The 54,222-nt window shown below is 73.7% G+C and carries 56 protein-coding genes and 2 pseudogenes (1 of these 58 only partly in view); 29 read left to right on the forward strand and 29 right to left on the reverse strand.

The annotated features are described in order from the left end of the window. Window positions 1-150: 150 nt before the first annotated feature. Both pgm and ACWDBB_RS17630 read right to left on the reverse strand, forming a co-directional pair. Entirely contained in the window at window positions 151-1,791 is a 1,641-nt protein-coding gene (gene pgm / locus ACWDBB_RS17625; protein WP_449790443.1) for a phosphoglucomutase (alpha-D-glucose-1,6-bisphosphate-dependent), read from the reverse strand. Window positions 1,792-2,028: 237 nt separating this feature from the next. Then, the gene (locus tag ACWDBB_RS17630) at window positions 2,029-2,328 is read right to left on the reverse strand and encodes a YciI family protein (protein ID WP_449790444.1); all 300 of its coding nucleotides are present in this window, start codon (window positions 2,326-2,328) and stop codon (window positions 2,029-2,031) included. A 266-nt stretch (window positions 2,329-2,594) separates the two neighbouring features. On the opposite strand from ACWDBB_RS17630, the gene ACWDBB_RS17635 reads away from it, so the two are divergent. After that, a complete protein-coding gene (locus tag ACWDBB_RS17635) occupies window positions 2,595-4,517 on the forward strand; it encodes an FAD-binding protein (protein WP_449790445.1) in 1,923 nt (640 codons plus the stop codon). Between the two features lie 193 nt (window positions 4,518-4,710). Beyond that, the gene (locus tag ACWDBB_RS17640) at window positions 4,711-5,439 is read left to right on the forward strand and encodes an SDR family oxidoreductase (protein WP_449790446.1); all 729 of its coding nucleotides are present in this window, start codon (window positions 4,711-4,713) and stop codon (window positions 5,437-5,439) included. Between the two features lie 436 nt (window positions 5,440-5,875). Here the strand turns inward: ACWDBB_RS17640 and ACWDBB_RS17645 are convergent, their stop codons facing one another. From ACWDBB_RS17645 to ACWDBB_RS17675, 7 genes are all read right to left on the reverse strand, one after another. Beyond that, the gene (locus tag ACWDBB_RS17645; protein ID WP_449790447.1) at window positions 5,876-6,262 is read right to left on the reverse strand and encodes an AMP-binding protein; all 387 of its coding nucleotides are present in this window, start codon (window positions 6,260-6,262) and stop codon (window positions 5,876-5,878) included. A 415-nt stretch (window positions 6,263-6,677) separates the two neighbouring features. Beyond that, window positions 6,678-7,571: an ABC transporter permease gene (locus ACWDBB_RS17650; RefSeq protein ID WP_449790448.1), complete on the reverse strand. Its 894-nt coding sequence runs from the start codon at window positions 7,569-7,571 to the stop codon at window positions 6,678-6,680. Beyond that, window positions 7,531-8,379 (reverse strand): ATP-binding cassette domain-containing protein, encoded by an 849-nt coding sequence (locus ACWDBB_RS17655; protein ID WP_449790449.1) that lies wholly within the window; start codon window positions 8,377-8,379, stop codon window positions 7,531-7,533. Before ACWDBB_RS17655 ends, ACWDBB_RS17650 begins: the two co-directional genes overlap by 41 nt. Further along, window positions 8,376-8,987 carry a MarR family transcriptional regulator gene (locus ACWDBB_RS17660; RefSeq protein WP_449790450.1) on the reverse strand — a complete coding sequence of 204 codons (612 nt, stop codon included), beginning with the start codon at window positions 8,985-8,987 and terminating at the stop codon, window positions 8,376-8,378. The genes ACWDBB_RS17655 and ACWDBB_RS17660 overlap by 4 nt, the downstream gene beginning before the upstream one ends. 5 nt (window positions 8,988-8,992) lie before the next feature. Next, window positions 8,993-9,931 (reverse strand): NUDIX domain-containing protein, encoded by a 939-nt coding sequence (locus ACWDBB_RS17665; RefSeq protein WP_449790451.1) that lies wholly within the window; start codon window positions 9,929-9,931, stop codon window positions 8,993-8,995. After that, on the reverse strand, window positions 9,825-10,436 hold the full coding sequence (locus ACWDBB_RS17670; protein ID WP_449790452.1) for an AraC family transcriptional regulator: 612 nt from the start codon (window positions 10,434-10,436) through the stop codon (window positions 9,825-9,827). Before ACWDBB_RS17670 ends, ACWDBB_RS17665 begins: the two co-directional genes overlap by 107 nt. Before the next feature lie 197 nt (window positions 10,437-10,633). Then, the gene (locus ACWDBB_RS17675) at window positions 10,634-11,428 is read right to left on the reverse strand and encodes an MBL fold metallo-hydrolase (protein WP_449790453.1); all 795 of its coding nucleotides are present in this window, start codon (window positions 11,426-11,428) and stop codon (window positions 10,634-10,636) included. A 356-nt stretch (window positions 11,429-11,784) separates the two neighbouring features. On the opposite strand from ACWDBB_RS17675, the gene ACWDBB_RS17680 reads away from it, so the two are divergent. Both ACWDBB_RS17680 and ACWDBB_RS17685 read left to right on the forward strand, forming a co-directional pair. Further along, window positions 11,785-12,138, forward strand: coding sequence for an ArsR/SmtB family transcription factor (locus tag ACWDBB_RS17680; RefSeq protein ID WP_449790454.1), 354 nt, complete (start codon window positions 11,785-11,787; stop codon window positions 12,136-12,138). Window positions 12,139-13,348: 1,210 nt separating this feature from the next. Then, window positions 13,349-14,305 carry a ferritin family protein gene (locus tag ACWDBB_RS17685; RefSeq protein ID WP_449790455.1) on the forward strand — a complete coding sequence of 319 codons (957 nt, stop codon included), beginning with the start codon at window positions 13,349-13,351 and terminating at the stop codon, window positions 14,303-14,305. 109 nt (window positions 14,306-14,414) lie between these two features. On the opposite strand, the pseudogene ACWDBB_RS17690 reads toward ACWDBB_RS17685, so the two are convergent. Beyond that, window positions 14,415-14,736: pseudogene (locus ACWDBB_RS17690) on the reverse strand (hemerythrin domain-containing protein); the annotation flags it as partial. Window positions 14,737-14,972: 236 nt separating this feature from the next. Next, complete coding sequence (locus ACWDBB_RS17695) at window positions 14,973-15,458, reverse strand: hydrogenase maturation protease (protein WP_449790456.1); 486 nt, start codon at window positions 15,456-15,458, stop codon at window positions 14,973-14,975. 213 nt (window positions 15,459-15,671) lie between these two features. Between ACWDBB_RS17695 and ACWDBB_RS17700 the strand changes: the two genes are divergently transcribed. Beyond that, complete coding sequence (locus tag ACWDBB_RS17700) at window positions 15,672-17,177, forward strand: hypothetical protein (RefSeq protein WP_449790457.1); 1,506 nt, start codon at window positions 15,672-15,674, stop codon at window positions 17,175-17,177. Between the two features lie 366 nt (window positions 17,178-17,543). Here ACWDBB_RS17700 and ACWDBB_RS17705 read toward each other — a convergent pair whose 3' ends face one another. Next, entirely contained in the window at window positions 17,544-18,395 is an 852-nt protein-coding gene (locus ACWDBB_RS17705; protein WP_449790458.1) for a LysR family transcriptional regulator, read from the reverse strand. 95 nt (window positions 18,396-18,490) lie between these two features. On the opposite strand from ACWDBB_RS17705, the gene ACWDBB_RS17710 reads away from it, so the two are divergent. After that, window positions 18,491-19,222, forward strand: coding sequence for an SDR family oxidoreductase (locus tag ACWDBB_RS17710; protein WP_449790459.1), 732 nt, complete (start codon window positions 18,491-18,493; stop codon window positions 19,220-19,222). A 372-nt stretch (window positions 19,223-19,594) separates the two neighbouring features. Here the strand turns inward: ACWDBB_RS17710 and ACWDBB_RS17715 are convergent, their stop codons facing one another. Beyond that, the gene (locus ACWDBB_RS17715; RefSeq protein WP_449790460.1) at window positions 19,595-20,515 is read right to left on the reverse strand and encodes a tyrosinase family protein; all 921 of its coding nucleotides are present in this window, start codon (window positions 20,513-20,515) and stop codon (window positions 19,595-19,597) included. A 243-nt stretch (window positions 20,516-20,758) separates the two neighbouring features. On the opposite strand from ACWDBB_RS17715, the pseudogene ACWDBB_RS17720 reads away from it, so the two are divergent. Beyond that, a pseudogene (locus ACWDBB_RS17720) lies at window positions 20,759-21,016 on the forward strand (transposase); the annotation flags it as partial. Window positions 21,017-21,149: 133 nt separating this feature from the next. Here the strand turns inward: ACWDBB_RS17720 and ACWDBB_RS17725 are convergent. Both ACWDBB_RS17725 and ACWDBB_RS17730 read right to left on the reverse strand, forming a co-directional pair. Then, the gene (locus ACWDBB_RS17725; RefSeq protein WP_449790461.1) at window positions 21,150-21,515 is read right to left on the reverse strand and encodes a DUF488 domain-containing protein; all 366 of its coding nucleotides are present in this window, start codon (window positions 21,513-21,515) and stop codon (window positions 21,150-21,152) included. A gap of 243 nt (window positions 21,516-21,758) precedes the next feature. Beyond that, a complete protein-coding gene (locus tag ACWDBB_RS17730) occupies window positions 21,759-22,100 on the reverse strand; it encodes a hypothetical protein (RefSeq protein WP_449790462.1) in 342 nt (113 codons plus the stop codon). A 64-nt stretch (window positions 22,101-22,164) separates the two neighbouring features. On the opposite strand from ACWDBB_RS17730, the gene ACWDBB_RS17735 reads away from it, so the two are divergent. The 11 genes from ACWDBB_RS17735 (at window position 22,165) to ACWDBB_RS17785 (ending at window position 28,325) form a co-directional block, all read left to right on the forward strand. After that, window positions 22,165-22,614, forward strand: a complete 450-nt coding sequence (locus ACWDBB_RS17735) for a nuclear transport factor 2 family protein (RefSeq protein ID WP_449790463.1) — start codon at window positions 22,165-22,167, stop codon at window positions 22,612-22,614. Between the two features lie 445 nt (window positions 22,615-23,059). Then, window positions 23,060-23,329, forward strand: coding sequence for a hypothetical protein (locus tag ACWDBB_RS17740; protein WP_449790464.1), 270 nt, complete (start codon window positions 23,060-23,062; stop codon window positions 23,327-23,329). Between the two features lie 242 nt (window positions 23,330-23,571). Further along, on the forward strand, window positions 23,572-23,745 hold the full coding sequence (locus ACWDBB_RS17745; protein ID WP_449790465.1) for a CsbD family protein: 174 nt from the start codon (window positions 23,572-23,574) through the stop codon (window positions 23,743-23,745). Between the two features lie 18 nt (window positions 23,746-23,763). Beyond that, a complete protein-coding gene (locus tag ACWDBB_RS17750; protein WP_449790466.1) occupies window positions 23,764-23,940 on the forward strand; it encodes a hypothetical protein in 177 nt (58 codons plus the stop codon). 181 nt (window positions 23,941-24,121) lie between these two features. After that, on the forward strand, window positions 24,122-24,568 hold the full coding sequence (locus ACWDBB_RS17755) for a hypothetical protein (RefSeq protein WP_449790467.1): 447 nt from the start codon (window positions 24,122-24,124) through the stop codon (window positions 24,566-24,568). Then, entirely contained in the window at window positions 24,565-24,822 is a 258-nt protein-coding gene (locus tag ACWDBB_RS17760; RefSeq protein WP_449790468.1) for a monovalent cation/H+ antiporter complex subunit F, read from the forward strand. The genes ACWDBB_RS17755 and ACWDBB_RS17760 overlap by 4 nt, the downstream gene beginning before the upstream one ends. After that, window positions 24,822-25,109, forward strand: a complete 288-nt coding sequence (locus ACWDBB_RS17765; protein ID WP_449790469.1) for a monovalent cation/H(+) antiporter subunit G — start codon at window positions 24,822-24,824, stop codon at window positions 25,107-25,109. The genes ACWDBB_RS17760 and ACWDBB_RS17765 overlap by 1 nt, the downstream gene beginning before the upstream one ends. Further along, window positions 25,106-25,375 (forward strand): Na(+)/H(+) antiporter subunit B, encoded by a 270-nt coding sequence (locus ACWDBB_RS17770; RefSeq protein WP_449790470.1) that lies wholly within the window; start codon window positions 25,106-25,108, stop codon window positions 25,373-25,375. The genes ACWDBB_RS17765 and ACWDBB_RS17770 overlap by 4 nt, the downstream gene beginning before the upstream one ends. Continuing rightward, window positions 25,372-26,112, forward strand: a complete 741-nt coding sequence (locus ACWDBB_RS17775) for an MnhB domain-containing protein (protein WP_449790471.1) — start codon at window positions 25,372-25,374, stop codon at window positions 26,110-26,112. The genes ACWDBB_RS17770 and ACWDBB_RS17775 overlap by 4 nt, the downstream gene beginning before the upstream one ends. Next, on the forward strand, window positions 26,109-26,453 hold the full coding sequence (locus ACWDBB_RS17780; protein ID WP_449790472.1) for a sodium:proton antiporter: 345 nt from the start codon (window positions 26,109-26,111) through the stop codon (window positions 26,451-26,453). The genes ACWDBB_RS17775 and ACWDBB_RS17780 overlap by 4 nt, the downstream gene beginning before the upstream one ends. 6 nt (window positions 26,454-26,459) lie before the next feature. Continuing rightward, window positions 26,460-28,325: a complex I subunit 5 family protein gene (locus tag ACWDBB_RS17785; RefSeq protein ID WP_449790473.1), complete on the forward strand. Its 1,866-nt coding sequence runs from the start codon at window positions 26,460-26,462 to the stop codon at window positions 28,323-28,325. A gap of 44 nt (window positions 28,326-28,369) precedes the next feature. On the opposite strand, the gene ACWDBB_RS17790 is transcribed toward ACWDBB_RS17785, so the two are convergent. Next, entirely contained in the window at window positions 28,370-29,044 is a 675-nt protein-coding gene (locus tag ACWDBB_RS17790) for a pyridoxamine 5'-phosphate oxidase family protein (RefSeq protein ID WP_449790474.1), read from the reverse strand. A 5-nt stretch (window positions 29,045-29,049) separates the two neighbouring features. Next, entirely contained in the window at window positions 29,050-30,093 is a 1,044-nt protein-coding gene (locus ACWDBB_RS17795) for a zinc-dependent alcohol dehydrogenase family protein (protein ID WP_449790475.1), read from the reverse strand. A 228-nt stretch (window positions 30,094-30,321) separates the two neighbouring features. Between ACWDBB_RS17795 and ACWDBB_RS17800 the strand changes: the two genes are divergently transcribed. Further along, complete coding sequence (locus ACWDBB_RS17800; RefSeq protein ID WP_449790476.1) at window positions 30,322-32,031, forward strand: GAF domain-containing sensor histidine kinase; 1,710 nt, start codon at window positions 30,322-30,324, stop codon at window positions 32,029-32,031. Between the two features lie 3 nt (window positions 32,032-32,034). Here the strand turns inward: ACWDBB_RS17800 and ACWDBB_RS17805 are convergent, their stop codons facing one another. From ACWDBB_RS17805 to ACWDBB_RS17830, 6 genes are all read right to left on the reverse strand, one after another. Further along, entirely contained in the window at window positions 32,035-33,009 is a 975-nt protein-coding gene (locus tag ACWDBB_RS17805) for an Acg family FMN-binding oxidoreductase (protein ID WP_449790477.1), read from the reverse strand. 22 nt (window positions 33,010-33,031) lie between these two features. Then, a complete protein-coding gene (locus tag ACWDBB_RS17810; protein ID WP_449790478.1) occupies window positions 33,032-33,331 on the reverse strand; it encodes an SHOCT domain-containing protein in 300 nt (99 codons plus the stop codon). A gap of 121 nt (window positions 33,332-33,452) precedes the next feature. Next, window positions 33,453-34,127, reverse strand: a complete 675-nt coding sequence (locus ACWDBB_RS17815) for a response regulator (RefSeq protein ID WP_449790479.1) — start codon at window positions 34,125-34,127, stop codon at window positions 33,453-33,455. Between the two features lie 72 nt (window positions 34,128-34,199). After that, entirely contained in the window at window positions 34,200-35,006 is an 807-nt protein-coding gene (locus ACWDBB_RS17820) for a universal stress protein (RefSeq protein WP_449790480.1), read from the reverse strand. A gap of 14 nt (window positions 35,007-35,020) precedes the next feature. Next, the gene (locus tag ACWDBB_RS17825) at window positions 35,021-35,623 is read right to left on the reverse strand and encodes a CBS domain-containing protein (protein ID WP_449790481.1); all 603 of its coding nucleotides are present in this window, start codon (window positions 35,621-35,623) and stop codon (window positions 35,021-35,023) included. A 9-nt stretch (window positions 35,624-35,632) separates the two neighbouring features. Beyond that, window positions 35,633-36,328: a CBS domain-containing protein gene (locus ACWDBB_RS17830; protein ID WP_449790482.1), complete on the reverse strand. Its 696-nt coding sequence runs from the start codon at window positions 36,326-36,328 to the stop codon at window positions 35,633-35,635. Window positions 36,329-37,044: 716 nt separating this feature from the next. On the opposite strand from ACWDBB_RS17830, the gene ACWDBB_RS17835 reads away from it, so the two are divergent. After that, the gene (locus ACWDBB_RS17835) at window positions 37,045-37,263 is read left to right on the forward strand and encodes a hypothetical protein (protein ID WP_449790483.1); all 219 of its coding nucleotides are present in this window, start codon (window positions 37,045-37,047) and stop codon (window positions 37,261-37,263) included. Beyond that, complete coding sequence (gene tgmC, locus ACWDBB_RS17840; protein WP_449790484.1) at window positions 37,260-38,402, forward strand: ATP-grasp peptide maturase system methyltransferase; 1,143 nt, start codon at window positions 37,260-37,262, stop codon at window positions 38,400-38,402. Before ACWDBB_RS17835 ends, tgmC begins: the two co-directional genes overlap by 4 nt. 608 nt (window positions 38,403-39,010) lie before the next feature. Here tgmC and ACWDBB_RS17845 read toward each other — a convergent pair. Then, a complete protein-coding gene (locus ACWDBB_RS17845; protein WP_449790485.1) occupies window positions 39,011-39,463 on the reverse strand; it encodes a nuclear transport factor 2 family protein in 453 nt (150 codons plus the stop codon). Window positions 39,464-39,643: 180 nt separating this feature from the next. On the opposite strand from ACWDBB_RS17845, the gene ACWDBB_RS17850 reads away from it, so the two are divergent. From ACWDBB_RS17850 to ACWDBB_RS17860, 3 genes are all read left to right on the forward strand, one after another. Continuing rightward, on the forward strand, window positions 39,644-40,486 hold the full coding sequence (locus ACWDBB_RS17850; RefSeq protein ID WP_449790486.1) for an MBL fold metallo-hydrolase: 843 nt from the start codon (window positions 39,644-39,646) through the stop codon (window positions 40,484-40,486). A 25-nt stretch (window positions 40,487-40,511) separates the two neighbouring features. Further along, complete coding sequence (locus ACWDBB_RS17855) at window positions 40,512-41,222, forward strand: flavin reductase family protein (RefSeq protein WP_449790487.1); 711 nt, start codon at window positions 40,512-40,514, stop codon at window positions 41,220-41,222. A gap of 144 nt (window positions 41,223-41,366) precedes the next feature. After that, a complete protein-coding gene (locus tag ACWDBB_RS17860; protein WP_449790488.1) occupies window positions 41,367-41,996 on the forward strand; it encodes a CGNR zinc finger domain-containing protein in 630 nt (209 codons plus the stop codon). A gap of 45 nt (window positions 41,997-42,041) precedes the next feature. Here ACWDBB_RS17860 and ACWDBB_RS17865 read toward each other — a convergent pair whose 3' ends face one another. Together ACWDBB_RS17865 and ACWDBB_RS17870 are read right to left on the reverse strand one after the other, a co-directional pair. Beyond that, window positions 42,042-42,935, reverse strand: a complete 894-nt coding sequence (locus ACWDBB_RS17865) for an alpha/beta hydrolase (protein ID WP_449790489.1) — start codon at window positions 42,933-42,935, stop codon at window positions 42,042-42,044. 73 nt (window positions 42,936-43,008) lie between these two features. Beyond that, window positions 43,009-43,728: a hypothetical protein gene (locus ACWDBB_RS17870; RefSeq protein ID WP_449790490.1), complete on the reverse strand. Its 720-nt coding sequence runs from the start codon at window positions 43,726-43,728 to the stop codon at window positions 43,009-43,011. A gap of 155 nt (window positions 43,729-43,883) precedes the next feature. Here ACWDBB_RS17870 and ACWDBB_RS17875 point away from each other — a divergent pair, with 155 nt between their 5' ends. Then, on the forward strand, window positions 43,884-44,744 hold the full coding sequence (locus tag ACWDBB_RS17875; protein ID WP_449790491.1) for an enoyl-CoA hydratase/isomerase family protein: 861 nt from the start codon (window positions 43,884-43,886) through the stop codon (window positions 44,742-44,744). Between the two features lie 51 nt (window positions 44,745-44,795). Beyond that, a complete protein-coding gene (locus ACWDBB_RS17880; RefSeq protein WP_449790492.1) occupies window positions 44,796-45,365 on the forward strand; it encodes a TetR family transcriptional regulator C-terminal domain-containing protein in 570 nt (189 codons plus the stop codon). A gap of 309 nt (window positions 45,366-45,674) precedes the next feature. Here the strand turns inward: ACWDBB_RS17880 and ACWDBB_RS17885 are convergent, their stop codons facing one another. Together ACWDBB_RS17885 and ACWDBB_RS17890 are read right to left on the reverse strand one after the other, a co-directional pair. After that, entirely contained in the window at window positions 45,675-46,775 is a 1,101-nt protein-coding gene (locus ACWDBB_RS17885) for a D-TA family PLP-dependent enzyme (RefSeq protein ID WP_449790493.1), read from the reverse strand. 198 nt (window positions 46,776-46,973) lie between these two features. Next, entirely contained in the window at window positions 46,974-49,694 is a 2,721-nt protein-coding gene (locus ACWDBB_RS17890) for a bifunctional acetate--CoA ligase family protein/GNAT family N-acetyltransferase (RefSeq protein WP_449790494.1), read from the reverse strand. 175 nt (window positions 49,695-49,869) lie between these two features. Here ACWDBB_RS17890 and ACWDBB_RS17895 point away from each other — a divergent pair, with 175 nt between their 5' ends. Beyond that, entirely contained in the window at window positions 49,870-52,236 is a 2,367-nt protein-coding gene (locus tag ACWDBB_RS17895) for a glycoside hydrolase family 65 protein (RefSeq protein ID WP_449790495.1), read from the forward strand. Window positions 52,237-52,293: 57 nt separating this feature from the next. Here ACWDBB_RS17895 and ACWDBB_RS17900 read toward each other — a convergent pair whose 3' ends face one another. Then, complete coding sequence (locus ACWDBB_RS17900; RefSeq protein ID WP_449790496.1) at window positions 52,294-52,911, reverse strand: Rv1733c family protein; 618 nt, start codon at window positions 52,909-52,911, stop codon at window positions 52,294-52,296. 261 nt (window positions 52,912-53,172) lie between these two features. On the opposite strand from ACWDBB_RS17900, the gene ACWDBB_RS17905 reads away from it, so the two are divergent. Together ACWDBB_RS17905 and ACWDBB_RS17910 are read left to right on the forward strand one after the other, a co-directional pair. Next, complete coding sequence (locus tag ACWDBB_RS17905) at window positions 53,173-53,415, forward strand: DUF1918 domain-containing protein (protein WP_449790497.1); 243 nt, start codon at window positions 53,173-53,175, stop codon at window positions 53,413-53,415. A 12-nt stretch (window positions 53,416-53,427) separates the two neighbouring features. After that, on the forward strand, window positions 53,428-54,222 hold the 5' end (the start) of the coding sequence (locus ACWDBB_RS17910) for a cation-translocating P-type ATPase (RefSeq protein ID WP_449790498.1). 1,737 nt of this gene lie beyond the right edge of the window; only the first 795 of its 2,532 coding nucleotides appear in the window; it begins with the start codon at window positions 53,428-53,430; the stop codon falls past the right edge of the window.

Consider the following 54,222-nt stretch of genomic DNA (forward strand, 5'->3'; position numbering starts at 1 on the left):
CCTCTGCCCCCCCCCCCCGCTCTTCCGATCGGGTGGGCGCCCGGGCGGGGCCCGGAAGGGGCGGGGGCCCCGGTCCGTCGGGCGGACCGGGGCACCCGGCGCGGTGGCACCCCCGTGGCGGTGGCGCCCCGTGGCGGTGCCGGTGGGGTCTCAGCCCCGCAGGACCTCGCCGACCAGGGCGCGGGCCTCGTCCTGGACCCGGGCGAGGTGTTCGTCGCCGCGGAAGGACTCGGCGTAGATCTTGTACACGTCCTCGGTGCCGGAGGGCCGGGCGGCGAACCAGGCGTTCTCGGTGCAGACCTTGATGCCGCCGATGAGGGCGCCGTTGCCGGGGGCCTTGGCGAGGACGGCGGTGATCTTCTCCCCGGCGATCTCGCCGGCGCCGACCCGTTCGGGGGACAGTCGGGCCAGGCGGGCCTTCTGCTCGCGGTCGGCGGGGGCGTCGACGCGGGCGTAGGAGGGGGCGCCGTGGCGCTCGGTCAGCTCGCGGTAGTGGGCGCTGGGGGTGGCACCGGTGACGGCGGTGATCTCGGAGGCGAGCAGGGCGAGCAGGATGCCGTCCTTGTCGGTGGTCCACACCCCGCCGTCGCGGCGCAGGAAGGAGGCGCCGGCGCTCTCCTCGCCGCCGAAGCCGATCGAGCCCTCCAGGAGGCCGTCGACGAACCACTTGAAGCCGACCGGGACCTCGACCAGGGGGCGGCCGAGGTCGGCGGCGACGCGGTCGAGCATCGAGGAGGAGACGAGGGTCTTGCCGACGCCCGCGTCGCCGGGCCAGTCGGTGCGGTGGCGGTAGAGGTAGTCGACGGCGACGGCCAGGTAGTGGTTGGGGTTCATCAGGCCGCCATCGGGGGTGACGATGCCGTGCCGGTCGGCGTCGGCGTCGTTGCCGGTGGCGATGGCGTACTCGTCCCTGCGGCCGATGAGGGAGGCCATCGCGGCCGGGGAGGAGCAGTCCATGCGGATCTTCCCGTCCCGGTCCAGCGTCATGAACCGCCAGGTCGGGTCGGTCACCGGGTTGACGACGGTCAGGTCCAGGCGGTGGGTGTCGGCGATGCGCGCCCAGTAGGCCACCGAGGCGCCGCCCAGCGGGTCGGCGCCGATGCGCAGTCCCGCGTCCCGCACCGCGTCCAGGTCCAGGACGGAGGGCAGGTCCTCGACGTAGGCGGTGAGGTAGTCGTGGCGCCCGGTGGTGGCGGCGGCCAGCGCCCGCGCGTAGGGGACCCTCTTGACGCCGCGCATGCCCTCGCGGATCAGTTCGTTGGCGCGGTCCTGGATCCAGCCGGTGGCCCGGGAGCCGGCCGGGCCGCCGCTGGGCGGGTTGTACTTGAAGCCGCCGTCGCGCGGCGGGTTGTGCGAGGGGGTGACCACGATGCCGTCGGCCAGCGCCCGGGGGCTGCGCCGGTTGTGGGCGAGGATGGCGTGCGAGACCGCCGGGGTGGGGGTGTAGCCGTCGGCGGCGTCGATCAGCACCTGCACGCCGTTGGCGGCCAGCACCTCCAGGGCGGTGACCTTGGCGGGCTCGGACAGGGCGTGGGTGTCGGCGCCGAGGAACAGCGGGCCCGCGACGCCCTGTTCGGCCCGGTACTCGCAGATCGCCTGCGTGGTCGCGGCGATGTGGTCCTGGTTGAAGGCCGCGTCCAGCGACGAGCCGCGGTGCCCCGAGGTCCCGAACGACACCCGCTGCCCGGGCTCCTGCGGGTCCGGGTTCAGCGCGTAGTACGCCGTCACCAGCCTTGCCACGTCCACCAGGTCGCCTGGCTGCGCCGGCTGCCCGGCCCGTGCGTGTGCCATCCGTCTTCTCCCGCCGAAAGTCGGTACTCGCGATACGTCGTCGCTGCGCGTTCACCGATCGTAGCCAGAACGCGACCGTGCCCCGAACCGCGCGAGCGGTCCGGGACACCGCTCACGGGCGGGGACGGACGGGGACGGGCAGCCTTGAGACGGCCTTCAGGCGGGCTTGAGGCAAGCGGCCGCAACGGGCTCGAGACAGGCGCCGGGCCGGGCTCGAGACAGGCGCCGCAACGGGCGTCAGGCGGGCAGTTGCTGGCGGTGGGCCGCCAACTCCTCGGCGGTGGTGGTGGCGAGGAACTCCGTCACCCGGTACTCGGTCAACCCGGCCCGCACGAACGGGTCGGTGGCCACCAGCGCCTCGACGCACGCCCGGTCCTCGCCCACCGCGATGATCACCCCGCCGTCGCGCGGCACCTTGCGTCCCGAGGCGAGGAAGGTGCCCGCCGCGTAGTGCTCCCGCAGCCACTGCACGTGCTGCGGCAGCACGGCGTCGATCGACTCCAGGTCGGCGGTGTACGTCAGCTCCAGTACGAACATGGGTCCCAGGCTAGGGCCTGCCCGCGCGGCGCCCGCCGGGAGGGGGGCGACCCCCGTCCCGCCGCCGCGCGCAAGGCCCGCGGCAGGACCCGGCACGCCCCGTTCTCGCCTTGCCGCGCGGGGGCGCGCGCCCCCCAGACTCGTGCGCATCCCCCTTCGCGCCCACCGCGCCGCCGCCCCCTTCGCGGGCGCCCGGCGCGCACGGCGTGCTGCCCGCGCACGGGCACAGGGGGCCACAGGAACGACGAAACGAGGGGGACGGGCGGATGCGCGTGCACGAGGACCTGGTGCCGAGGGCGCGGGTGCGGCTGCTGCTGAGCCACGAGTGGATCCTGACCGGCGAGGACGCGCTGTGGGTGTACCGGACGCTGTTCGCGGCCAGCCCGCACGTGTACGCCCACAAGCTCGTCCACACGCTGCTGGACGCCGGCCGCTCACCGCTGGTCGCCGACCTGCCCCGGGCCCGGCCGGCCCTGCCGGAGGAGGCCGCGACCGCGACCGCGTGGGTGGACCAGGACCTGACCGGCGTACCGGCCGATCGTCGTGGACGCCGTGTTCCACGGCCTCGCCGCACCGAGGGAGCAGCAGAACGACCGTGCAGGACAGTAGGTGATCACCCGGAAGGTGCGATACAAACGACAATCCTTTATTTGACGACTGATCGGAGAAGACCTGATATGAGCAGCTCAGGGCTGTCGCGCCGCGCCCTCCTCGCCTCCGCCGGCGCCGGGGCCGTCACCGCCGTCATCGGCTGGAACACCGCCACCGCCGCGTGGGCCACCGAAGCCGACGACGCAGCCGTACCCGACATCGCCCGACTGCCCGCCCTGGACGGCACGGTGACCCTGCAGGGCCAGGGCCTGGACCGCTTCTGCGGCGACTTCGGGCACCTGGTCACCGCCGCGCCCCGGGCGGTGCTGCGCCCCGGTTCGGTGCGCGACGTGCAGCAGCTGGTCGCCTTCGCCCGCCGCCACCGCATCCCGGTGGCCGTCAACGGGCAGAGCGGGGACCTCGCGCAGCTCGGCGAGGAGGGGCTGGAGTCGCACTCCAGCTACGGCCAGGCCAACCCGCGCGGCGGCGTGGCCATCGACGCCCGCGGCCTGTCCGGGATCGTGTCGGTGAGCGCGGGACGTGCCGTGGTGGAGGCCGGGGCGACGTGGGCGCAGGTGACCGAGGCGGGCCTGGCGGCGGGCTGGGTGCCGCCGGTGCTCACCGACTACCTGCACCTGTCGGTGGGCGGCACGCTGAGCGTGGGCGGCATCGGCGGCGGTGTGCAGCGCTACGGCATGCAGGTCGACAACGTGCTGGAGCTGGACGTGGTGACCGGCACCGGCGAGCTGGTGACGGCCTCCCCCACCCGCAACCGGGAGCTGTTCGAGGCGGTGCTGGCCGGCGGCGGCCAGGTCGGCGTGATCGTGCGCGTCACCCTCGCCCTGGTGAAGGTGCGCGAACGCGCCCACGTGTTCTCGCTGTACTACGACGACCTGGACGCCTACCTCGCGGACCAGGAGAAGGTGCTGGCCGGGCGGCGCTTCGACTTCCAGGTCGGTGACGTGGTGCGCAGCGCGGACGGTTCGCGCTGGCGTTACAAGGCGGAGCTGGTGGCGTTCGCGGACGCCGGGCAGCAGGTGGACCGGGCGGCGCTGCTGGCGGGGCTCGTCCCGGTGGAGACGGAGGTGGTGGAGCAGAGCTGGCGGGAGTACGCGTACCGGGTGGACGGCTTCTCCGGGTACCTGCGGGCGGCGGGGTTCTGGGCGCTGCCCAAGCCGTGGCTGAGCGTGTTCCTGCCGGCGGCGTCGGCGCGGGCGTTCATGGCGCGGGCCGCGCAGGTGCTGACGGCGGCGGACCTGGGGGCGGGGCTGCTGCTGTTCTACCCGTACCTGCGCTCGAAGGTGCGGGCGCCGCTGGCGGTGCTGCCGGGGCAGGAGGAGGTGGGCTGGCACTTCGACCTGCTGGCGTTCCCGGGGCCGGGGGCGGACACGGCGGCGATGCTGGAGCGCAACCGGCTGCTGTACGACCTGGCGGTGGAGCTGGGCGGCAAGCGGTACCTGATCGGGGCGGTGCCGGGGATGACGCGGGCGGACTGGCAGCGTCACTACGGGGGGCTGTGGGAGCGGGTGGTGGCGGCCAAGCGGCGCTGGGACCCGGCGGGGATCCTGACGCCCGGGCAGGGCATCCACGCGTCCTGACGCGCCGGTGCGGGGCCGCCCGCGCCGGTGCGGGCGGCCCGGCGGCCTGTCCGCCTTCCTTCCCCGGCGCGGGGGCCGGCGGGCGGGGGGCCGGCGGCGCGGTCGGGGCCGTGGCGGCGTCCGGCGGCGATGCGGCGCCCGCCCGGTGCCGCTGTGCGATATTGCGGACATGGTCACGACGAGAGGGCAGGTCATGAAGTTCGCAGTCATCGGCGGCACCGGGCTGATCGGGTCGCAGGTCGTCAGGAACCTGAACGCCGCGGGTCACGAGGCGGTGGCGCACTCGAAGTCCACGGGGGTCGACGTCATCAGCGGCCGGGGGCTGGACGAGGCGGTGGCGGGGGCCGACGTCGTCGTCGACCTGACGAACTCCCCGACCTTCGACGAGGCCTCCCCCGCCTTCTTCCGGACCTCGATGGACAACCTGCTGGCCGCCGCCGAGCGCGCCGGCGTCGGCCACGTCGTGATCCTGTCGATCGTCGGCACCGACCGGGTGCCGGAACTGGCCTACTACCGCGCCAAGGCGCTCCAGGAGGAGATCCTCGCGGCCGGGCCGCTGCCCTACTCGATCGTCCGGGCGACGCAGTTCATGGACTTCGTCGACGCCGTCCTGTCCTGGACCGCGGACGGCGACACCGTCCGGCTGCCCGCCACGCCGATCCAGCCGATCGCCTCCAAGGACGTCGCCGAAGCGGTGGCGCTGGTCGCGGCGGGCACCCCGCTGAACGGCATCCGCAACATCGCCGGCCCGGAGGTCTTCCCCCTGGACGAGCTGGGCCGGATCACCCTGGCCGCCAAGGGCGACCACCGCACCGTCGTCACCGACCCCACCGCCGGCATGTTCGCCGCCGTCCAGGGCGACGTCCTCACCGACGGGAACGCCCGGCTCGCCCCCACCCGCTACGCGGACTGGCTCTCCTGACCCGCCCTCACCGGCCCACGGGAACCCGGCGAGCCCGGGAGCCCGAGGGGCCGGGCGCCTGGGATCCCGGGGAGGGGCCGGGCGCCCGGGGGCCGGGGAGGGGCCGGGCGCCCGGGGGGGTCAGAGCGCGGACAGGAGCAGGAGCCTGAACGGCGGCCGGCCGTGCGCGGTGTCCAGCCGTTCGCCCGCGCGCGGCGGATGCCGGCGGCGACCTCCCGCGGCATGACCACCTGCGGCGGTACCGCGGCCGGGGTGCGGGCGGTGGGCCGGGCGCGGAAGCCACCGGTCCGGGCGCCGTCGCGGGCCCTGTGGTGTGTCCGGCATCCGTGGGGGTGCCGCACCGCGGACACGGCGGGGGCAGCGGGGGCGGCGGCGGGTGTGGGCTGGGACATGACGTCGAGCGGCCGGAAGGCGACCGGCGACCCGGAGTGCCGGTTCAACCTCTCCGGCACGGGCCCCGGCGAAGCGGGCCATGGACCGTTCTCCAACTCATGGGCCGGTAGGCCTGGTTGACCGTCACCAGGATCACGCCGAGCTTGGCGGTGGCGCACTGGGTGAGCGTCCGCTCGGCGCAGTCGGGGGCCCGGATGCCGACCCGGTTCCCTTGGGCGATCGCGAGCTCCAGCAGGCCGGGCGCCCGGGCGTCGACGTCGGTGGCGGGTTCGGTGTACGTCCAGCGGCGGGCGGCGGCCCGGTCGACCAGGGCGTCGCGCTCGGGGAAGGTGCGCAGCGCGCGGGCGGGGTTCTCCCCGATGATGTCACCGAGCAGCGGGAGGTCCGCGGTGCCGGAGGCGTGGCTGCGTGGGGTCGGCGTGGTCGGCACGGGCCGGCTCCCGGGGGCGGCGGGGGGCCGGGATGCTGTCGCACGGCCATGAGCCGTTGCCGTGGCCGAGGATCGAGGACTTCGGCCTGACGGCCGCCGACTTCGCTGCCGAGCGCGGCCGGCGAGGTGTCGCCGGCCGTGCTCGCCTTCCGGGCCGCCTGGCGGGCGGTGAGCGGCCGGCAGGCCGAGCGGCCCACCGGCATCCGGGACTACGAGGTCGGCGGCACCGACGACGGCCGGCTGGTGACGCCGGCCGGGATCCGCGCCGCCCTGGCCGCCCTCGCGGCGCGGCCCGCCTCGGCCCGGGCCGGGACGTTCGCCCGAACGCCGCGCCGGGAGGAGTGGGTCGGCCACCTCACCCGCGCGGCGGCCCACGGTGGGTTCCGGGCCGCGTGGGCGGCCGCGGGACAGGTCCTCAGCGGGCGAGGCGGCCGAGCAGGGCGGAGGCGGCGCCGATGCCCAGGAGGGTGGCGAGGGTGAGGACGGCGAAGTCCAGGGGCAGGTGGCTGGGGGTGCCGATGAGCAGGCCGCGCAGGGCGTCGACCTGGTAGCTGAGCGGGTTGGCCTTGCTGACGGCCTGCAGCCAGCCGGGCATCAGGGCGAGGGGGTAGAGGGCGTTGGAGGCGAAGAACAGCGGCATGGTGATGGCCTGGCCGATGCCCATCAGGCGGTCGCGGGTCAGGACGATGCCGGCGATGGCCATGGACAGGCAGGAGAAGAACGCCGAGCCGAGCAGGACGACGGCCACGACGCCGGCCAGCCGCAGCGGGTTCCAGGTCATGGCGACGCCGAGGGCGGCGGCGATCAGCACGACCACGGCGGCCTGGAGGACGGCCTTCACTCCGGCGGCGAAGGCCTTGCCGGTGACGAGGGCGGCGCGCGGGGTCGGGGTGACCAGGAGTTTGGTGAGGACGCCGGAGTCCCGCTCCCAGATGATCATGATGCCGTAGAAGATCGCGATGAACATCGCGGACTGGGCGATGATGCCGGGTGCGAGGAAGTCCAGGTAGGGGATGCCACCGGTGGGGATCGCCTTGAGACGGGTGAAGGTCTGGCCGAAGATCAGCAGCCACAGCGCCGGCTGGATCGCCCGGGTGTAGAGCTCGGTGCGGTCGTGGCGCAGCTTCTGCAGTTCGACGGCGCACATGGCGCCGACGCGGGCGGGTACCAGGCGCCAGCCGGTGCGGGCGCGCGGGGGCACCAGCAGCAGGGACAGGTCCGGGCCCGGGTCGGCGGGTTCGGCCGACGCAGCCCGCGGGTCGGCGGGTTCAGCCGACGCGGCCTGCTGTGCGGCGGGTTCGGCGGACATCGGAGAAGTCTCCTTCGGTGGCGTCGGCCAGTTGGCGGCCGGCGAAGTGGCGGAAGACGTCGTCCAGGGTGGGATTGTCGTGGGCGGGGTCGGTGTGGCGGACCCGGTCCTTGAGTTCGGCGGGGGTGCCGAGCGCGCGGATGCGGCCGCGGTCCATGAGGGCGATGCGGTCGCAGTGGCGGTCGGCCTCGTCCATGTAGTGGGTGGTGACCAGGACGGTCATGCCGGTGGCGGCGCGCACGGCGTCGACGCGTTCCCACACGCCGGTGCGGGCGATGGGGTCCAGGCCGATGGTGGGTTCGTCGAGGACGAGCAGGCGCGGGGCGCTGACCAGGGCCTGGGCGAGTTCGAGGCGGCGCACCATGCCGCCGGAGTAGGTGGCGGCCATCCGTTCGGCGGCGTCGGTGAGGTCGACGGCCGCCAGGGCCTGGTCGACGCGGCGGACGCGTTCGGCGCGCGGGACGTCGAAGACGCGGGCGAACAGGGCGACGTTCTCGCGTCCGGTCAGGGCGGCGTCGGCGGACAGCTGCTGGGGGACGTAGCCGAGCAGGCGGCGTACCCGCATGGGGTGGCGGGTGGCGTCGTGGCCGAAGACGCGGACCATGCCGGGGCCGACGGGCAGCAGGGTGGTGATCGCGCGGATGGTGGTGGTCTTGCCGGCGCCGTTGGGGCCGAGCAGGCCGAACACCTCGCCGGTGCGCACGCTCAGGTCGATGCCGTCGACGGCCCGGGTGGCCTTGCCGCGGCCGTGGCGGAAGACGTACGTCAGGCCCTGGCACACCACGGCGTCGGCGTCGTCGGTGCTCATCGCTCCCCCTGCCCTGGTGGGGTACGCGGGACGGCCGGCGGGGTGCGCGGGAGGTCGGGCGGGGTACGCGGGACGGCCGGCGGGGTGCGCGGGAGGTCGGGCGGGGTACGCGGGAGGTCGGGCGGGGTACGCGGGACGGCCGGCGGGGTGCGCAGGGCGTCGGCGACCTGCCGCAGGGCGGGCAGGGCGGCGGCCAGGGCCTCGCGCTGGGCCGGCGGCAGGCCGGTGACGATGTCGCCGATGAGGGCGCGGCGGCGCCGGCGCCAGTCCTCGATCCGTTCGGCGGCCTCGGCGGTGGCGTGCAGGAGGGCGGCGCGGCGGTCGGCGGGGTCGCTCTCGCGGCGCAGCAGGCCTTGGGCGACGAGCTGGTTGACGAGGGTGGACACGGAGTTGCCGGCCAGGCACAGTTCGTCGGCGGCTTCGCAGACGCGCAGTGCGGGGGTGTCGTGGACCAGGCGCAGCAGTTCGATCTGGGCGCCGCGCAGGTGGGGTTCGTGTGGGGTGCTCTGGCGCAGGCGGCGGCGGACCAGGCGCTGGATGCCGACGAGGAGGGTGGAGAACTCGTCGGCCAGCGCGACGTCGAGCGTTGCGGGCTCTGTCGCGGTCATACCCCTCATTTTAGCTCTGTGTGCGAGGTATTGGTCGGGTGTGCGGGCGGGTTGGTGGGTGGGTTGTCGGGTTGGTGGGTGGGTTGTCGGGTTGGTGGGTGGGTTGTCGGGTGGGCGGGTTGGTGGGTGGTGCGCTGGCCGTGGACGAGGGCGGGCAGGGTGCGGTCGGCGAGGGCTTCGGTGGTGCGGGCGTACTGGGCGGGGGGCCATGGTGTCGGGCAGTTGGCGTACGGGGACGAAGCGGGCGCCGAGCAGGCCGCTGTGGTGTCGGGGCGGGACGGTGAGGGGGGTGGTGTCGGGGACGGTGCCGCCGTCGAAGACGAGGCTGAGGGCTGGAGGTAGTGGTGGGCGGGGGTGAAGTCGACGGCGAGGATGTCGGTCAGGCGCAGGTGGAGGCCGGTCTCGGCGTTGAGGTGGCGGGCGGCTGCGAGGTGCGGGGGCTCGTCGGGGCGGGCGGAGCCGCCCGGGAGGATCATGCCGTCCATGTCGTCGGGGTCGACGAGGAGGACGTCGCCGCGGGGTTGCGGACGAGGACGAGGCAGCCGAGCCGGCAGACGGGGGCTTGGCGAGCCGGGCGAGCACCTCCCGGCCGAAGAGGCCGGCGGGGAACTCGCGGTTGATGTCGCCGCAGTGGACCAGGGCCCCGGCGTTGATCTCACACAAGGTGGCGCCGAAGACCGGGCGACCGGCGGGCGGACGGGCGGCGGGTCGGCGGTCCGCGCCCCGGCGCCGCCACTCCCGGTACGGCGACACCGCGGTGCGGTGACGACACCGGGGCAAAGCGGCGACACCGGCGGCGTCGGGGGCGGATCGGTGCCCGTCGGCCGGCACGGCCCGTCAGGCGCGGGCGGGCTCCCCCACGCCGACGGCGCGCAGGGCACGGGCGGTGGTCTCCCGGTGCTCGCCGACCGGGGCGACGTAGTCGAGGACGGCACGCGCGGCATCCTCGCCCAGGGTGCGGGTGATCACCCAGGTGGCGAGGTACTGGGAGGCCAGGCAGCCACCCGCGGTGGCGATGTTGCCCTCGGCGTGGAACGGCGCGCCGGGCACGGTGACACCGAGGGCCTCGAGGAAGGGCCGGGTCGTCGCGTCGGTACAGGCCGGCATGGAACCCAGCAGACCCAGATGGGCCAGCACCAGCGCGCCGGAGCACTGGGAACCGATCAGCTGCCGGGCGGGGTCCAGCGGCAGCCGGGCCAGCAACGGGGCATCGGCGACCACGTCACGGGTCCGCACCCCGCTGCCGATCAACACGACGTCGGCCTCGGCGACGAACTCGATCGGACGCTGCCCGGCGACCCGGACACCGTTCATCGAGGTGACCTGCGGCGTCGGCGTGGTGACGAAGGCCTCCAGACCGTCGTTACGGCAGCGGTTGATCAGTGCGGAAGCGATGAAACTGTCGAGTTCGTTGAACCCGTCGAAGGTGACCACGGCGACCTGTGCCATCACTGCTCCCTCATACGGCGTCACATGTCCGACCCCCAGTGTGCCGCGCCCCACAACCAAGAGCGCGACGGCCCGACACCGACACCGGCACCGGGGCCGGTGCCGGTGCCGGAGGGGCGATGCCGGGCCGGGGCCGGGGGCGGCGCCGAGGGCGCGGCGGTGCCGGGGGGCGGTGCCGGGGGCCGGGGGCCGGGGGTTCAGACCGCGACGAAGCGGCGGTGGCCGTCGGCGGCGAGGATGCGGCCGAAGCGCATACCGGGCAGGTGGGCGGCGACGAGGAGGTCGTCGGTGTCGGCCGCCTGGTCGGCGAGGCGGTTGCGCACGGCCGAGGCGGCGACAGGGTCGACGTCCCAGACGACCTGCCAGTCCCGCTCACCGAACTGGACGACGGAGTGCACGACGTCCCCGAGCAGCAGGGCCCGGCGCCCGCCACCGGAAAGCACGTAGACGGTGGTACCCGGGGTGTGGCCGGGCAGGTGGAGAGCATCGATACCGGGAGCGAGGGTGAAATCGGTGTCGAACAGCTCCAACCGGCCCTCGAGGGGGCTGAGCTTGGCGACGGCTTCGGGGGTCGCGGTGTCACCGGTGACGAAGTGCTGCCAGTCGGCGCGGTGGGCGCGGTAGACGGCGTTGGGGAAGACGGGCCGGCCCCCGACACAGGCCCAGCCGACGTGATCGAAGTGGAGGTGGGTGAAAACGACATCGGTCACGTCGCCGGGGGCGGTACCGTGGGCGGCGAGCGAGTCCAGCAGGGCACCCCCGCGGTAACGGCCGTCGTCGTGCGGGCCGACCCCGGCATCGACCAGCACCGTACGCTCACCACCACGTACCAGGAACCCGCCGAGCGGCAGGGCGAGGGTACCGCCGGGCCCGAGATGATGACGGTGGCAGGCCCACGGATCGTCGACGCCGGGACGGGTGAGGATGTCCGCGGCCCTCTCCGTACCCGTTCCGTCCATGACCGCCAGAACCTCGATGTCACCGATCCTCATCCGCACACCCTCCCGTGACCACACGTCAACACGCCCGCCGCACACCGGCAACCGGTCACGCGGACTCTCGACCACAACCACCCCGGGCGACACGGCATTCCCACCGACACCCGAAGACCACACACCCCTCCCATCCCCTGTCTTCCCCCGCCCTCCCCTGCCCTGTCCTGCCCGTCCTGTTCACGGCGGGTCGCTCGCGGATGCCCCGGCGCAGGCAGGCGGCTTCACCCACCGCACTGAACGCCGGCAGGCCAGGCGATCGGCCCTGGTAGCGTCATGCGCGTGAAGTCACGCGCACCGCGCGGACTTTGACCATCGAACGGACGGGGGTCGAATATTGGGAAGGGGTGGTGGGTGTGGGACGGGCACGCGTGGCGGCGCGGGTGATCGTGCACCCTGGCGTGGAGGACGTGAGCGTCCAGCAGGTACTGGAGGCACTCGCTGACCCAGCCCGCAGGACGGTGGTACGCACACTCGCACACTCCGGAGCCGACCTCAGCTGCGGCTCCTTCGACCTCCCGGTCGGGCGTTCGACCTCCAGCCACCACTTCAGCGTGCTACGCGAAGCCGGCGTACTACGCCAGTACTACGTCGGCACCACCAAGATGAACGCGCTACGCACCGAGGAGCTGGAACGACGCTTCCCGGGCCTGCTGTCGGCAGTGGTAGCCGCCGCCGACGCGGAAGCACAGCAGACCCCGAAGGCATGAGAGGAACCCGGACCCCCAGGGCGTGACAGGAACCCGGACCCCGAGGGCGTGAGGGCGGGTCGGTCGCGGACGGAGAGGACGATCACGCAGGACGATCTCGCAGGACGATCTCGCCGATCCGGACGCCGGATTCGAGGTGGCGGTGGGCGTCGGCAACGGCGTCCAGGCGTCCTCGAAGACACGGTCGACAACCCGGGGGGGTGAACCGGCCACCGGCCAGGCCCGCGGTCACGAACACGCGGGCACAGCGCAGGCGTTCGCCGTCGCGGGCCACCTCACGCATACCGAAGAAGAGCCGGCAACGAGGACGAAGGCGGCCGGGCCGGGCCGGGCCGGGCCATGGAGTGTCGCCCAGGCCGAGGCCGCCGTACACGACCACGCGACCGGGTCGGGGCGAGGACGCGCGCGAGAACGAGGACCCCAGGTCCCGCAACGGGGGCCGAAGACGATGCACACACCGCGTCCGGCACTCACGGCATCGACCCCGGCGACAAAGCCCTCCCCGCCGGCGACACCGCCGCCGGCGCCGGCAGACGCCGCGCCTCCGCGCGGACGCGGGTGCCAGGTGGTGGTAGCGACGGGGCGGGCACCCAGACGACGGACAGCACCACTAGCGGCAGGCCCCCGCCACGGACGGCGCGACCAGCACGCCGCCGGGGGCGCAGACAGCCATCCCCGACGAGCACCCCGCAGGCAGCGAGGCAGGACATCCACCCGGCGACACCCCAGGACCGGAGCGAGGTGTTCGAGGCACGGGACGGCCGCCCGGGCGCGGACCAGGACGCAGGCGCCGCAGACACCGCAGCCCTTCCGGGAGAACACGCACACAGTCTCCACACGCCGCCCGGACACGAACACGACGACGCCCCCGCCGACAGCCTCCACCGCACCCCAGGCCCCGCCACCAAGGACGGCGAGCAGACGCCGGCCACTCCACGCGGACACCGACACGCAAGAAGGCCACGCCCCGGAAGAAGCCGACCACCGCAACACACACGACCTGGGACCGGGGAGGGCGGGCCGGGTGGGTCCGGGGAGGGCGGGCCGGGGACCGGGCGCAGCCAGTCGATGGTCTCGGAGGCGTCGGCGTGCGCGGCTCGTTCGTCATTTCGCGTAGTCACCTGAATGGGTAGCACCGGATGGCCGTGTCCGGGGCGTCTTGCTGTGCTTGGCGAGGACACCCGATCCGGTGTCCGCCAAGGAGGTTGAAATGACCGCCTACCCGATACGCGCTCTGGTCGCCGGTACGTTGGCCGCGAGCGTCGCGATGTGCACCGTCCCCGCCGCATCGGCTGCCGGAAGCCCGGCTGCCGGTGCCACGATCCCGGCTCTCCAGCAGCGGACGCAAACCGACCTCACACAGGCCATGCGGGGCGAGGCGTTCGCCGACGCCTCCTACACCCTCTTCGCGGCCCAGGCCCGACGCGAAGGCCGGACGGCCGTGGCCGACCTCTTCCGGAAGACCTCCGGTGTGGAGCTGGGTGAGCACTTCGCCCAGGCGGCCGCGCTGGGCGGCCTCCTGGGCAGCAATGAGGCCAACCTCACCGCCGCCGTCACCGGAGAGACCTACGAGTCCAGGACCATGTACCCGACGTTCGCCCGCCAGGCCAGGGCGGCCGGCGACACCGCCGCCGCCGACCTCTTCACCGAGATCGCCAAGGACGAGGCAGCGCACCTGGCCGCGTACCAGGCCGCCCTCACCGCGGTCCGCACCGGCAAGGGCACCGTCCCGGCACCCCCGGCCGTCGGCCCCGTCACGGTGACAGCAGGAAAGCCCAAGGTCACCTCGGCGCAGACCAAGGCCAACCTCGACACCGCCATGCACGGTGAGGCCCTGGCACACGCCAAGTACAGCCTCTATGCCCAACGCGCCCAGCAGAGCGGCAATCCCGCCCTGGCACGCCTGTTCACCGGCATCTCCGATGTGGAGTTGCAGGAGCACTTCTCCGGCGAGGCGGCGCTGGCCGGAACGGTCGGCACCACGAGCCAGAACCTGGCCACCGCCATCACCGGAGAGACCTACGAGTCCAGGACCATGTACCCGACGTTCGCCCAGCAGGCCAAGGCCGCCGGCGACATCGCCGCGGTCGCCCTCTTCCAGCACAACGCCACCGACGAGGCCGGCCACGCCCAGGCGTTCCAGGCCGCCCGCAAGGGCCTCGGCTGACCAAAGGGTGACCGCCCCGTTCCGGTCGGCTCCCCGGAGCCCGCCCGAAACGGTGTCGGAGAAGTCGGGAGCGGGCGAACTCGACCGCTCCCGACTTCTCCCTGTTCGGTCAGCGGGCGAGGGAGAAGTGGTTCTCCTCTTCCTGGGTGAAGTGCAGGCGCAGCACGCCGTGCAGGCCGTAGGGGCGGGCGCGTAGATCGTCGGGTTTTTCGGGGCGCGAGCAGCCTTCCTCGTCGGCGGGTTGGAGGTGGGTGGTGATGCGGCGGGCGAGGCGGTGGATCTCGGGCGCGGCTCATGGTGGCGGTCGCTTCGGGGCCGCCGAGCGCGGGAGCGAGGGCCGGGTAGAGCCGGTGTTCCTCGGCGAGTTCGCGCGGCAGGCGTCGGTCGGTGGGCAGCCGGTCGACGCGGCACACGGTGTCCAGGGCGGCCGGGTGTCCGCCCCGCCAGTGAACGGTTCAACCAGCGGACAACCCAGCCCTGCCGGGCCTTGGGCCCACATGGCACGTCACGGCCATGGGGCGCCGGCGAGTTCGGGGCCGAAGCGACAGCCCGTCGGCCACGGCGTGGCGGGTCGAGCCGGCGTCGACGTTGCCCGGGACGCAGGCGCCGCTCTTCCCTGCTGGTCAGCGGCCGATCGGTGAGTGCCTGTCCCATCGGTGGCCGTGTCTCAGCCGAGCCGCGAGCGAAGACGCCGGTGCGCGAGCCGGACGGCGGTGGCCACCTGGTTGACCAGGTCCGGTAGTGCTGCTTGGACCGGGGCGCTGAGTCCGGGGCCGAGGCCGAAGTCCTCGCCCTCCACTGCGTGGACCACGAGTTCGAGTGGCATGCGGTCGAGTGCGACCGCCAGGGCGACGGTCTCGCCGAGGCCCAGGCCGTGGCTGCTGGCCGGGCCGCTCGCGCACCTGGCGGTGGCATCGGCGTCCAGGGTGTGCAGCCGCCCCGGGTTGCCGGGATGCGCGTGCACGGTCTCGACCACGATCACTCGGTCCTGGGCGGTCCAGTGGTCTAGCATTCGGCCGGGCTCGCCGTCGCTGACGGCGAGCAGCGTCTCCTGGGGGACCTGTCCGCTCAGCGCTTCGACGACGGCCGGGCCTGCTCCGTCGTCCCGGCGGTAGGAGTTCCCGACGCCGATCACGACGACCCGGCCCGTCACGCCCGGTCCACCGACCCCGCAGGGGATGGTCGGCCTGAGGGAACTGCTGGAGCGGACGGGGGGACGGCGGTGGCCGCACGGCGCTTGGAAGTGACGGAGCGGGTGGTGGGTTCGGGGATGTTATGCAGGTTGGGTGCGATGTGCACCTGACAGCGGGCGTCTGTGCGATCATCTGCCCGCTGTAGCCGATCATCGCGCAAGGAGTACACCCTCATGGCACGAGTCCGCGCCTTGCGGTGGAAGGCGGCCCTCGCCGCCCTGGCCACCGCCTGTATCGCGCTGCTGACCGGGCCGGCGGCGGGCCCCGCGGCCGCCGCCGACGCCCCCGTGGTCCGGTCGCTCACCCCCGGTGCGGACCAGTTCCGGCTGACCGACACCGACTACACGGCCGCCACCACCAACCTCTACAACCGGCACCTCACCAAGCACGCCGACCTGACCGACGTCGTCACCACCGACTACACCGTCAACTCGGCTGGCCAGACCGACGGTTGGCTGGGCCTGCGGCAGATGCGCCCCTGCACCGGCCTGGAGCAGGCCGGACTGCCGCCCGCCGACGTCGAGAAGAAGGTCGCCTGGTGCTGGTCCAGCGCCTACGGCGACGACACCACCCAGCACTGGTTCCCCCAGGGGCTCAGCACCACCGGCACGGCCGACGGCGGCGACGGCGCCATCCAGGGCCGCAGCGTCACCGCGGTCGCCTGGCACTACACCACGTACGACGACGACACGGTCACCACCGGCTGCAAGACCAACAACCTGCTCAAGCTCACCCTGATCGACCGGACCACCCAGAAGTACCGGCACGTCCTCCTGGTCGAGCCCACCAGCACCTCCGGCTCGGCCGCCGACTTCACGTACGTGACCGGCCACGGCGGCGGCATCGCCTGGTACGCCAACTACCTGTACGTCACGGACACCGCCAACGGCATCCGGGTCTTCGATCTCAACAAGCTCGCCAAGGTCGACACCTACGGTTCCGGTGTCAGCACCGCAGGCATGAGCGGCGGGAAGTCCACCGCCTGCGGCTACCCGTACGTGCTGCCCGAGACCCACCGCTACTTCCAGGCGAAGAAGGCGCCGAGCTGCGCCCCGGACGCGCCGATCGACCCGGCCTCGCTCTGCTTCTCCTGGCTCGCTCTCGACAAGACCGGCGGCGGTTCCACCTTCAAGCTGGTCACCGGCGAGTGGTACGGCGACACCTACGGCTCCCGGGTGGTCCGCTACCGGCTCAACCCGGCGAGTTCGGCCACCGATCCGGGCCTGCTCACCACCTCCGCCGAGCGCACCGTCGTCCAGGACGCCTTCACCACCCCCGGCTACCGCGGCCTCCAGGGCGGCATGACCTGGACCGACGCGCAGGGGACGCTCAACTTCGCGTTCTCCAAGGGATGCGGTACCAAGCCGGCGGTGCTCTCACACACCTGGGTCGGCGACACCCGTCCGGTCACCGGCTGCGGCAGCGAGACCGCCTGGGGCGGTAACTGGGGCGCGGGCTCGCCCCAGGCGCTCAGCTACTGGCCCAAGCTGGGGGCCAGCCAGGTCGATGAGCTGTGGGGTCTGACGGAGGGCATCTGCCGGGCCAAGGGGGACAAGCACTTCGCCGCCGGGGCCGACGACTCCGGGGTCTGCAAGAACTACGGCGGGAGCATCACGGCCTCGCTGCGCACGGTGTTCGCCGTGGGCTTCACCGATCCGGCGGTGCAGGGCCGGCACTGAGGCGTGCGGCTGCCGTCCTCTTGTCGATGGCTCGCGCTGGCCATCGGTCAGGCGGACCGGGAGCTGCCCTTCGAACTGCTCGCCACGATGGGTGAGGCGTCCTCGCTCCCGGGGTGAGCTGGGCCCGAAGGCCGACTGGCGCCACAAGATCGTCACAAGAGTCGGGGCTGGCGACAACTTGCGTGCTGAACAACAACGGGCCGTCTGAACAACAACGGCCCGTCAGACATCTCACTGATCCGGCGACAGTTGTCGCGCTGAACCGACCGAAGAACCGCACGTCAACCAGCGCACTTGACGACAGGTAGCATGCAGCGTCCCAGGTCTTGAGCCGGGCTGGGTGGAACCTGGCCGGGCGCATTGGGACTACCGGAGACAGGTCGCAGTCCGGACGAGGTCGGCGACGGCTCTGGACCGACTGTGCGGCGGCCAGGCGATCACGGTGGTGACTGTCGGCGCGTCCAGCACGGGCACGGCGGCGAGGTCACCGGGCAGTTGAGCTCGGCACGACTCCGGTGAGACCGCGCAAGCACGGCCGAGCGCGACGAGCTGCAACAACTGCGCATGGTCGCGGACCCGCGGACCGGGACCGGGCGGGTACGTGCCGTCGGGGTCGGGCCAGCGTGGCAGGGGCAGGCCGGGCAGCCCGGTGATGTCGGCCATGTGCACATGGGACCGGACGGTGAGCGGATGTCCGGCCGGCAGGACCACGACCTGGCCCTCCGTGCTGAGCTCTTCGGTGTGGAACCCGGCCGTCGAGTCGAACGGCCGGTGCAGTAGCGCCACGTCGGCCCGGCCCTCGCGCACAAGTCGTTCCTGCTCGGCCGGGCCGCACAGGATGACGTCGACGGGGACCGCGCCGGGCTCGGCGGCGTACGCGTCGAGCAGTTTCGCCAGCAGTTCGCGGGACGCGCTGGCCTTCGCGACCAGGACCAGGCCGGGACGGCCGGTCGAGGCAAGGGCGGCGCGGCGGGTCCGGCGCTCGGCCGCTTCGATCGCGTCGAGGGCCGCCCGGCCCTCGGCCAGCAGCACCGAGCCGGCTTCGGTCAGCGTGACGGTGCGGCTGGTCCGGTCCAGCAGCGCCGTCCCGAGTCGGCGTTCGAGCCGTTGGATCGCCCGTGACAGGGGCGGCTGCGCGATCCCGAGCCGCAGCGCGGCGCGCCCGAAGTGCAACTCTTCGGCGACAGCGACGAAGTAGCGCAGTTCCCTGGTCTCCATCCGGCCACGGTACTCCGGATCAATACCTGGAAGGTATCGTTGCCCACCCCATCGGTCTTGGACCCCCGCCGGGGTCCGAGAGCAGCATGGTCCCCATGAGCGAACGAACGATCGCGCTGGTCACCGGCGCGAACAAGGGAATCGGCTACGAGATCGCCGCAGGCCTGGGCACCCTCAACTGGAGCGTCGGCGTCGGCGCCCGCGACGATCAGCGCCGCAAGGCCGCGGTGGAGAGACTGCGCGCGGCCGGCATCGACGCGTTCGGCGTACCGCTGGACGTGACCGACGACGCGAGCGTGACAGCCGCGGCACGGCTGATCGAGGAACAGGCCGGGCGCCTCGACGTGCTCGTCAACAACGCCGCCATCGCGGGCGGCACTCCCCAGGAACCCACCCGCGTCGACCCCGCCACCGTCCGCACGGTCGTGGAGACCAACGTCATCGGCGTCATCCGCGTCACCAACGCGATGATGCCGCTGCTGCGCCGCTCCGCCTCACCGCGGATCGTGAACATGTCCAGCAGTGTCGGCTCCCTCACCCTGCAGTCAGGGCCTGCTGGTGAACTGACCACAGGTCCAGTGGCCGTGGCGTACGCGCCGTCGAAGACGTTCCTGAATGCCGTCACCCTCCAGTACGCCCGGGAGCTGAGCGGCACGAACATCCTGATCAACGCCGGCTGCCCCGGCTACGTCGCGACCGACCTCAACGGCTTCCGGGGCGTGCGCACCCCCGAACAGGGCGCGGCCATCGCCATCAAACTCGCGACCCTGCCCGACGACGGCCCGACGGGCCAGTTCTTCGACGACGCCGGCGTAGTGCCCTGGTGAAGTGAACGGCTTGTCATCACCCGCGCAGCCACCAGGGTGAGGCCGCTTCGCCCGCACGTCTCGAACAGCTTCATCGACTGCGTCGGCCGCCCCGGCCGACGCTCCGGTGCTCGGGGCAACGCCCCGGTGCTCGGGGCAACGCTCCGCACCGCTACTGGTTCGACATGGATGGCAGTTCATCGCAGGTTGTAAGCGGCGTGACCACTTGGTTCCAACAATCGTGCCCCGGGGATCCGGGTCGGGCACCGTGCGACGCACGCTCGAGGTCGGACCCGGGTCGAAGGCCGCTGCCTCGGCGGCCACGGCCGGTTCACCGGCCAGGAGTTGAGCCGGCCGGACGGTGAGAGCGAGGCGGCGGCGCATCGTCGGCGGTCAGGCGTAGGAGTAGCCGAGGGCGATGGTACTGGCCACGTCGGTGGCGGTGCTGGTCCAGGGGTCGAGGATGGCATCGTTGCCGGAGAGGCTCGGCTTGCCGGCGTGGTCGAGCTGCCAGCGGTCCCAGATACGGTCCACATTGGCATGCAGAAGCCAGAAGATCGGGTCGTGCGGGGCGGCCATGATGTCGCTGATGGTGCCGTTGCACCAGTTGTGCACGTCGTTGTGCGCGTCCGTCTCCAGGTGGCTGGTGAACGGGGTGTAGCGCGGGCGCAGCAGCAGGCTGTCGATCAGCGTCTGGGTCGGCAGCGAGCCGCCGTTCGCGCCGGGGACGCCGCGGGTGACGTTCGGGGGCTGCCAGACCCAGTCGGGGCGGGCGTGGTCGTTGGCGTAGTCCCAGTACGGGATGGTCAGGGTCGGCGCGCCGTTGGCGGGCTGGACGGAGCGCAGCAGGTTCTCCGCCTGCAGTGTGTAGCGGCGGTGCCAGGGCAGGAAGCGCTGAGTGCCGATCGGGCCACTCATCGAGTGCATCCGGTGGCTCATGTCGCCGTGGATGTCGGCCAGCGTCTTGTACGTCCCGGCGGCGTGGGCGGCCTTCAGGGCCGTGTTGAAGGCGTCCTTGTCGGCCTGGCTGAGCTTGCGGTGGTCGACCCGGGTGCGGGTGAGGCTGCCGGCGAGCTGGATGATGAAGTCCCGCGCGGTGTCGGCGGGCACCAGGTTCGACCAGGCCCCGTCCCCGGCTGCGGCGCCGAGCTGGGGCGGCAGCGTGGCGAGGTGTCGGTCGAAGCGGACGGCCACTGCCTCGGGGTCGAGCGCGGGGTGCAGGCCCCAGCCGTCCTTGAGGCGGAGCAGTTCGTCGTGGTCGGGGAAGTGCCCGGTCTCGGGGAGTTCGGCGGCGGTCTGGTCGATGGGTGGCATACGGAGCATCCCGTCGGTGCGTGGCTGGTGGGTCTGCTGCCACGGTCACGCGGCGGGTGCGCGGGTCGCGGTCGGGACGCGCCGAGCGGGCAGACATTCACTCCGCCAGATCAGCGGTTTGAGTCATCAGATGCGCTGGCCCGGACTGCCCTTGCTACCTGGCGCGCTCGGGAGCACCCTGGCGGGTGGCGCGGCACCAGGACCGGCCCCCCTGATCGACGTCGGCGACGCGAGCGCCTACCGACCGCCGCCCACCTCGCCTCGTACGCCGGCCTTGCCCCCGCGACCCGCAGTTCCGGATCCTCCGTACGCGGCGAACAACCCTCCCGGAGGGATGACGAGCAGCTGAAACGAGCGTTCTTCCTGGCCGCGTTCGCCTCGCTCAGCGACCCGGCCTCCCGCACCTACGACGACAGGAAGATCGGCCAGGGCAAACGGCATGTCCCGGGCCGAGTCCGGGCAGTAGCCGAGCGGGCAGGCCCCCTGACGGGGACCGGGTAGGAGGGTACGCCGAGCGGGTGCATCTCCTGTACGTCGACCAGCCGGTGACGGACGGATCCATGAGGGGCATCGCATTCGGAGGTTCCGGCGACGACGGCGGCGGGCGCGTGGCAGGACTCGGTGTCCGTGGCGGTCAGTGTCGCCGCCGGGCCAGCCATTCGGCGAGCACGGCGGCCTGGCTGTGGTCCGCATCCTTGGTGGCGGTCAGCAGCGTGAGCTTGTCGTGGGCGGCGAGGTCGCGCAGGTGCCCGGCCGCCTCGTGGTGTCGCGCATCCCGCAGTTCGGCCAGGTAGCGGCGGCGGAACTCGGGGAACCGGCTCGGCTCGTGGCCGTACCAGCGGCGCAGCTCGGTCGACGGGGCGACGTCGCGCAGCCACTCGTCCAGGGCGGCGTCCTCCTTCTTCATCCCGCGCGGCCAGACCCGGTCGACGAGCACGCGCTGCCCGTCCTGAGGCGAGGCTTCCTCGTAGATCCGCCGGTAGGCGATCCGTGTGGCCATGGGCGGCTTCCTTCCAGGTCGATCGGCTGCTTCGAGCGCTTTCGACCCTGGCGGTGGTGGGTCGTGGCAGCGCTCGGGACGCCGGACGCCGGTCCGGCGACCGGCTGGGACGGCCCGCGACACCGCGGGCGTCCCACGAGGGCGTCTGCCCGCATCAGGAGGATCCTCACCTGGCCGCGGCTCCGCCGCACATCCGATCCATGACCAGCCGATTCACGACCAGCCAAGCCACGACCAGCCGGTTCACGGCGCGACACGCAGCCGGCGTCCACCGGAGGCCTTCTCGACCGCCTTCTGGAGTTCGCCGCGGTTCGTCGTCGAACGGTGCGGGACGTCCAACTGCGTGGCCCTCTCGTAGAGCTCGGCCTTGGTGAACTGCTTCGGGTCCTCGTCGCCGACGGAGACCCGCTTCTTCGCGGCCGGCTTCCCGCCCCCGCTGCGGGAGCGCGAGGTGCTCTTCTTCCCGCCGGTGCCCTTCGGGGTGCGCTCGGTCTTCACGGTGCTCTCGGCCTTCACGGTGCTCTCGGCCTTCACGGTGCCCTCGGACTGGCGAGAGCCCAGGGCCTGCAGGGACAGTGCTGGCATGTGCGGGGGCATCGATGTCTGATTGCCGCCAGCGTGGTCTGCCCCTACTGATCACACTGGCGGCATGACGATGTCGTCCACTACAGACTCGATTACTGTCCTCACCGGCATGTATGCGGCTGAGGCGGAGTACCTGGCGGCCGGAGGCCCCGGCGAGGCTTCATTCGACCTGCTCGCCCCCTTCTTCGCACCGGATGTCGTGCTGCGTCAAGCCGATTCTCTGCCCTATGGGGGCACCTGGCGCGGGCACTCGGGCATGACACGGTTCTTCCTCACGATGGGTTCCGTTTGGGAGTCATTCGAGATGGTGGAGCAAGAGTTCCTCGCCACTGGTGAGACTGCCGTAGTGCTCACCCAGGTCCGTGCTCGTGCTCGTGCGACCGGCCGCGAACTCTCCTTTCCGATCCTGCAGACGATCACGGTCAAGGACGGGAAGATCACTGAGGTCCGTCCGTTCTACTGGGACACACAGGTCATCGCCGACGCCTGCGCAGAGCCGAGGGCGACCGGCTGATGTGGACGGTGAGTCCGCTGGTCACGGCCACTCGTTGATGGCCGTGACCAGCACGGTTGCCTCATGGCTGACCGCGAGCTTGTCGTACCGTGTCGCCGCTGCACGGCGTTTCTGAGGCGGTTGATACCGCATTCCACTGCGTGACGCCGCCTGTAGTCTTCCCGGTCGAACTTCGGCGCGGCCTGCCCGCGGGAGCCGAGGTTCTCGCGGTTGCGGACCTGGTCCGTCTTCCCCGGAATAGTGCACGAGCGTCCGGCGTCCGCGCAGGTAGGCGCGGTTCGCGCGGGAACCATGAGGGGGCGGACCCGAACCAGGTCCGGGCCGCGCACGACCGGCTGGCAGCCCGGGGCGCCGTGGTGGAGACGCTCGCCGCGCAGGACGGCCACGTCCTGGCGGGCGACGGCGCCCGGCTGCCGGTGGACCGGCGCCGCCCACCACCGTCTCGGTGCTCTACGACGCGCTGGTGGTGCCGGACGGCGGCGAGCAGGCGCTGCCCTCCGATCCGGACGCCGTCCGCTTCCTCACCGAGGCGCTGCGCCACGGCAAGCCCGTCGCGGTGCTCGGCAGCGGCGTCGAGCTGTGCCGGGCCGGCCGGGATCGGCGCCCCGGACGGGTTGGCCGGCGTCGCGGTGTGCCCGCCTGCCGAAGCGGTCGGGCCGTCGTTCCGGGAAGGGTTCGTCCGGCTGGTCGAACACACCGCTTCCCCGCGCAGTGATCCGTCGTCAACTCCGTTCTCACCTTTGCGCTTTCACCTACGGGCGAGCCGCCCAGCGGGGCTGACCGACACGGGGGATCGTCACCCGCGTTCGTCACGGTCCGCGGCTCCGGCCGCAGACGTCGCGGCCCTCCGATTGCTTCGACTCCCGACGACTTCCGGCCGCGCGGAGTGGAACGAGCATTTCCGGGCAGACGCGGCACAGGCGAACAGAACGCCCCAGCAACGAGAGGAGTCACACCATGGGCACCCAGGACAAGCTGCGCAACGCCGCCGAGAAGGCCCACGGCAAGGCCAAGGAGGCCGCCGGACGGGCCACGGGCGACCGCGCGGTCGAGGCCGAGGGCCGGGGCAAGCAGATGAAGAGCGATCTGAAGCAGGCCGCCGAGAAGGTCAAGGACGTCGGAAAGGACTGAACAGAAAGGACTGAACAGGTGAGCGACCAGGACCACCGGCCCGTACCGAAGGACCCCCCGGTGCCGGTCGAGACGCCGGACTCCCGGATGACCGGCGAGGGCGCGCCGCCGCCCCCTCCCGAGGAGGGGACGGACCCCTCGAACGAACCGACCGGGCCGGCCGATGACCCGGAACCGCACGAGCCGCCCGACTGAGCGGCCCCGGACCGATCATCACAGGTTCCGGCGTCACGCTCGGGCGAACGGGTGGTCCGCCACCGCGATCCCGCGCGCAACGGCGTTGCGCGCGGGACGCCGTCCCCGGCCGGACGGTACACCTGGGGCCGCTCGCCGCAGCAGCGGCGTGGTTTCCGATGGTCGGGACGGGGGTGACGAGATGCGGACGGTGGCCGAACTCCTGATCTGGTGGGGGTTGTTGGTCCTGCTGAACGTCGTGTTCATCAGCTCGGTGACGCCGCTCGAGACGGCCGTGGGCGGCGGCATCGCCCTTCTCGCGGCACTCGGCGCGGTGGCCGTCCGGCGGACCTCCGGCGCGGCCCCGGGCGGTCCGGCCCGCCTCGGCGCGGCACTCCTGGCCTTCCCGGGGACGCTGCTGGCCGACACCGGCCGTCTGGCACTCGCCGTCCTCTCCCCCGGCCACCGCGGCTCCGGCTTCCGCGCCGTCCGCCTCTCGCCCGGCACCGGGCCCGCCTGGGCGGCCGCGCTGCTCTCCTCCACCCCCGGCGCCTACGTCGTGGACGTCGACGGCCAGACCCTCCTGGTGCACTCGCTCGGCCGTGAATCCTCCTCCTTGGAAGGCGCGTTGACGGAGGCGGCCGAGTGAACGCCTGGCTGCTGGCGGCGGCCGTCCTGGCCGGCGGCGGGATCGCGCCGTGCCTGCTGCTCGGGCTGTGGGGCCCGACGCACCGGCGCCTGGCCGGGTTGAACCTCGCCGCCGTGACGACCTGCGTCGTCCTGCTGCTGCTCGCCCAGGGCTTCGGCCGCCCCTCCTACACCGACCTGGCGCTCGACCTCGCCGTGCTGGCGCCCGCCGGAACCCTGGTGTTCACCCGCTTCCTGGCCGGGGAGGAGCGCTGATGGGCCGGCACGCCGTGGCACTGGTGCTGCTCTGGGCGGGCACCACCGCGCTGCTGCTCTCCGCCGTCGCACTCGCCGTGCTGCCCGGCCGGTACCTGCGCCTGCACGCCCTCTCCCCCGCAGCCGTGCTCGGCACCCCGCTGATCGCGCTCGCGCTCGCCGTGGACACCGGGCCGGGCCGGGCGGCGGTCAAGCTGCTGGTGATCGGCCTGCTGGTGACGGCCGGCGGCACCGTCACCACCATGGCCGTTGCCCGGGCCACCCGCCGCTCGGAGGCCGGCCGGTGACCGACACCCTGATCGTGATCGCCCTGCTGCTCACCGCCGCCACCTCCACCGCGGCCGCGCTCACCCGCGACCCCGTCCGGCAGGCCGCCGTCCTCGCCCTGCTCGGGCTGAGCCTCGCGCTGCTCTTCACCGTGCTCCAGGCACCCGACGTCGCGCTCTCCCAGCTCGGCGTCGGCAGCGCGATCACCCCGCTGCTGATCCTGCTGACCGTCCGCCGGGTGCGCCGCAAGGAGCACACCGACGACCACCCGGACCGCACCGAGTGAACCGGACCGCCCGGCTCGGGCTCTTCCTCCTCGCGGCCTGCGTGCTGGCCGCCGCCCTGATCGCCGCCGCCGGCGAGCTACCCGGCTTCGGCGGTGCCCACCACCCCTACGGCGAGCGCGCGGTGGCGGCCGGGCTGGAGCGGCGAACGGCCAACATCGTCTCCTCCGTCAACTTCGACCAGCGGGCCTTCGACACCCTCGGCGAGGAGTCCATCCTGTTCGGCTCGGTGCTCGGCGCGGGCATCCTGCTGCGGCTGGCCCGGGACGAGCGCAAGCGCCGCGCCGCCGCCGAGCCCGTCCTGCCCACCACCCGGCTGTTCGGCGCCACCCTGCTGCCGGTCGCCGTCCTGACCGGCGGGTACCTCGTCGCGCACGGCGCGCTGAGCCCGGGCGGCGGCTTCCAGGGCGGCGTCGCCCTGGCCACCGCCCTGCACCTGGCCTACGTCGCCGCCGACTACCGGGTGCTCAAGCGGATCCGTCCGCTCGCCGCGCTGGACGTCACCGACGCGCTGGCCGCCGGCGCCTTCGCCGCGCTCGGCCTGATCGGTCTCGCCCAGGGCGCCGGCTACCTCGCCAACACCCTGCCGCTCGGCACCTTCAACCAGCTCTCCTCCGGCGGGCTGGTGGCGGTGATCAACGCCGCCGTCGGGGTGGAGGTCGCCTCGGGCGTGGTGGTGCTGCTCGCCCACTTCCTGGACCAGGCCGTCGAGGTCGCGCCCCGAGGGGAGCGGGCATGAACCTGTTCCCCTACCTGGTGGCCGGCTGGATCCTGCTCGCCGGGCTGTACGGCCTGGTGACCAGCCGCGACCTCGTCCAGGCGGTCGGCTGCCTGGCCGTCGCGCAGTCCTCGACCTACGTGCTGCTGCTCGCCGTCGGCTACCGCCGCGGCGCCACCGCACCCGTCTTCTCCGACCTGCCGACCGACGCCCCGGTGGTGGACCCGGTGGTCCAGGCACTGACCCTCACCGACATCGTGGTCGGCGCCACCGTCACCGCGCTGCTCCTCTCCCTGGTGATCCAACTGCGCAAGCGCCACGGCACGGTGGACCCGGAAGAACTCACCGGACTGCGGGGCTGACGACGGGTGCTCCCCACCTCCGACCTGCTGCCCCTGGCCGTCGCCGTCCCCCTGCTGGGCGCGGCCGTCACCGCCGTGGCGGGCCGGTGGCTGCCCCGCCCCGGCCGCGACGCGCTCGCCACCGTCCTCGCCGCCGCCGAGGTCCTCTGCCTCGCCCTGCTGTGGGCCCGGACCAGCCCGGACGGCCGGGCGGTCTCCTGGCTGGGCGGCTGGACCCCGAGCGGCGGACACAGCGTCGGCATCGTGCTGGTCGCCGACCGCCTCGGCAGCGGCCTCGCGCTGCTCGCCGCCGTCCTCGTGCTCGCCGTGCTCTGCTACGCCTGGCGGTACTTCGACGAGCCCTCCGGCGAACGCGGCGGCCTGTTCCCCGCGCTGCTGCTGCTCTTCGAGGCCGGGATGTGCGGCTTCGCGCTCACCGGCGACCTCTTCGACGCCTTCGTCTTCTTCGAGCTGATGGGCGCCGTCGCCTACGCGCTGACCGGCTACCGGATCGAGGACCCGCGCCCGCTGCACGGCGCGATGGCCTTCGGCCTGGTCAACTCGGCCGCCGCCTACCTCTCGCTGCTCGGCATCGGCCTGCTCTACGCCCGCACCGGCGAGCTCGGCATGGCGCAGCTCGGCGCCGAACTCGACCGGCTCGCCGCCCCCGGCCGCGGTCCGGACGCCCTGCTGGTCCTCGCCTTCGTCCTGGTCCTGGCCGGCCCGCTGGTCAAGGCCGCCGCGGCGCCCTTCCACTTCTGGCTGCCGGACGCCCACGCCGTCGCCCCGAGCCCGGTGTGCATGCTGCTGTCCGGGGTGATGGTCGAGCTCGGGGTGTACGGCGCGGCCCGCATCCACCGGGTGGTCTTCGCCGGCGCGGGCGGCCTGCCGGACGCCGTCGTCCGGGACACCCTGCTGGCCGTCGGGGTGCTGACCGCGCTGGTCGGCGCCGTGATGTGCTGGCAGCAACGGCACCTGAAGCGCATGCTGGCGTTCTCCACGGTCGGGCACGTCGGACTGTTCCTGACCGGCGCGGCCCTGCTCACCCCGGCCGGACTGGCCGGCACCGCCGTGTACGTGGCCGGCCACGCCGGGGCCAAGGCCGCGCTGTTCGGCCTCACCGGCGTACTGCTCGACCGGTACGGCTCGGTGGACGAGCACGGGCTGCACGGCCGGGCCCGCGAACTCCGGGCCACCGGGCTGCTTTTCACGCTGGGCGCGCTGGCCCTGGCCGGGCTGCCGCCGTTCGGCACCGGCCTCGGCAAGGCCGTTGCCGAGGAAGCCGCCGGACGTCAACTGGCCTGGCTGCCCGCGGTGTTCGTTCTGGTGTCGGTGCTCACCGGCGGCGCGGTGCTGCGGGCGGCCCTGCGGGTCTTCGGCGGGTTCGGCGCACCGCCGAAGGAGCACCCGGACGTGGCCGCGACCACCGGCGAGGGCGAGGAGCCCGAGATCCGCGAACCGGGCCGACGGCTGCCCCCGCCGATGGTCCTGGCCCCCGGGCTGCTGCTGGCCGGCTGCCTGGCCGTCGGCGTGCTGCCCGGCGTCGGCCGGGCCCTCGCGGCGGGCGCCGCCGCCTTCACCGACCGCGCGGCCTACCTCGCCGACGTACTCGGAGCGCCCGCACCCCCCGCGCCGCCGGCCCCCGAGGCCTGGTGGACGCCGTCCGGGATCGGCCTCGGCCTGCTCTCCGCCCTGCTGGCCGCCGCGTTCGCCGTCGCCGCCGTCCGCCGCGACCCGCGGCGCGGCACCGGCGGCCTCCACCGCGCCAGCGGCCTCTACCGCGCCGTCGTCCTGCCGCTGCGCCGCCTGCACTCCGGCCTGCTGGGCGACTACGTCGCCTGGCTCGCCGTGGGCCTGGCGGCCCTGCTGGTGACGATCACCGCGCAGCTCTGAACCCACGCCGCCGCGCGCGGCGGCGTGGGTTCCGCGGCGAAGGGTCACCCCGCCTGGACGCGGCGGCCGGTGACGCCTGCCGGGCGGACGCGCACCCACAGGGGGCGGGGGCCGCCGGCCCAGGGGGCGGCGCCCGGGAGGGCGGAGAGGTGCTGCTCCTCCTCCGGGGTGTCGACGTGGTGGGCCTCGCCGAGGACGAGGACGCTCCAGCCCTGGCGGCGGTGTTCGTCGATGTGGTCGACCTCGAAGGAGACGGGCGCCCCCTCGTCGGGAGCGGCCGCGCCCCGGGGAGCGGTGCGGTAGGCGATCGTCCGGGCGTCCACCACGTAGTTGACCGGGAGCACGACGGGCGCCGACGAGCCGGGCAGGCCGATCCGGCCGATGCCCCGGGTGCCGAGCAGTTCCCAGCACTGCGGCTCGGTGAGGCGGCGGAGCCCGGCGCGCGGGGCGGCGTCGGTCCGGCCCGGCGGGGCGTCCGGACGTCGACCGGACAGCAGCTCGGGCCAGGCCATGCCGAGCACGGCGGTGATCCGGACGAACCCGGGCGGGTCGAACTCGGGCCCCGAGCAGAGGAGTTGTCTCAGATAGGCGGGCGACATCGCGGCCCGGTGGGCCAGCATTCCCTCGCTCAGGCCGAGTTGCTCGCGCCGTCGGTCGATCCGGCGGGCGATGTCGGCCGGGTCGGGACGGTCGGTGGTGCCGGCGACTCCTGCGTACATGGCGATCACGTCCGGAACAGCGCGACCTTGAGGGCGCCGGTGTCGGCCGCGTCGGCGAAGACGTCGTACGCCTCCTGCATCTCGTCGAGGCCGAAGCGGTGGGTGACCAGCCCGCCGGTGTCGAGCCGGCCGACGGCCAGCATGTCGAGCAGCATCGGGGTGCTGCTGGTGTCGACCAGGCCGGTGGTGATGGTGACGTCGCGGATCCAGAGGTCCTCCAGGTGCAGCACCGCCGGCCGCCCGTGCACGCCGACGTTGGCGACCCGGCCCCCGGGGCGCACCAGGTGGGTGCACAGCTCGAAGGTCTCGGGCACGCCGACCGCCTCGATGGCCACGTCCACGCCGAGCCCGTCACGGCTGAGCTTGCGGACGGCGTCGGGGGTGGCCTCGGCGGAGGTGAGGACGGTGTCGGCGCCGAAGCGCTCGGCGGCGGCGAGGCGGCTTCGGGCGAGGTCGATGGCGATGACGCGGGCGGGACTGTAGAGCCGCGCGGTCAGGACGGCGGCGAGGCCGATCGGTCCGGCGCCGACGATCGCGACGGTGTCGCCGGGGCCGACGCGGCCGTTGCGGACGCCGACCTCGTAGGAGGTGGGCAGGATGTCGGCGAGCAGCAGGGCGTCCTCGTCCCGGACGCCTTCGGGAAGCCTGTGGAGGGAGGCGTCCGCGAAGGGGGTGCGGACGTACTCGGCCTGGCAGCCGTCGACGAGGTGGCCGAGGATCCAGCCGCCACCGCCGGTGCACTGCCCGTAGCTCGCGGCTCGGCAGTAGGCGCAGCGGCCGCAGGCGGAGACACAGGAGATCAACACGCGGTCGCCGGCCGCGACGGTGCGCACGCCGGGGCCGGTCTCGGTGACGGTGCCGACGGCCTCGTGGCCGAGGACGCGGCCCTGCCCGACCTCGGGGACGTCGCCCTTGAGGATGTGCAGGTCGGTGCCGCAGATGGTCACCGCGTCCACCCGGACGACGGCGTCCTCCGGGTCGCGGACGGTCGGGTCGGGGACGTCGCCCCAGGTACGGCGGCCTGGTCCGTGGTAGGTCAGCGCTTTCATGGCGGCGGTCGCTCCTCTCGGAGGGCTTGGCCGGGGCGGAGCCGAACCGGTTCCGCTCGTACTTCCAGCGTTCTCCGCGGCCGGGCCCGTCGCCAGGGGGCCGGTGGGGTGCTCCCGGTGGGCCGATGGACCCCGTTGCCCGCTTTCCCCCGCCGTTGCACGCTGCTCCGCGGCGAGCGCGCCTACGCTGGTCAGTGGGCATCGGGGGGCGAGCCACGGAGGTTCCCCTTGGACAGCGCGTCGGAGAGTCCCGCCCCCGTGCCGAACCTGCGGCTGGACGCACTCCTCGGAGAGCTCCAGGCCCGGCTGGACGCCGCGCGCGGCACCCGGGACCGGGTGCACAGCCTGCTGGAGGCGGTGCTCGCGGTCGGGCGGGACCTGGAGCTGTCCCAGGCGCTGCGGCACATCGTGGAGGCGGCGGTCACGCTGGTGGACGCGCGGTACGGCGCGCTCGGCGTGATCGGCGAGGACCAGAGGCTGTCGCAGTTCATCCCGGTCGGGGTCACGGACGAGCAGGTCAAGCTGATCGGCGACCTCCCGTCCGGGCACGGGATCCTCGGCGAACTGATCCGCCGACCCGAGCCGCTGCGGCTGGGCCGGCTCTCCGACCACCCGGCCTCCTACGGCTTCCCGGCCGGCCACCCACCGATGAGCAGCTTCCTGGGGGTGCCGATCCGGATCCGGGACAGGGTGTTCGGCAACCTCTACCTGACCGAGAAGCGCGGCGGCGGCGAGTTCGACGCCGAGGACGAGTCGGTGCTCGCCACCCTCGCGGTGGCCGCCGGGGTCGCGATCGACAACGCCCGGCTCTACGCCCGGGCCCGCCGGCGCCAGCGCTGGTTGGAGGCGAGTGCCGAGGTGTCCAGCAGCCTCCTGTCGGGCGCCGCCGAGCAGGAGGTGCAGGACCTGCTGCTCTCCCGAGCCGCCGAGATCGCCGGAGCGGACCTCGCGGTCGTCGCCGTGCCGCTGCCGGAGACCGCCGAGCTGGAGGTGCGGATCGCCGTCGGCCTCGGTGAGCGGGAGCACCGTGGTCTGGTACTGCCGATCGAGGGTTCGTTCATGGGCGCGGCCTTCCGCACCGGCGGGCTCGTGGTGAGCCCCGACGTCCGAAGGGACCCTCGGATCACGGCCGGCCCGCCCCGATGGAAGGGTCTCGGCCCCGCGGTCGCGGTGCCCGTCGGCACGGCCGAGCGCGGTATCCGGGGCGTGCTGCTGCTGGCCCGGGCCGCCGGCACCCCGTTGTTCGAGGAGGAGGAGTCCGGTCCGCTGCTGGGCTTCGCGGGGCAGGCCGCCGTGGCCCTGGAGCTGGCCGAGCGTCGCCGGGACTCCGAGCAGATCGCCCTGCTGCGGGAGCGTGACCGGATCGCCCGCGACCTGCACGACCTGGCCATCCAGCGGCTCTTCGCCACCGGCATGACCCTCCAGGGCGCCACCCGCTTCATCGACCACCCCGAGGCGACCACCCGCGTCCTGCGGGCCATCGACGACCTGGACGAGACCGCGAGGACCATCCGCGCCACGATCTTCGGCCTGCGCCTGCGCGAGAGCGGCCCGGCGGCGAGCGGCCTGCGCGCCCGCATCGTCGAGGTGGTCGACCGGGCCGCGCGTTCCCTCGGCTTCGCCCCGGACCTGCGGATGAGCGGCCTGATCGACGTCACCGTGCCCGATGAGGTCGCGGACGCGGCAGTCGCCGTCCTGGAGGAGGCCCTGTCCAACGCCTCCCGCCACGCCCGGGCCGGCGCCGTGGACGTCACCGTCGCCGCCGACGACGAGTTGACGGTGACCGTCACCGACGACGGGGTCGGTCTCCCCGAGAGCGGCAGGCGCAGCGGCCTCGCCAATCTCTCCGAGCGGGCCTCGACCCTGAACGGCACCTTCACCGCCCGCACGCGCCCCGAGGGCGGCACCGAGCTGGTCTGGCAGGTGCCGCTCCGGTAAACGTCATTCCAACACCGTGCCAGCCGGTAGGCGGGGTGTCGGGGTTCCCTCAGGGCCGTAGCCGAGGCGGATCAGCATCTGGACGAAGCCGGGCCGCTGGTGCGGGTCGCGGGCCTCCCAGCGCAGGTAGGGCCACTCCATCGCCTGGTGCAGCAGGGAGGCACGGACGCCGTGGACGGTGGCGGCGAGCAGCACGTGTTCCAGGGCGATGCCAGCCCGCAGCCAGTCCCCCGGGGTGTCGCGGCCGGTGGTGAGGACGGCGATGCGGGGCTCGCGCTCGAAGCGGGCCGGGGCCCGGTGCTCGGCGGCGTGGATGGCGGAGAAGTCGCGCATCGGCAGGCGGCCTGCCGCGTCCTGGGGGCCGAGCGCGTCGACCGGGATGCCGTAGGGCAGTGCGTCGCCGGTGCGGATCCAGCCGCGGCTCTCGGTGCGCTGGGCCTCGTCGGTGGTGTTGCGGCGCTCGGCCTCCGCGGTGAGGTGCAGCAGTCGGGCGGTCTCCGCCTCGTCGGGCAGGTGGAGCGCGGCGTCCTCGACCCGGGCCGCACTGCTCAGTTCGTCGAGCACGGCCTGCGGGACCGGTACGTCGGTGAAGGGTGTGCGGATGGAGTGCCGGCGCCAGATCGCCTCGTACAGCTTCTCGGTGCCGGGGGCCGGCGCGCTCGCCGGGGTGTCGAGTCCGACGGCGGCGACCAGCTCGGGTTCGGCGGGGTCGGGCAGCAGGCGTACCTCGGGTGCCCAGCCGAGGTGGCGGGCGGCGACCCGCAGGTTGAGGACGGCCGCGCCGACGGAGATGTGCAGCGCCCGGCCCTCGGGGTCGGCCGCGGGGAGGGCCCGGCTGCGGTCGGCCCGGACTTCCAGGGTCGAGGTGTCCGGCTGGAGCCGGAAGCGCCAGGGCTGGCTGTTGTGGATCGAGGGCGCCGCGACCGCCGCGGAGACGAGCTTCTCCAGCATGGGTGCGTCGAGGGCCGGGGTGGACATGACCGCCTCCAGGGATTCTGCGTCAGCCGGAGGCGGGCGGGTCACCGACGCCGCCGCGCAGGGTGGCCAGTCGGACCCGGTACTCGTCGGGGTCGATCTCGCCGCGGGCGAGGCGCTCGGCGAGCAGTCGTTCCGGTGTCGGCCGCGCAGCGGGCGGGGCCGTCGTCGGGGGCGGCACCGCGGGCCCGTGCGCGGCCGTGCGGCCCACGTACCGGACCAGCGCGATCACACCGAGGACCACCAGCGCCCAGAAGAGCAGCATGCTCACGGTCATCAGGCCGGTGGCCCAGCCGTTCACGCCGCCGTTGTTCCAGTACATCATCGCCGTCTCCTCAGCCGTGGCGGGAGGTCGATCACCTCCACGGTGCGGCCGGCACCCTCCGCCTCGCTTGGGCCGTTCGGGCCTCCTCCGGGCCCGCCCGGCCCCTCCGGCCCCGCCGGGCTCAGTGCGGGCGCTGATGGTGCTGCTCGGGATCGGCGTGGGCGGCGATGACGGCGGCCTGCAGGCGGCGTTCGACGCCCAGTTTCGCGAGCAGGCGCGAGACGTGGTTCTTCACGGTCTTCTCGGCGAGGTACAACTCCTGGCCGATCTGGCGGTTCGTCTTGCCCTCCCCCACCAGGGCGAGGATCTCCCGCTCACGCGGAGTGAGCGCGGCGAGCGCGGCGTCGGTCCCGCTCTCCTCGTGGTGGCGCAGGCTCTCCATCAGCTTGCGGGTGGTCGCCGGGTCGAGCATCGACTGGCCGGAGGCCACCGTACGGACCGCACCTACCAGTTCGGTGCCCTTGACCTGCTTGAGGACGTAGCCGGCCGCGCCGGCCATGATCGCGTCGAGCAGGGCGTCGTCGTCGTCGAAGGAGGTCAGCATCAGGCAGGCCAGTTCGGGCATCCGGTCACGCAGGTCCCGGCAGACGCTCACCCCGTCGCCGTCCGGGAGCCGGACGTCGAGCACCGCGACGTCCGGGCGCAGCGCCGGGACGCGGGCGAGGGCCTGGGCGCAGGTGCCGGCCTCGCCGACGACCTGCAGGTCCGGTTCGGCCTCCAGGAGGTCGCGCACCCCCCGGCGGACCACCTCGTGGTCGTCCAGCAGGAACACCCGTACGGGCTGGGGCGTGTCCATGGCCTGCTCCTGGGGTGCGCGGGGGCGCTGACACCACCGATTCTCCGCGCACGCCCGTGCCCGCGCAGCGCGTCAGCCGCGCGGGACGACGGCGACCGGGCAGCGGACGCGGCGGAGCACCGCTCGGGTGACCGGGCCGAGGCGGTGTCCCCTGCGGCCGAGGACGAGCAGACCGGCCGATCCGGCGGCCGCCACCAGCGCGTCGGCGGCCCGGGCCTGCCGGACGTCCGGGACGGCGGGCGGATCGGGCTCCCATGCCAGCAGGTCGGCCAGGGCTCGTTCCTGTTTCTCGGCCGCGAGCGCCCGCTCGGCGGCGGGGCGAAGTGGCCAGTCCCACGGTGGTGTCCAGGCGTGGACGACGCGCAGCGGGGCGTCCGCGGCCAGCGCGCTCAGGCGGGCGAAGGCGAGAGCCGCCTCCGCCGGGTCGTCGGTGTCGATCCCGGCCACCACCTCCCGCGGCACTCCGGCCGTGTCCGGGGGTTCCCGGACCAGGACGACCGGGCAGACCGCCCTGGCCGCGACGGCCACGCCGACCGAGCCGGGCAGGACGTGCGGAGCGGAGGAGCCGAGCGCCAGCAGCTCGGCCGGGGCCGCGGCGGCGGCCGCCCTGATCCCGGCGGGCGCGTGCTGGTCCAGCAGCGCGGTGTCGACGTGCAGCCCGTGGTGGCTCTCCCGGACCGACGCGGCGGCGTCGGCCACCATGTCGACCGCCCGGCCGCGCACCTCACCGACGCCGGGCAGTCCGGGCGCCGCGTGCTGCGGCCACGGCCAGGCGTACACCAGGCGCAGCCGCAGGCCGCGCCTGACGGCCTCGTCAGCGGCCCAGCGGGCGGCGGCGAGGCTCTCCGGGGAGCCGTCCACCGCGGCGAGCACGACCATGTCCACGCCTCCGCTCAGGCCGGGGCTGCGAGCCGGACCTCGACGCCGACCACACCGGGCACCGAGCCGACCAGCCGTTCCAGGACCGCCGCGGACACGGCGTCCGGCAGCTCGCCCGTCAAGGTGATCCGGCCGTCCTCGGACCGGACGTCGGTACCCACCCCGGCTCCGGGGCCGAGGGTGGCGACCAGTTCGAAGCGCACCCGGTCGGCGAGTTCGCGGTCGTCCTCGAGGTAGACCTTCAGCAGGTCGCCGCGGCTGACGATGCCGACGAGGTAGTCCTCCTCGTCGACCACGGGCAGCCGCTTCAGGTGGCCGCGCGCCATCGCTCGGGCAGCCTCGTTGAGCGGGCTGCCGGGGTGCACGGTGACCGCCGGGACGGACATCATCCGCCCGGCCGTCAGGGCGGCGGCGCGCGCGCCGTCGCGGTCCCCGGCAGCGAGCAGGTCGGCCTCCGAGACCACCCCGATCACCCGCCCGTCGCCGGTCAGAACCGGGACGGCGCTGACCCGCCAGCGTTGGAGGGTGTCGGTGACCTCACGGAAGTCCGCGTCGCGGCCGACGGCCACCACCGCGTGGGTCATGACGTCGGCGACGGTACTCGGTGTACGGGACATGACGGCCTCCTACGATGCCGCGCGGTAGGCGCGGGGGTGTTCCACGGAGCGGTCGGTGTCGTCCTCGGTCCAGTCCAGGGTGGCGTGGACGGCGACCACGCCGTCCACGGTGCGGCAGAGCCGTTCGGCGACGGGGACCAGGCTCCGCGACCTCAGCCGCCCGTTCAGGGTGACCACTCCGTTGTGCACCGCGACCTGGACCTCGCCGGGAACGACCCAGAGGGCCTCACCCAGCACGTCGTGCTTGATCTCGTCCCGGATCGCCGCGTCGTGGCGCAGGAAGACCTGCAGCAGGTCCCCGCGGCTGACGATGCCGACCAGGCGACCGACCTCGTCGACCACGGGCAGGCGCTTGACCTTGTGCCTGTCCATGGCGCGCGCCGCCTCGGGAACCGACCAGCCGGGACGGGCGGTGACGGCGGGGCTGGTCATCAGGCCGCCGGCCGTCTCCGCCTCGGCGCGGGCGCGGTCGCCCGCCGACAACCAGCGGCCGGGGTAGCGGCCCTCCGAGTCCGGCAGGACGGCCTCCTTGCGGATCAGGTCGGCCTCGGACACCAGGCCGAGCGGGCGGCCCTGGTCGTCGACCACGGGGATGGCGGTGACGTCGTTGCGGTGGAACAGCGCCGCAACCTCCTTGGCCGGCGTGTCGGGCCGGGCGGTGACGACCTCGCGGGTCATCACGTCGTTGACGCTGCGGTGCTGCATCGTCCTCACTCCTCCTGCGGGTGGTCCCGTCTTCACTGTCCGCCCGCCCGGAGCCGCCGGACAGGGCCGGTCGGGCCATGCCGTCGGGTCGCTCCGGCCCCAGGACAGTGCGGCCGGTCGGCAGGACGACGGGAACGCGCTGCGGATGTTCGACCCCGTCCCGCTGGACACCGACGTCGGGGGCCTCCGCGCCCACCGGTCGAGGCGGTCGCGCCGCGCACGCCCCCCGGACCGTCGGATCCACCGCCACCCGGGGTCGCGGTCGTGGACATCGTGCTCAGCGATTCCCGTCTGCGGACTTGCCGCGTTGTACGCGCGGCGGGCGGACACCACCGCATCCGTACGGGTGATGTCGCCGCCACGGGTCGAGCGGGCGCGGTACGCGCGCCTGCCGCGGGAGGTGCGGGACCGACCGGGTGACGCACCCGTCGGCGCGACGTGGAGGACGACGGCACCCGAGCCGCCGACGCGCCCAGCTCTGCTGCCGTCCCAGCCCTGACGAGGCGTCCGGTACCGCGGTTTCGGACCGCGTTCCCCGAGCGGGGTCCGCGGGTTCGATGCTCCCCCTCCGCGCGGCCGGGGATCGGCCGACCGTGGTGAGGGGCGGAGCCGGCCCCGTCAACCTGGCATATTCCGTCCGTCAGGACGGGCTTGAAAGCACCCCCGCGGATCGGCAGAGTGATGGCCAGTGAACCGGCACCATCGATACGAGGAGGATGCATGACGCAGACGCCCCGGTCGCGAGGTCCGTGGTCCGCTACCTCGGCCACTTCAGACTGGTGTTCGGGGCATTCGACTTCGCCGTGACGAGTGACGGCAACTGGTCCTTCCTCGAATGCAACCCCAACGGCCAGTGGGCGTGGCAACCGCCCGGGACCACCGACGAAATCGCCCACGCCCTCGCCGACGAGCTACTGAGAGGCCCTGACGCATGAGCACGTCCGAAGAGCTGCGCGCCGCCCTGGCGGCCGGCCTCGCCGAGAACGGCGCGCTGTCCGACCCGGCATGGATCAAGGCGGCCGAAGCGGTTCCCCGTGAGGTCTTCGCCGGGGCGTACTTCCTCCCGGTCGAAGGCAGCAACCCGACCGGCTACCGGGCGGTGCGGCGGGGAGACCCCGGCTGGCTGGAGGGGATCTACACCGACCAGACGCTCATCACCCAACTCGACGGTCGCACCGGAGCGGACGACGCGGGCGGGCAACCGGTGGTCGGCGCCCCGTCGTCCTCCTCCACCCTGCCCTCCCTCGTCCTCGGAATGTGGCAGCGGCTCGGAACGGACACCGGACACCGCGTCCTCGAGATCGGCACCGGTACCGGCTACTCGACCGCCCTCGGCGCACACCGGCTCGGGGACGCCAACCTCACCAGCATCGAGTACGACCCCGAGGTCGCCGAACGCGCCGCCGCCGCCCTTCGGACGGCCGGCTACGCGCCCCGCCTCGTCCTCGGCGACGGGCTGCGCGGCGACCCGGACGGCGGCGCCTACGACCGGCTGATCGCCACCTGCTCGGTCCGCTACCTGCCGATGCCCTGGCTCCACCAAGTGAAGCCGGGTGGGCGCATCCTGGTCACCCTGTCCGGCTGGAGCTACGCCTCGGGCCTGGCGGAGCTCACCGTGACCGGCCCGGGCGAAGCCACCGGCCGGTTCCTGCCCGGCTACACCAGCTTCATGATCGCCCGCCCGCACGACCGCCCGCCCCGCTCGACCGTCGCCATGCTGCCCGGCGACGAACGGCCGAGCCTGATCGACCCGGCCGTCATCGACACCTGGACCGGCAGCTGGGTCGCCCAGCTCGCCGCGCCCTCCGCCGAACGCATGGGCAGCGGCGCGACCCAGATCCTCTCCGACGTCGCCACCGGCTCCCAGGCCCGCACCACACCCTGTCCCGACGGGGGCTGGACCGTCACCCAGCGGGGCCCACTGCGGCTGTGGGACCGCGTCGAGGAGGCCGTACACCTCTGGCAGCAGGCCGGCGAGCCGCACCAGCAGGGCTTCGGGATCACGGTCTCACCTGCCGGGCAACGGGTGTGGATCGGTACGGAGGACGGTCCGGGCTGGGACCTGCCGATCTGAGCCGAGGCCGGGCTCCTAGCTTGACTCTTTCGGGGATCTTGGAGCTTTCCCGGTGTGCCAGCCTGGCCAGTGGGCATGCTCGGGGCTGATCGAAGACCGTGCAGTTGTCGAGGTGACACTTGTCGCTCTGTCCCCGCTCCGGCGAGCAAGTCCCTTGTCTGACCGCGCAGGTCGCGCGGGCGAGCAACCCGGGCGGCACGACGGCGATGTGGGTCAGAGACCGACTGGACGGGCCGCGCTGAACGACCTGCTGGTCGACTGCCCGCAGGCAGCCATTGACAAATTCAAGCTGACCGGTCATTTTGAATCTGAGGTGACGCCCATGGCGCCCCAGCTGGACGACCGGCCGACGTCCGATTCCGACGGGTGCGAGGGATCCCGCGCGCATGAGGAACACAAGGCGCCCGAGGAGCGATCCCCCCGCGCTGACACACCGACCTCTCCGCGCAGCACCCCGACGGCACCTACGAACGCAGTTGGAGCCTCGCCGAAGCCAACGCCGTGTTCCGCGCGCACCTGGCCCGGCGCGCCGCGCAACGCCTGGACACGGTCCCCCGGCGCGACACGCGACGCGGACGGCGACGAGTCGCTTACAGGTCCAACTGGGCTCATTCCACAGGCCGGTGGAACAGGTCGTCGTCGACCTGCCCCTCCAGCAGGCGCCCCATCTCGGCGGAGAAGGCGAGCAGGCCGGGCAGCGGCCGGTGCTGGACGACCGCCTTGACGATCCGCCCCTCCCCGTCGCGCACGAGGATGGTCGAGCCCAGCAGCGTGGTCCCGCCCAGGGCGGTCGCCTCCCACTCGACGTAGGTGCGGTCGCCGTGGTGCGCCTCGTGCGTGAAAACCAGCGACTCGTAGACCCTGCTCGCCGTTCCCATGATCAGCGCTACCTCCTCTCGCCCTCGGACCGGCCGGCTCAGTGTCGGCCCTTCCAGGACGACGTCCTGGGAGAAGGCGCCGGCGAAAGCGTCCTCCTCGCGGGCGGCGAACGCCCGCGTCCACGCGCCGCCCTCCACCCCGGGCGCCGTGTTCCCACCCGGCCGTTCCGTCGATTCACCCATGCCGCAACCCCCTGATCGTTCGCCTGTCCCGCTTCCATGACAGCAAGTACCAAGCAAATACTTTTCGCATCTTACGACCTTGGCAGCTCAAAGCGCCAGATGGCTTACACGAAAGAAGCAATAGCTGTATGGTTGTTTCACACCGCAACTCCCCCGAATCCCGGCTGGAGGAACAGCCCCATGGCTTCCCACCTCGGTTACGACGTGCTGGTCACACCCGGCGCGGAGCGCGCCGGAAAGTCCCTGCCGAACGGCGATCCGATCGTCTCCTCGCCTGTCTCCACCGTCCTGGTGTACGGGCGGGAGGAGGCGGTGCTGGTCGACCCGCCGTTCCTGGACTCCCAGATCGCGCAGGTGCGCGACTGGGTGGCCGCCTCCGGCAAGAAGGTCCGGTACGTCTTCGCCACCCACGGTCACGGCGACCACTGGTTCGGCACCGCCGCGCTGCTCCCCGGCTTCCCGGACGCCCGGGTCTACGCGACGCCGGGCACGATCGAGGTCATGCACCAGCAGGCCGCCGAGGGGCGGTCGGCCATGTGGGACGTCGACTTCCCCGGCCTGGTCCCGCCCTCCCCCGTGCTCGCCGAGCCGGTGCCCGACGAGGGGTTCCTGTTGGAGGGCGAGCTGCTGCGGGCCGTCGATGTCGGTCACACGGACACCGACCGCACCTCGGTGCTGCACGTGCCGCCGATCGGCCTGGTGATCGCCGGCGACGCCGTCTACAACGGCGTGCACCAGTACCTCCTGGAGGGCGGGGAGGGCGGACTGGAGTCCTGGCTGGAGGCGCTCGACGTGATCGAGGCGCTCGGTCCCCGCCACGTGGTCGCCGGCCACAAGAACGCGGCGCTGCCGGACGACCCCGCAACGATCGCCAGTACACGGGAGTACCTGCGGGACGTGATCCGCCTGCTGACGCAGAAGCCGACCGCCCGCGACTTCTACGAGGAGCTGCTGCGGCTCCACCCCGACCGCCTCAACCCGGGGCCGGTCTGGTACGGCGCCGTCGGCCTGCTGGGCGCCTGAGGCTGAAAGGGAAGGGAGAGTACCCATGGACATCGACTCGCGCACGCTGGACGCGAAAGCGGCGTACAAGCTGCTGATCGGCAGCATCATCCCGCGGCCCATCGCGTGGATCAGCACCCAGTCGGCGGCCGGCGTCGGCAACCTCGCCCCCGTCTCGTTCTTCACCTGCGTGGGGCGCAAGCCCCCGAAGGTCTCGCTGTCCATCCAGCCCAAGTCGGACGGGCTGTCGCTCAAGGACAGCTTCCTGAACATCCGTGACACCGGAGAGTTCGTCACGAACCTCGCGACGCTCCCGCAGATCGTGCCGCTGCACCGCAGTGCCATCGAGTTCGAGCCGGACGTGGACGAGTTCGACGCGGTGGGCGTCGAGAAGGAGCCGTCCACGCTGGTCACCCCGCCCCGGGTCAAGGGCGCGCCGGTCGCCCTGGAGTGCAGGGTGGACAAGATCTTCTCCGCCCCGGACGGACTGCACCACGTGGTGTGGGGGGAGGTCGTGAGCTTCCATGTCCGCGACGACATCTACGTCAACGGGCGGATCGACTTCGGCGCACTCGCCCCTGTCGGCCGTCTCGCGGCGGAGTACACCGTGGTCGACAACACCTTCGTTCCCCCGCTCACCGACGAGGTCGTGGCCGAGCGAATGGCGCGTCGGATGCGGCGGATCGACCGCCACGGGGAGGAGTACTCGGCGGTCGACGGACCGGGCTGGTCCGCCGCCGGAGCCGTCCGGGAGTGAACCCGGCGCGCAGCACGGCCGGCCCGCCCGGGCAGGGCAGCACGCCTGCCCGGGCGGGAACCGGAAGGCCCTCGGGAAGGACCGTCTAGGATCGGTTGTTCGACGTGCATGGGGCGGTCACCACCGCCCCGGGACAGGAAGGCGATGGGTTCCATGGACGCCATGTGGCAGGCGACCGGCCGGTACGAGCTCGCGTCGGCTCCCGGCGCGCTGGGTCTGGTCCAGGACCTGCTCAACACCCTACCGGCCGGCCGGCCCCGTAGGCCGGACCTGCTGGCGGACACCGACTCCGCGCAGGCCTGGGCGGACTCGGCGCTGGCCGCCTGGGCGGCCACGACACAACAGCCCTCTCCGAGGCCGCGCCTCCACGAGGAGGACCTGAGCCGGCTCCGCGACCTGCGCACGGCACTGCGAGACGCCCTGACGCCGCCGGCCGACGGAGCGCCGGAGCCGAGCGGGGACACCGGATCCCCCGTCGTGGAGACCGCACAGGCGGCGCTGGAACTGGACGCCACCGGCACGGTGCGCCTGGAGCCGCGCGGCGGCGGCGCGGGCTTCCTGGTCGCCACGCTGCTGCTGACGCTGTGGCAGGCCCGCAACAGCGGTGAAGACCGGCGGCTGAAACTGTGCCGCAACCCCCGGTGCGCGGTCGCCTTCTACGACCGCTCGCGCAACAACAGCGGCGCCTGGCACGACGTACGCACCTGCGGCAACGCCGCGAACCTGCGCGCGCACCGCGCGCGCAGGCGAGACGCCGCGGCAGCCGGGGCCTGACACCCCGGGTGCCGCGTCCGGTCACGACGTGCCCGACTCCCCGGTTCACCCCAGGTGTTCCCGGAACCAGGCGAGTGCTGCGCCGCTCGCCTGCTCGAACCGGGCGGTGTAGGGCGCGAAATGGCCGCCGGGGATCAGCTCCAGCCGCTTGGGTTCCAAGGCGCGTTCGTAAGCCGCGAGGGCGAGGTCGGTCACGGTGACGGTGTCGGCGAGGGCGACCACCATCAGCAGCGGCGTCGGGGAGACCCGGGCGATCCAGGTGCCGGGCTCGTACATGCGGGCCGCGCGGGTGGAGCGGATGGTGACCCGGTTCTCCCACGCGCCGTCGGGCACGGGCTGGAGGTAGAAGTCGACGGCTTCCTGCGTACGGTAGGACGCCGCCACCGCCCGGTCCCCGCCGACGACGGCCTGGGTGCGCGGAGCCTCGCCGCGCAGCTGGGCCCGCTCGTCCTCGTCGAAGGCCTCCTCCAGGGCGGCGACGGCCTCCGGGGCGATGCGGCGCAGGCCCTGCTCGTAGCCGCTGATGGTCGGCACCTGGGCGACCACGGCGCGCAGTCGGCGGTCGGTCGCGCCCAGCACGATGGCGTGGCCGCCGGCGTAGCTGGTGCCCCACAGGCCGATGCGGCCGGGGTCGACCTCGGGCCGGCTCTCCAAGTAGGAGATGGCTCGCCGCCAGTCGGCGATCTGCTGCCAGGGGTCGACGTCCTGACGCGGCAGGCCGTCGCTGTCCCCGAAGCCGCGGTGGTCGTGGAGCAGCACGACGAACCCGTTCTCGGCGAAGGTGCGCGCGAACGGTTCCAGACCGTGCTCCTTGACCCCGGCGTAGCCGTGGGCCATCGTGATCGCCGGGTGGGGGCCCGGCCCGTCCGGCAGGTGGAGCCAGCCCCGCAGCATCGCCCCCGCGTCGGCCTCGAACTCGACGTCTTGGCGTTCAACCATGGAAATCGCTCCCTTGGGCTTGTCGGGGTTCGGCCCCGGTGGAGGGGGGCCGGGTCGGCGGCGGGCGCCGGGTTCAGCCGAAGTGGATGTCGCTGAGGTCGATGGCGACCATGACCTGGCCGGGGACGGGACGCAGGTCGGCGTCGCGGTTGTAGGCGCGCCGCCGGGTGGGCAGCAGGATGCCGTCGGCCTCGACGGTGTCGTGGACGTACTGGGCGGCGGCGAGGCCGCCCGCGACGTCGACCTGGTAGTCGTGGCGGCGCAGCAGGCGGTCCGGGCCGAAGTAGAAGTCCTGGACGGTGCTGTGGCTGGCGAGGGCGGCGGGGAAGGTCGCGCGCAGGACGCGCCACTGTTCGCCGTCCTCGCGCCAGGGCCGGATCTCCTCGACGTCCACGCCGGGCGTCGCGAGCAGGAACGGGGTGGTCAGGTAGGTCCACAGGGCATAGCCGTTGAAGTACGCACGGTGCAGCGCGTCCCACGGGGTCTGCAGGACGTGTCCGTCGAAGGCCTTGCGCGGCTGTGTGCGCTCGGCGACCACGGTGCCGTCGGTCCGCTCGATCGCGACGCGGTCGGGGGTGAAGTCGGTCCGCTGGTCGGGGGCCCCGAACGGGGCGACCGAGGCGTGCTCCTCGTGCAGCCGCACCGTCATCTGCCGAGGCGTCGGGTCCTGCGGAAGCCCTTTGATCGCGAACAGGTCGCCGCCACTGACGATCGTCGCGTGGACGGAGCTGAACCGGCGCCAGCGGTCCATCCCGCCGTGGGCTTCGAGCACCTCGTCGAGCAGTGTGTTCATCTGCGCTCCTCCCGGCTTCGGCGATGGCGGGTACGGCCGTTGACCGGACATAAATATGGCCGGTCGTCTTGGTAGTGTCAAGGAACTCCGCCGCGAGCTCGCGCGGCCGGATCGGGCGGCAACTGCCCGGCATCCACGAACCGTTGGGAGCCATCATGACCTTCGACCACCCCTCGATCCGCACCCGGCTGGAGAACGGCGTCCTGTTCGCCACCCTCGATGCCGGCCCGCTCAACCTGATCGGCGTCGACCTGGTCCGCGCCCTGGCCGGGCTCGTCGACGCGCTGTACGCGGACCCCGGCGACGTGCGGGTCATCGTCTTCGACAGCGCCTCTCCCGAGTACTTCTCGGCACATGTGGACCTTGCGGCCGTTCCGCAGTACACCGCCGAGGCCGCGAAGGCCGGCGGCCCGGGCGACGCCTCGCTCGGCATGTTCCTGCACAGGCTGGCGCGGGTCCCGGTGATCACCATCGCCAAGGTGCGCGGCCGGGCCCGCGGTGGCGGCAACGAGCTGGCCCTGGCCTGCGACATGATCTTCGCCTCGCGACAGAACGCGGTCTTCGGACAGTTCGAGGTCGGAACCGGCGCCCTGCCCGGCGCCGGCGGCATTCAGCACCTGACCCGGCGACTGGGCCGGGCGCGGGCCGTCGAGGCCATCGTGGGCGCGGACGACTTCGACGCGGACCTCGCCGAGCGTTATGGCTGGATCAACCGCGCCCTGCCCGACGACGAGCTGGACGGCTTCGTCGAGCGGCTGGCCAAGCGCATCGCCGGCTTCCCGCCCGAGGGAGTCAGGGCCACCAAACGCGCCATCGGCGATCTCACGCTGGCAGAGCCCGCGCAGGTCCGCTCCGACGCTGCCGTCTTCCAGAGCCTCGTCGCCCTGCCTCAGACGCGCGAGCGCCTGGACCGCCTCGCGCGCCTGGGCCTCCAGACACCCGGCGACCTCGAGGCCGACCTGGGTGAGGCCGTCGGACAGCTCCCCCACTGGCCCGACGCCGACCGCACTGCTTGACATCTTGAAAGACGACCGGACATATTGAGAACGACAGAAGGAGTGTGCACCGTGCCGCGTCCCAGCATGCGCGAACATCTGCTCGAAGCCGCGCACGATCGCTTCCACGAGCACGGCTTCAACGGCGTCGGCATCAAGGACATCACCGACACCGCCGGCACCCCGAAGGGTTCGTTCTACAACCACTTCGACAGCAAGGAAGCCATGGCCGTCGAGGTCATGCGCCGCTACGCCGCATCGCGCGGGCTGGACATGCTCGCCGACAAGTCCGTTCCTCCCGTCGAACGCATCCGCGGCCACTTCGCCTACCTGATCGCGGACTTGGAGCGGTACGACTACGCTCGGGGCTGCATGTTCGGCAACTTCGGGGCGGAGCTGTCCACGCAGAGCCCCGCGGTCCGGGACGAGGTGGGCAACCGGCTCGGGCGCTGGGCCTCCGCGCTCGCCTCGGCGCTGGACGAGGCGAGCGCGGCCGGGACTCTGGCGAGCGAGGTGGACAGCGCGGTCCTGGCCCGATTCCTGGTGAGCGCGTGGGAGGGGGCGGCCATGCAGGCGAAGGTCGTCCGCGGCAGCGCGCCGTTGGACGACTTCCTCACCGTGTTCGATTCGCTGACCGCCTGACCCGGCGGCCGGCGCCGGGGACGGACGCCGGCCGTACCCGGGTCGGTTCAGCGGGACGTCGAAGGCCGTCTTCCGGTGGCTGAAGGATTCCAGGGAGTAGCGGCCGTACCAGTTGCCGACGTTGACGGTGCCGGAGGAGGTTTCGGCCGTGATCCGGGACTTCGTGGTGTCGTTCCCGGTGACGGCGTAGACGGCCAGCGGCTTGTCGCGGTCGTTGATGAAGCCGATGGCCTCGGTGAGGTCGGCGACCGTGAGCATCGGGCAAGATCGACCCGGCTGCTGACCCGGCTCGTTCCCGCGTCTCTCCAGCTAGGAGTTCCGGCCCCGTGCGGCGACGCGCCAGCGGCCCACGACCTCGCCGCCGCTGACGACCGCGACGTCGTCGACGAGGTTGACCGCCACGCAGACGTGGTTGGGGATCACCCGCAGCCGCTCGCCGAGGGCGGGCAGGTCGCCGCCGTCGGGCCAGACCACGGTGGCGTGGTGCTCGGACAGGGCCGTGATGCGGGCGTCGGGCTCGTCCATGAGCCGGCCGAAGCCCGTGGCCCACGCGGGCCGGTCGCCGCCGAGGACCTTGCTGCCCGCGTCCAGGACGATCCGCCGGGGTGCGGTGCCGTCTCCTTCGTGACGGCTGACGACGGTCGCCGCGACCGTCAGCGCGATGTCCGCGATCGCGCACCGTCCGAGTTCGAGCTGCTGGCCGTCACCGAACACGTAGACGCCCGGCCGTACTTCGGTGATCGCCGAGGGTCCCGCCAGCTCCGCGGTGGGGGTGGATCCGCCGCTCACCCGGGTGACGTCGAATCCCGCCGCGGTCAGCAGTTCGGCGGCCCGCCCGAGGGCCTGCTCCTCCTCCCGCGCCGCCTGCTCGGGCATGTCCGGCGCGTAGCCGTGGCCCGGGAACGTGAACACTCCCCCGACCCGGAACCCGGCGGCGGCGGCCGCGCGGGCCACCGCCACGGCCGCGGCCGGGAGGACACCGCTGCGGTGGTGGCCGCTGTCGATCTCCACCAGGACCTCGATGTCACCGGCCGCGTCGCCCAGCTGCCGACCGGCTGCCCCGACGGCTTCCGCGGAGTCCGCTCCGATCGCGATCCTGGCCCCGGCAGCGAGCCGCCGCAGCCGTTGCGCCTGACGGGGGCCGATCCAGAGCGGATAGGCGATGAAGAGGTCGGTGGCGCCGTGCTCGGCGAAGACCTCGGCTTCCCCGATGGTCGCCACCGTCAGCCCGACGGCCCCTGCGGCGAGCTGCAACTCGGCGATCTCCGGCATCTTGTGGGTCTTGGCGTGCGGACGCAGCCGCAGGCCCTTGGCCCGCAGCCCGGCCGCCATGCGGTCGACGTTGCGCCGGAGCACGTCCAGCTCGACCACGATGTCCGGGGTGTCGACGTCCTCGGGGACTCTGGTCATCGGCTTCCTCGTCGTCTCGGACCACGCCCGTGCGGGCGCGCGGGCACGGGCAAATCTGCCACATGCCGGCGCGCCGACTCGGTGCGGGTCCCGGGACCGGTCGGGCGGCGGGCAACAGGGCCGGGGCTGCCAGGCTCCGTCGACGGCCGAGGGCTGGGGCGCGTACGGCCGCACGGTGAGGGCCGCGCGTCGCCGGGCTCACTCCCCTTCGGCGGCCGCCGGGCGGCGCAGCCTGCGCAGGTAGGGGTCGAAGGACGGACGGCGTTCCAGGCGCACCCGGGCGTCCACGCAGACGGCGCCGTCGGGGCGCAGGATCACGGGGTTGAGATCGACCTCGACGAGTTCCGGGAAGTCGTCGGCGAGGCGGGAGAGCCGGGCCAGGACGGAGCGGACCGCCGTGAGGTCGACGGCGGGCGCCCCGGCGTGGCCCGACAGCAGCGGCGCGCTGCGCAGCTCGTCGACCATGGTGGTCAGGTCGCGTTCGCTCAGCGGGGCGAGCCGGGCGGACCGGTCGGCCAGGACGTCCGCGGCGGTGCCGCCCGCCCCGAGCACCACCAGCGGCCCGAAGACCCGGTCCTGGACGATGCCCGCGAGCAGCTCGACACCGGGCGCCGCCATCGGCTGGACCACCGCTCCGGCCAGTTGCGGACCGAACCGCTCGGCGAACTCGCGGTAGGCGTCGCGCACTTCGTCCTCGGCGCCCAGCCCGGTGCGGACGGCGCCGAGCGCGCTCTTGTGCAGCTGCCCGGGCCAGTAGGCCTTCAGGGCCACCTCGTGGTCGTGCCCGACCCAGCGCAGCCCGCGCGCGGCGGCGACCGCCGTGTGCTCGTCGCGGGCCCACACCGAGGTGGTCAGCGGCAGCCCGTACGCCTCCAGCAGGTCGGCGGTGGACAGCGGGTCGAGCCAGCCGCCGTCGGGGTGGGCGGTGAGGTGGCCGTCGATCAGGCTGCGGGCGGCGCGGCGGTCGCAGTCCGGGGCGTCGGCGGGCGGGGACGGGGCTTCGGCGAGCCGGCGGGCGCGGTCCCGGGCGTGGCCGAGGGCCCGGGCGGCGGCGACGGAGTCCGAATAGGCGGGCAGCACGCCGCCGTCGGCGCAGGTGCGGTAGCGAACGGGCACCTGCTGGTCGAGCAGCACGGCGGCGATCGGGACGCGGCGCCGGGCCGGGCCCTCCAGCAGGGCGCGCACCGGGTCCTGGGCGGGGGTGCTGCCCAGCGCCGTCGGCACCAGGCACACCAGGATCGCGTCGACGGCCTCCTCGCGTTCCAACGCCCTCAGGAAGAAGGTGAGTTCGTTCGGCCCGATGGCAGCCGTGGTGTCCACCGGGTTGCGGACGCAGGCTCCGGGCGGCAGCAGTTCGCCCAGTTCCGCCGGGAGCTCCGGCAGTTCCAGGCCTGCCTCGGCGCAGGCGTCCGCCGCGAGGATGCCGATGCCGCCGGCGTTCGAGACCACGGCGACCGCGCCGCGGGGGGCCGGCAGCGGCTGGGAGCGCAGCAGGGCGGCCGCCTCGACGAGTTCGTCGATGCTGCGGGTGGCCGTGATGCCCGCCTGCCGGAACAGCGCCTCCCGGGTGACGGTCGGGGTGGCGGCGGCCGCGGTGTGCGAGGCGGCGCCCCGGCGCCCGGCGGTGGAACGTCCGGCGTCGACGGTCAGGACCGGGACTCTCCTGGTCACCCGGCGGGCGGTGCGGGCGAAGGCCCGCGGGTTGCCGAAGGACTCCAGGTGGAGCAGCGCGAGGTCGGTGCGGCCGTCGGCCTCCCACCACTGGAGCAGGTCGTTGCCGCTGACGTCGTACTTGTCGCCGAGCGACACGAAGCTCGACACGCCGATGCCCAGCCAGGCCAGCCGCGACAGCAGGGCGATCCCCACGCCGCCGCTCTGCACGGCGACCCCGGCGCTGCCGGGCCGCGGGAAGGCGCCGCCGAACTCGGCGTCCAGCCGGACGGCGGGGTCGGTCTGCGCCATGCCGAGGCTGTTCGGTCCGACCAGCCGCATGCTGTGCCGGCGGCAGGCCCGCATCAGCCCGCGGGCCTCCTCGGCGCCCAGCCCGGAGGTGAGCACGACCAGGGCCCGCACCCCGGCGGCGCCGCACTCCTCGGCCGCCCCGGGGACGGCGCCGGCGGGCACGGCCAGCACGGCGAGGTCGGGCACGGCGGGCAGCACGCGGACGGACGGGTACGAGGTCTCGCCGTCGATCTCGCCGGCGTGCGGGTTGACCGCCCACACCGCACCGGCGAAGCCGCCCCGCCGGATCTTCCCGAAGACGGTCCGGCCGACCGAGCCCTCCCGCCGGGACACCCCGACCACCGCCACCGAGGCCGGGCGCAGCAGCGCGGCGAGGCTGGCCAGGTCGGCGGTGCGCCCGCGTTCGTCCACTGCCGAGCGGTAGCGCTCGTCGCCCTCGTCCAGCGGCACCCGGATCCTGACCTCGCCCTGCGCGTACCGGCGCTCGACGGGCAGGCCGAGGTCGGCGAAGACCTGGTGGACGGCGTGGTTGCCGCCCAGGGTGTCGGCCTCGAAGAAGCGGACGCCGACGGCCCGGGCGGCGTGCACCAGGTGCTCCAGCAGGAGGGTGGCGACGCCCCGGTGGTGCCAGTGGTCGGCCACCGCGAGGGCCAGTTCGGCCGTCTCGGGCGGGTCGTCCATCAGCTCGCAGTCCGCTTCTCCGAGCAGTTCCTCCCCCACCCAGGCGCCGAGCGCCAGCAGGTCGGTGCGCGGCGGCCCGCACAGCCGGTCGGCGGCCTGCCGCGGCGCGTTGCGGCTGACGCCGAAGAACCGCAGCCGGCGGCTCTCCTCGGACATCCCGGCGGTGTGCAGGTCGAGCACCGCCGGGTGGTCGTCCGGCCGCAGCGGCCGGAGTTCGACGGTCGTGCCGTCGGCCAGCAGGGCCTCGGCGCCGCCGAGCGGGTGGACGGTGGACATGGCACACCTCCTGTCTCCGTCTCCCAGGCTCCACGCCCACCCCCGGCCGATGGAAGGGCCGACCGGCCCGGGCCGGTCGGGCGGCGGCCCGGCGGCGCCGTGCGCAGACTGGAGGCAGGCCGGTCGGCACGGAGGTCAGGTCGTGGCAGCAGACCCACCCAGGGGGTATCCCGACATGCCGGACCCGTGGACCCTCCGGTACCGGGGCTTCGACCCGGTGGAGGAGGGCCTGCGCGAGGCGCTGTGCGCGGTCGGCAACGGCTACGTGGTCAGCCGGGGCGCCGCGCCGGAGTCGGCCGCCGACGGGGTGCACTACCCGGGGACGTACCTGGCGGGCTGCTACGACCGTGCGGAGTCAGTCGTCGCCGCCGGACACCTGGTGGCCAACGAGGACCTGGTCAACTGTCCGAACTGGCTGCCGCTGACCTTCCGCCCGGCCGGCGGTGGGTGGTTCGCCGGCCCGCCCGCCGAGCAGACGCTGGAGCTGGACCTGCGCCGGGGGCTGCTGACCCGCACCGCGCTGGTGGTCGACGGGCAGGGGCGGCGGACCCGCCTGGTGCAGCGCCGCCTGGCCAGCCAGGCCCGGCCGCACCTGCTGGCACTGGAGAGCATCCTCACCCCGGAGAACTGGTCCGGCCCGCTGGAGGTCCGCTCGGGCCTGGACGGCCGCGTCGCCAACGCCGGGGTCGCCCGCTACCGGGGGCTGGCCGAACGCCACCTCGTCCCGGCCGGTCAGGGGGTGGACGAGAGCGGTCTGCTCCGGCTCGAAGCCGACACGGTCAACTCGCCGCTGCGGATCGCCCTGTGCGCCCGGACCGAGGCCGACCGCGAGCACGCCCGGACGGCCGAGGTCCGCGACGGGTGGGCGGCCCACCTCCTCACCGTGGAGGCCACCCCCGACCGCCCCGTCACCGTGACGAAGACCGTGGCCGTGCACACCTCCCGCGACCGGGCCGTCGAGGCTCCGCTGCTCGCCTCCCGGCTGCTCGCCGCCGAGGCCGGGGAGTTCGACCGGCTGCTCGCCGAACACGCTCTGCGCTGGGCGGAGTTGTGGCGCCGCTGCCGGATCGAGGCGGACTTCGACGGGGCCGGCCCGCTGCACCTGAACCTGTTCCACCTGCTCCAGACCTACTCGGAGCACTCCGTCGACCTGGACGTCGGCATCCCGGCCCGGGGGCTGCACGGGGAGGCGTACCGGGGGCACGTCTTCTGGGACGAGCTGTTCGTCCTGCGGCTGCTCAACCTCCGTTTCCCGGAACTCGCCCGCGCCGTGCTCCGCTACCGCCACCGCCGCCTCGACGCGGCCCGACGCCAGGCCCGGGCCCTCGGGTTGCGCGGCGCGGTCTACCCGTGGCAGAGCGCCCGCGACGGCCGCGAGGAGTCCCAGCGGCTGCACCTCAACCCGCTGTCCGGCCGCTGGCTGCCCGACCACAGCCACCTCCAGCGGCACGTCGGCTCCGCCGTCGCGTACAACATCTGGCAGTACTACCAGTCCACCGGGGACCGGGACTTCCTCGCCACCGCCGGCGCCGAGACGCTGCTGGAGATCGCCCGGTTCTGGTCCTCCGCCGCCGTCCACGACCCGACCCGGGGGCGCTGGTCCATCCGCGGGGTGGTCGGCCCCGACGAGTACCACGACGCCTACCCGTGGGAGACCCGGCCGGGCCTGGACGACAACGCGTACACCAACGTCCTGGCCTCCTGGGTGCTGGCCCGCGCCCAGGACGCCCTGGACGTCCTGCCCGGCTACCGACGCGACGAGCTGCGCGAGCGCCTGGCGCTCGACGCCGCCGAGCTCGACCGCTGGCAGGAGGTCGGCCGACACCTGCACGTCCCGTTCCACGACGGCGTCCTGAGCCAGTTCGACGGCTACGAGCGCCTCGCCGAACTCGACTGGCCCACCTACCGGCGCCGTTACCCCGACCTGCGCCGACTCGACCGGATCATGGAGGCCGAGGGCGACACCGTCAACCGCTACAAGGCCTCCAAACAGGCCGACGCGCTGATGCTCTGGTACCTCTTCTCCGCCCGTGAGGTCCGCGACCTGCTGCGCCGCCTCGGCCACCCCGCCGGCCACGAACTGCTGCGCCGCACCACCGACTACTACCTGCGGCGCACCGTCCACGGCTCGACCCTCAGCTCGGTGGTGCACGCCTGGGTGCTCACCCGCTGCGACCGCCGCGCCTCCTGGCACCACTTCCGCGACGCCCTGGTCGCCGACCTCAGGGACAGCCAGCACGGCACCACCGCCGAGGGTGTCCACCTGGGCGCCATGGCAGGCGCCGTGGACCTGCTGCAGCGCTGCTACACCGGCCTGGAGGTCCGCGAGGACGCCCTCTGGCTGGATCCCCGGCTGCCCTCCGCCCTCGGCCGGCTGGAGCTGGACCTGCGCTACCGGGGCCACTGGGGCCTCACGATCGCCGTCGACCGCCGCACCGTCACGGTCAGCCTGCGCGAGGACCGTCAGGAGCCGGTCCGGATCTGGCTGCGGGGCAGCATGGCAACGGTCCGGCCCGGCGAGGCGAGGCTCTTCCACCTCTGAGCGACGGGGCCCTCGGAAGACGCGGTCCCGGAACACGCGACCTCGGAAGCGGCCCGCTCACCGCCGCCCGGACCAGCGCGGCTCCACCTGCTCCCATGCGGACTCCCAGTCCCGCTCGGCCCGGCGGTCCAACCGGCGTCGGCGCAGCGCGAACCAGCCGTCCGCCCCGAGCGCGAGCACCAGGACCGTGCCCAGGCCCGCCAGGACGGCGTCCGCGACGATCAGTTCGCTCGACCGGGGCGCGTCGACCGGCTGTCCGGCGCCGTTCAGCCCGACCGCCACGGCCGTCCCGGCCGGCGTGCCCGCCGGCACGGAGACCTGGCCGGCTTCCGGCCCCACCGGGTACGTCCAGCGGGCCGGGGCCTGCTCCCGCACGCGGCCCGCACGCGGGTCGACCGACTGGGCCGGGCCCGTGGTCACGGCGGTGACGACGTGCCGGTCGCGGGCGGCGTCCCGCGCGTCCGCCGTCTCCACGTGGTGGACGAGCAGCGCCGCCACCGCCGCCAGGACGATGGAGGCGAGCGCCGTCAGGACCGCCGACGCCACCAGGCGGCTGTACGCACGGTCGACCGGCCGGCAGAGCGGGTTGTGGTCCCGACCGGCGGCCCGGCGCACGTGCCCGCGCAGGGTCGTGTGCGAGGCGGGACGCCTGTGCGTGGCGGCTGCGGCGGACATGACGCGTCTCCTCGGTGCCGGAACGGCTCTGTCTCACCGATCAGTCTTCCGGGCCCGCCGGCCGCCGCCGAGGGCCTGACGGCCCTGCTCCTCTGGGCCCCCGGGCCGCGGTCCACCGGCCGCTGGTCCCGGACCGGGCCGACCCGGTCCCGTCCCCGGGGACCGTCCGGCCCCTGCCGAAACGCTCGTTCGGTGGTGCCATGGAAGTACGAACGGCCGGGGCCACGGGCCCGGGCCCCGCACCGAGCCAGGGAGGCGGGCATGAAAGCCGCCGTGGGAGACCGCATCATCGTCCAGGGCACCCGGCCGGGCGCGGCCCGCAGGGACGGCGAGATCGTCGGCCTGCACCACCCGGACGGCAGCCCGCCGTACGACGTCCGCTGGTCCGACGACGACCGGGTCACCGAGTACTTCCCCGGCCCGGACGCCCGGATCCACCACTTCGCCCACGAGCCCGCCGCCCCGGACCGCGTACCGCCGAACCCGCACCTGTTCGCCGACTGACGGGCCGCCCTCGTGACCGTCACCGTCGATCCGCGCACGCGTGGGCTGACCGGCGCCGAGGCCGCCCGACGGCTCGCCGAGCACGGCCGCAACGAGGTCGCCGCCGACCGCCGGGTACCGCTGTGGGCCCGGGTGGTCGCCCAGTTGCGCGACCCGCTGATCACCGTGCTGCTCGCGGCCGTCGCCCTGACGCTGGCCATCGGCGACCACCCGGACGCGGTGGTCATCGCCCTGGTGATCGTGGTCAACACCACCGTGGGCGTGGTCCAGGAAGTCCGGGCGGAGAGCGCCGTCGCGGCGCTGTCCCGGCTCTCCGCCCCGGCGGCCCGGGTGGTGCGCGACGGAGAACCGCGCAAGGTGCCCTCGGCCGAGGTCGTCCCGGGCGACGTGGTGGCGCTCGCCGAGGGGGACATCGTGCCGGCCGACGCCCGGATCCTCGATGCCGCCGCCCTGCTGCTCGACGAGTCGATGCTGACCGGCGAGTCCCTGCCGGTGGCCAAGGAGGCCGAGGACGGCGTGCTGTGGGCGGGCACGGTCGTCCTGCGCGGCCGGGCCGTGGCCAGGGTCACCGCCACCGGCGCGGACAGCGCGCTCGGCCGGATCGCCGCGCTGCTGCGCCCCCGGCCCGAACCCACCCCGCTCCAGCGGCGGCTGGCCGGGCTCGGCCGGGTGCTGGCGGCGGTGGCCGTGGGCCTGTGCGCGCTGGTCTTCGTCCTCGGCTTGGTCCGGCACCAGCCGCCCGGCGAGATGGCGGTCACCGCGATCAGCCTGGCGGTCGCCGCGGTGCCGGAGTCGCTGCCCGCCGTC

The organism is Kitasatospora sp. NPDC001095 (genome assembly GCF_053598615.1).

Bases quoted from the DNA above. Each gene is read 5' to 3' on its own strand.
- pgm (WP_449790443.1), bottom strand. From the start codon at position 1,791: ATGGCACACGCACGGGCCGGGCAGCCGGCGCAGCCAGGCGACCTGGTG.
- ACWDBB_RS17630 (WP_449790444.1), bottom strand. From the start codon at position 2,328: ATGTTCGTACTGGAGCTGACGTACACCGCCGACCTGGAGTCGATCGAC.
- ACWDBB_RS17635 (WP_449790445.1), top strand. From the start codon at position 2,595: ATGCGCGTGCACGAGGACCTGGTGCCGAGGGCGCGGGTGCGGCTGCTG.
- ACWDBB_RS17640 (WP_449790446.1), top strand. From the start codon at position 4,711: ATGAAGTTCGCAGTCATCGGCGGCACCGGGCTGATCGGGTCGCAGGTC.
- ACWDBB_RS17650 (WP_449790448.1), bottom strand. From the start codon at position 7,571: ATGTCCGCCGAACCCGCCGCACAGCAGGCCGCGTCGGCTGAACCCGCC.
- ACWDBB_RS17655 (WP_449790449.1), bottom strand. From the start codon at position 8,379: ATGAGCACCGACGACGCCGACGCCGTGGTGTGCCAGGGCCTGACGTAC.
- ACWDBB_RS17660 (WP_449790450.1), bottom strand. From the start codon at position 8,987: ATGACCGCGACAGAGCCCGCAACGCTCGACGTCGCGCTGGCCGACGAG.
- ACWDBB_RS17665 (WP_449790451.1), bottom strand. From the start codon at position 9,931: ATGCCGCGCGTGCCGTCCTCGACTACGTCGCCCCGGTCGGCGAGCACC.
- ACWDBB_RS17670 (WP_449790452.1), bottom strand. From the start codon at position 10,436: ATGGCACAGGTCGCCGTGGTCACCTTCGACGGGTTCAACGAACTCGAC.
- ACWDBB_RS17675 (WP_449790453.1), bottom strand. From the start codon at position 11,428: ATGAGGATCGGTGACATCGAGGTTCTGGCGGTCATGGACGGAACGGGT.
- ACWDBB_RS17685 (WP_449790455.1), top strand. From the start codon at position 13,349: ATGACCGCCTACCCGATACGCGCTCTGGTCGCCGGTACGTTGGCCGCG.
- ACWDBB_RS17700 (WP_449790457.1), top strand. From the start codon at position 15,672: ATGGCACGAGTCCGCGCCTTGCGGTGGAAGGCGGCCCTCGCCGCCCTG.
- ACWDBB_RS17705 (WP_449790458.1), bottom strand. From the start codon at position 18,395: ATGGAGACCAGGGAACTGCGCTACTTCGTCGCTGTCGCCGAAGAGTTG.
- ACWDBB_RS17710 (WP_449790459.1), top strand. From the start codon at position 18,491: ATGAGCGAACGAACGATCGCGCTGGTCACCGGCGCGAACAAGGGAATC.
- ACWDBB_RS17715 (WP_449790460.1), bottom strand. From the start codon at position 20,515: ATGCCACCCATCGACCAGACCGCCGCCGAACTCCCCGAGACCGGGCAC.
- ACWDBB_RS17725 (WP_449790461.1), bottom strand. From the start codon at position 21,515: ATGGCCACACGGATCGCCTACCGGCGGATCTACGAGGAAGCCTCGCCT.
- ACWDBB_RS17730 (WP_449790462.1), bottom strand. From the start codon at position 22,100: ATGCCAGCACTGTCCCTGCAGGCCCTGGGCTCTCGCCAGTCCGAGGGC.
- ACWDBB_RS17735 (WP_449790463.1), top strand. From the start codon at position 22,165: ATGACGATGTCGTCCACTACAGACTCGATTACTGTCCTCACCGGCATG.
- ACWDBB_RS17745 (WP_449790465.1), top strand. From the start codon at position 23,572: ATGGGCACCCAGGACAAGCTGCGCAACGCCGCCGAGAAGGCCCACGGC.
- ACWDBB_RS17755 (WP_449790467.1), top strand. From the start codon at position 24,122: ATGCGGACGGTGGCCGAACTCCTGATCTGGTGGGGGTTGTTGGTCCTG.
- ACWDBB_RS17765 (WP_449790469.1), top strand. From the start codon at position 24,822: ATGGGCCGGCACGCCGTGGCACTGGTGCTGCTCTGGGCGGGCACCACC.
- ACWDBB_RS17780 (WP_449790472.1), top strand. From the start codon at position 26,109: ATGAACCTGTTCCCCTACCTGGTGGCCGGCTGGATCCTGCTCGCCGGG.
- ACWDBB_RS17790 (WP_449790474.1), bottom strand. From the start codon at position 29,044: ATGTACGCAGGAGTCGCCGGCACCACCGACCGTCCCGACCCGGCCGAC.
- ACWDBB_RS17795 (WP_449790475.1), bottom strand. From the start codon at position 30,093: ATGAAAGCGCTGACCTACCACGGACCAGGCCGCCGTACCTGGGGCGAC.
- ACWDBB_RS17805 (WP_449790477.1), bottom strand. From the start codon at position 33,009: ATGTCCACCCCGGCCCTCGACGCACCCATGCTGGAGAAGCTCGTCTCC.
- ACWDBB_RS17810 (WP_449790478.1), bottom strand. From the start codon at position 33,331: ATGATGTACTGGAACAACGGCGGCGTGAACGGCTGGGCCACCGGCCTG.
- ACWDBB_RS17815 (WP_449790479.1), bottom strand. From the start codon at position 34,127: ATGGACACGCCCCAGCCCGTACGGGTGTTCCTGCTGGACGACCACGAG.
- ACWDBB_RS17820 (WP_449790480.1), bottom strand. From the start codon at position 35,006: ATGGTCGTGCTCGCCGCGGTGGACGGCTCCCCGGAGAGCCTCGCCGCC.
- ACWDBB_RS17825 (WP_449790481.1), bottom strand. From the start codon at position 35,623: ATGTCCCGTACACCGAGTACCGTCGCCGACGTCATGACCCACGCGGTG.
- ACWDBB_RS17830 (WP_449790482.1), bottom strand. From the start codon at position 36,328: ATGCAGCACCGCAGCGTCAACGACGTGATGACCCGCGAGGTCGTCACC.
- ACWDBB_RS17835 (WP_449790483.1), top strand. From the start codon at position 37,045: ATGCATGACGCAGACGCCCCGGTCGCGAGGTCCGTGGTCCGCTACCTC.
- tgmC (WP_449790484.1), top strand. From the start codon at position 37,260: ATGAGCACGTCCGAAGAGCTGCGCGCCGCCCTGGCGGCCGGCCTCGCC.
- ACWDBB_RS17845 (WP_449790485.1), bottom strand. From the start codon at position 39,463: ATGGGTGAATCGACGGAACGGCCGGGTGGGAACACGGCGCCCGGGGTG.
- ACWDBB_RS17850 (WP_449790486.1), top strand. From the start codon at position 39,644: ATGGCTTCCCACCTCGGTTACGACGTGCTGGTCACACCCGGCGCGGAG.
- ACWDBB_RS17855 (WP_449790487.1), top strand. From the start codon at position 40,512: ATGGACATCGACTCGCGCACGCTGGACGCGAAAGCGGCGTACAAGCTG.
- ACWDBB_RS17860 (WP_449790488.1), top strand. From the start codon at position 41,367: ATGGGTTCCATGGACGCCATGTGGCAGGCGACCGGCCGGTACGAGCTC.
- ACWDBB_RS17865 (WP_449790489.1), bottom strand. From the start codon at position 42,935: ATGGTTGAACGCCAAGACGTCGAGTTCGAGGCCGACGCGGGGGCGATG.
- ACWDBB_RS17870 (WP_449790490.1), bottom strand. From the start codon at position 43,728: ATGAACACACTGCTCGACGAGGTGCTCGAAGCCCACGGCGGGATGGAC.
- ACWDBB_RS17875 (WP_449790491.1), top strand. From the start codon at position 43,884: ATGACCTTCGACCACCCCTCGATCCGCACCCGGCTGGAGAACGGCGTC.
- ACWDBB_RS17885 (WP_449790493.1), bottom strand. From the start codon at position 46,775: ATGACCAGAGTCCCCGAGGACGTCGACACCCCGGACATCGTGGTCGAG.
- ACWDBB_RS17890 (WP_449790494.1), bottom strand. From the start codon at position 49,694: ATGTCCACCGTCCACCCGCTCGGCGGCGCCGAGGCCCTGCTGGCCGAC.
- ACWDBB_RS17895 (WP_449790495.1), top strand. From the start codon at position 49,870: ATGCCGGACCCGTGGACCCTCCGGTACCGGGGCTTCGACCCGGTGGAG.
- ACWDBB_RS17900 (WP_449790496.1), bottom strand. From the start codon at position 52,911: ATGTCCGCCGCAGCCGCCACGCACAGGCGTCCCGCCTCGCACACGACC.
- ACWDBB_RS17905 (WP_449790497.1), top strand. From the start codon at position 53,173: ATGAAAGCCGCCGTGGGAGACCGCATCATCGTCCAGGGCACCCGGCCG.